Annotated in this window: 51 protein-coding genes and 3 pseudogenes (1 of these 54 cut by a window edge); 28 read left to right on the forward strand and 26 right to left on the reverse strand. The window is 73.2% G+C overall.

Going from position 1 to position 55735, the window contains the following annotated elements; translation table 11 throughout:
* The first annotated feature begins 337 nt into the window (after window positions 1-337).
* The 3 genes from ACYVPE_RS00005 to ACYVPE_RS00015 all read left to right on the forward strand — a co-directional run bounded on the left by ACYVPE_RS00005 (window position 338) and on the right by ACYVPE_RS00015 (window position 3472).
* The gene (locus ACYVPE_RS00005) at window positions 338-1408 is read left to right on the forward strand and encodes an NAD(+)/NADH kinase (protein ID WP_461031207.1); all 1071 of its coding nucleotides are present in this window, start codon (window positions 338-340) and stop codon (window positions 1406-1408) included.
* 91 nt (window positions 1409-1499) lie between these two features.
* Window positions 1500-2879, forward strand: a complete 1380-nt coding sequence (locus ACYVPE_RS00010; RefSeq protein ID WP_461031208.1) for an FAD-dependent monooxygenase — start codon at window positions 1500-1502, stop codon at window positions 2877-2879.
* Window positions 2855-3472, forward strand: a complete 618-nt coding sequence (locus tag ACYVPE_RS00015) for a TetR/AcrR family transcriptional regulator (protein WP_461031209.1) — start codon at window positions 2855-2857, stop codon at window positions 3470-3472. Before ACYVPE_RS00010 ends, ACYVPE_RS00015 begins: the two co-directional genes overlap by 25 nt.
* A 20-nt stretch (window positions 3473-3492) precedes the next feature.
* Here the strand turns inward: ACYVPE_RS00015 and ACYVPE_RS00020 are convergent, their stop codons facing one another.
* Together ACYVPE_RS00020 and ACYVPE_RS00025 are read right to left on the reverse strand one after the other, a co-directional pair.
* The gene (locus tag ACYVPE_RS00020; protein WP_461031210.1) at window positions 3493-4728 is read right to left on the reverse strand and encodes an epoxide hydrolase family protein; all 1236 of its coding nucleotides are present in this window, start codon (window positions 4726-4728) and stop codon (window positions 3493-3495) included.
* Window positions 4729-4842: 114 nt separating this feature from the next.
* The gene (locus tag ACYVPE_RS00025; RefSeq protein ID WP_461031211.1) at window positions 4843-6060 is read right to left on the reverse strand and encodes an MFS transporter; all 1218 of its coding nucleotides are present in this window, start codon (window positions 6058-6060) and stop codon (window positions 4843-4845) included.
* 176 nt (window positions 6061-6236) lie between these two features.
* Here ACYVPE_RS00025 and ACYVPE_RS00030 point away from each other — a divergent pair, with 176 nt between their 5' ends.
* Together ACYVPE_RS00030 and ACYVPE_RS00035 are read left to right on the forward strand one after the other, a co-directional pair.
* Entirely contained in the window at window positions 6237-6620 is a 384-nt protein-coding gene (locus ACYVPE_RS00030; protein ID WP_461031212.1) for a hypothetical protein, read from the forward strand.
* A gap of 340 nt (window positions 6621-6960) precedes the next feature.
* Window positions 6961-9156: a tetratricopeptide repeat protein gene (locus ACYVPE_RS00035; RefSeq protein ID WP_461031213.1), complete on the forward strand. Its 2196-nt coding sequence runs from the start codon at window positions 6961-6963 to the stop codon at window positions 9154-9156.
* 31 nt (window positions 9157-9187) lie between these two features.
* On the opposite strand, the gene ACYVPE_RS00040 is transcribed toward ACYVPE_RS00035, so the two are convergent.
* A complete protein-coding gene (locus ACYVPE_RS00040; RefSeq protein WP_461031214.1) occupies window positions 9188-9511 on the reverse strand; it encodes a hypothetical protein in 324 nt (107 codons plus the stop codon).
* Window positions 9512-9645: 134 nt separating this feature from the next.
* Window positions 9646-10896, reverse strand: coding sequence for a hypothetical protein (locus ACYVPE_RS00045; protein ID WP_461031215.1), 1251 nt, complete (start codon window positions 10894-10896; stop codon window positions 9646-9648).
* Window positions 10897-11055: 159 nt separating this feature from the next.
* Here ACYVPE_RS00045 and ACYVPE_RS00050 point away from each other — a divergent pair.
* From ACYVPE_RS00050 to ACYVPE_RS00065, 4 genes and pseudogenes are all read left to right on the forward strand, one after another.
* Window positions 11056-11268 (forward strand): annotated as a pseudogene (locus ACYVPE_RS00050) (helix-turn-helix domain-containing protein); the annotation flags it as partial.
* Window positions 11269-11454: 186 nt separating this feature from the next.
* Window positions 11455-12453, forward strand: coding sequence for a DNA-binding protein (locus ACYVPE_RS00055; protein WP_461031390.1), 999 nt, complete (start codon window positions 11455-11457; stop codon window positions 12451-12453).
* Window positions 12454-12520: 67 nt separating this feature from the next.
* Complete coding sequence (locus ACYVPE_RS00060) at window positions 12521-13171, forward strand: RibD family protein (RefSeq protein ID WP_461031216.1); 651 nt, start codon at window positions 12521-12523, stop codon at window positions 13169-13171.
* Window positions 13171-13647, forward strand: coding sequence for a deaminase (locus tag ACYVPE_RS00065; RefSeq protein WP_461031217.1), 477 nt, complete (start codon window positions 13171-13173; stop codon window positions 13645-13647). Before ACYVPE_RS00060 ends, ACYVPE_RS00065 begins: the two co-directional genes overlap by 1 nt.
* A gap of 45 nt (window positions 13648-13692) precedes the next feature.
* Here ACYVPE_RS00065 and ACYVPE_RS00070 read toward each other — a convergent pair whose 3' ends face one another.
* Genes ACYVPE_RS00070 through ACYVPE_RS00080 form a run of 3 tightly spaced genes read right to left on the reverse strand, consistent with a single transcriptional unit; the run spans window position 13693 to window position 15939 of the window.
* Window positions 13693-14106 (reverse strand): (R)-mandelonitrile lyase, encoded by a 414-nt coding sequence (locus tag ACYVPE_RS00070; protein WP_461031218.1) that lies wholly within the window; start codon window positions 14104-14106, stop codon window positions 13693-13695.
* A gap of 21 nt (window positions 14107-14127) precedes the next feature.
* Window positions 14128-14895, reverse strand: a complete 768-nt coding sequence (locus ACYVPE_RS00075) for an SDR family NAD(P)-dependent oxidoreductase (protein WP_461031219.1) — start codon at window positions 14893-14895, stop codon at window positions 14128-14130.
* A 27-nt stretch (window positions 14896-14922) separates the two neighbouring features.
* Window positions 14923-15939, reverse strand: coding sequence for a zinc-dependent alcohol dehydrogenase family protein (locus ACYVPE_RS00080; protein WP_461031220.1), 1017 nt, complete (start codon window positions 15937-15939; stop codon window positions 14923-14925).
* A 215-nt stretch (window positions 15940-16154) separates the two neighbouring features.
* Here ACYVPE_RS00080 and ACYVPE_RS00085 point away from each other — a divergent pair, with 215 nt between their 5' ends.
* Window positions 16155-17021 carry a helix-turn-helix transcriptional regulator gene (locus ACYVPE_RS00085; RefSeq protein ID WP_461031221.1) on the forward strand — a complete coding sequence of 289 codons (867 nt, stop codon included), beginning with the start codon at window positions 16155-16157 and terminating at the stop codon, window positions 17019-17021.
* On the opposite strand, the gene ACYVPE_RS00090 is transcribed toward ACYVPE_RS00085, so the two are convergent.
* Window positions 17015-18409, reverse strand: coding sequence for a glycoside hydrolase family 43 protein (locus ACYVPE_RS00090; RefSeq protein ID WP_461031222.1), 1395 nt, complete (start codon window positions 18407-18409; stop codon window positions 17015-17017). The genes ACYVPE_RS00085 and ACYVPE_RS00090 overlap by 7 nt on opposite strands.
* A gap of 311 nt (window positions 18410-18720) precedes the next feature.
* Here ACYVPE_RS00090 and ACYVPE_RS00095 point away from each other — a divergent pair, with 311 nt between their 5' ends.
* Together ACYVPE_RS00095 and ACYVPE_RS00100 are read left to right on the forward strand one after the other, a co-directional pair.
* Window positions 18721-19737: a LacI family DNA-binding transcriptional regulator gene (locus ACYVPE_RS00095; RefSeq protein WP_461031223.1), complete on the forward strand. Its 1017-nt coding sequence runs from the start codon at window positions 18721-18723 to the stop codon at window positions 19735-19737.
* An 18-nt stretch (window positions 19738-19755) separates the two neighbouring features.
* Window positions 19756-20154: a hypothetical protein gene (locus ACYVPE_RS00100; protein ID WP_461031224.1), complete on the forward strand. Its 399-nt coding sequence runs from the start codon at window positions 19756-19758 to the stop codon at window positions 20152-20154.
* A gap of 334 nt (window positions 20155-20488) precedes the next feature.
* Here ACYVPE_RS00100 and ACYVPE_RS00105 read toward each other — a convergent pair whose 3' ends face one another.
* A complete protein-coding gene (locus ACYVPE_RS00105; protein ID WP_461031225.1) occupies window positions 20489-21985 on the reverse strand; it encodes a glycoside hydrolase family 43 protein in 1497 nt (498 codons plus the stop codon).
* Between the two features lie 182 nt (window positions 21986-22167).
* Between ACYVPE_RS00105 and ACYVPE_RS00110 the strand changes: the two genes are divergently transcribed.
* The 3 genes from ACYVPE_RS00110 to ACYVPE_RS00120 are packed head-to-tail and all read left to right on the forward strand — an operon-like array spanning window position 22168 to window position 25342.
* Window positions 22168-23508, forward strand: coding sequence for an ABC transporter substrate-binding protein (locus tag ACYVPE_RS00110; protein WP_461031226.1), 1341 nt, complete (start codon window positions 22168-22170; stop codon window positions 23506-23508).
* Window positions 23505-24491 (forward strand): carbohydrate ABC transporter permease, encoded by a 987-nt coding sequence (locus tag ACYVPE_RS00115; RefSeq protein ID WP_461031227.1) that lies wholly within the window; start codon window positions 23505-23507, stop codon window positions 24489-24491. Before ACYVPE_RS00110 ends, ACYVPE_RS00115 begins: the two co-directional genes overlap by 4 nt.
* The gene (locus ACYVPE_RS00120) at window positions 24488-25342 is read left to right on the forward strand and encodes a carbohydrate ABC transporter permease (RefSeq protein ID WP_461031228.1); all 855 of its coding nucleotides are present in this window, start codon (window positions 24488-24490) and stop codon (window positions 25340-25342) included. Before ACYVPE_RS00115 ends, ACYVPE_RS00120 begins: the two co-directional genes overlap by 4 nt.
* Window positions 25343-25398: 56 nt before the next feature.
* Here the strand turns inward: ACYVPE_RS00120 and ACYVPE_RS00125 are convergent, their stop codons facing one another.
* The 4 genes from ACYVPE_RS00125 to ACYVPE_RS00140 form a co-directional block, all read right to left on the reverse strand.
* On the reverse strand, window positions 25399-25809 hold the full coding sequence (locus ACYVPE_RS00125) for a carbonic anhydrase family protein (RefSeq protein ID WP_461031229.1): 411 nt from the start codon (window positions 25807-25809) through the stop codon (window positions 25399-25401).
* Window positions 25810-26559: 750 nt separating this feature from the next.
* Window positions 26560-27204, reverse strand: a complete 645-nt coding sequence (locus ACYVPE_RS00130; protein ID WP_461031230.1) for a hypothetical protein — start codon at window positions 27202-27204, stop codon at window positions 26560-26562.
* A 95-nt stretch (window positions 27205-27299) separates the two neighbouring features.
* Window positions 27300-27707 (reverse strand): peptidase inhibitor family I36 protein, encoded by a 408-nt coding sequence (locus tag ACYVPE_RS00135; RefSeq protein WP_461031231.1) that lies wholly within the window; start codon window positions 27705-27707, stop codon window positions 27300-27302.
* A gap of 84 nt (window positions 27708-27791) precedes the next feature.
* On the reverse strand, window positions 27792-28556 hold the full coding sequence (locus tag ACYVPE_RS00140; protein WP_461031232.1) for a calcium-binding protein: 765 nt from the start codon (window positions 28554-28556) through the stop codon (window positions 27792-27794).
* Between the two features lie 200 nt (window positions 28557-28756).
* Here ACYVPE_RS00140 and ACYVPE_RS00145 point away from each other — a divergent pair, with 200 nt between their 5' ends.
* Complete coding sequence (locus ACYVPE_RS00145; RefSeq protein ID WP_461031233.1) at window positions 28757-31588, forward strand: AfsR/SARP family transcriptional regulator; 2832 nt, start codon at window positions 28757-28759, stop codon at window positions 31586-31588.
* A gap of 197 nt (window positions 31589-31785) precedes the next feature.
* Here ACYVPE_RS00145 and ACYVPE_RS00150 read toward each other — a convergent pair whose 3' ends face one another.
* Window positions 31786-32148 (reverse strand): universal stress protein, encoded by a 363-nt coding sequence (locus tag ACYVPE_RS00150; protein WP_461031234.1) that lies wholly within the window; start codon window positions 32146-32148, stop codon window positions 31786-31788.
* Between the two features lie 28 nt (window positions 32149-32176).
* Complete coding sequence (locus tag ACYVPE_RS00155; protein WP_461031235.1) at window positions 32177-32638, reverse strand: ABC transporter permease; 462 nt, start codon at window positions 32636-32638, stop codon at window positions 32177-32179.
* On the opposite strand from ACYVPE_RS00155, the gene ACYVPE_RS00160 reads away from it, so the two are divergent.
* A complete protein-coding gene (locus tag ACYVPE_RS00160) occupies window positions 32631-33788 on the forward strand; it encodes an amidohydrolase family protein (protein ID WP_461031236.1) in 1158 nt (385 codons plus the stop codon). The two genes, ACYVPE_RS00155 and ACYVPE_RS00160, sit on opposite strands and share 8 nt — an antisense overlap.
* Here ACYVPE_RS00160 and ACYVPE_RS00165 read toward each other — a convergent pair.
* On the reverse strand, window positions 33712-35106 hold the full coding sequence (locus ACYVPE_RS00165) for a UDP-N-acetylmuramoyl-tripeptide--D-alanyl-D-alanine ligase (RefSeq protein ID WP_461031237.1): 1395 nt from the start codon (window positions 35104-35106) through the stop codon (window positions 33712-33714). The two genes, ACYVPE_RS00160 and ACYVPE_RS00165, sit on opposite strands and share 77 nt — an antisense overlap.
* A gap of 169 nt (window positions 35107-35275) precedes the next feature.
* Here ACYVPE_RS00165 and ACYVPE_RS00170 point away from each other — a divergent pair, with 169 nt between their 5' ends.
* The 6 genes from ACYVPE_RS00170 to ACYVPE_RS00195 all read left to right on the forward strand — a co-directional run bounded on the left by ACYVPE_RS00170 (window position 35276) and on the right by ACYVPE_RS00195 (window position 40332).
* A complete protein-coding gene (locus tag ACYVPE_RS00170) occupies window positions 35276-35653 on the forward strand; it encodes a hypothetical protein (protein ID WP_461031238.1) in 378 nt (125 codons plus the stop codon).
* 89 nt (window positions 35654-35742) lie between these two features.
* Entirely contained in the window at window positions 35743-36453 is a 711-nt protein-coding gene (locus tag ACYVPE_RS00175) for a hypothetical protein (RefSeq protein ID WP_461031239.1), read from the forward strand.
* A 63-nt stretch (window positions 36454-36516) separates the two neighbouring features.
* Window positions 36517-37113, forward strand: a complete 597-nt coding sequence (locus ACYVPE_RS00180) for a copper resistance CopC family protein (protein ID WP_461031240.1) — start codon at window positions 36517-36519, stop codon at window positions 37111-37113.
* Window positions 37103-39181, forward strand: a complete 2079-nt coding sequence (locus tag ACYVPE_RS00185) for a cytochrome c oxidase assembly protein (protein WP_461031241.1) — start codon at window positions 37103-37105, stop codon at window positions 39179-39181. The genes ACYVPE_RS00180 and ACYVPE_RS00185 overlap by 11 nt, the downstream gene beginning before the upstream one ends.
* 60 nt (window positions 39182-39241) lie before the next feature.
* Entirely contained in the window at window positions 39242-39886 is a 645-nt protein-coding gene (locus tag ACYVPE_RS00190) for a DsbA family protein (protein ID WP_461031242.1), read from the forward strand.
* Between the two features lie 89 nt (window positions 39887-39975).
* Entirely contained in the window at window positions 39976-40332 is a 357-nt protein-coding gene (locus tag ACYVPE_RS00195; protein ID WP_461031391.1) for an ArsC/Spx/MgsR family protein, read from the forward strand.
* Here the strand turns inward: ACYVPE_RS00195 and ACYVPE_RS00200 are convergent.
* Window positions 40300-42312, reverse strand: a complete 2013-nt coding sequence (locus ACYVPE_RS00200) for a heavy metal translocating P-type ATPase (RefSeq protein ID WP_461031243.1) — start codon at window positions 42310-42312, stop codon at window positions 40300-40302. The two genes, ACYVPE_RS00195 and ACYVPE_RS00200, sit on opposite strands and share 33 nt — an antisense overlap.
* 110 nt (window positions 42313-42422) lie before the next feature.
* On the opposite strand from ACYVPE_RS00200, the gene ACYVPE_RS00205 reads away from it, so the two are divergent.
* Window positions 42423-42794, forward strand: a complete 372-nt coding sequence (locus tag ACYVPE_RS00205) for an ArsR/SmtB family transcription factor (protein ID WP_461031244.1) — start codon at window positions 42423-42425, stop codon at window positions 42792-42794.
* Between the two features lie 43 nt (window positions 42795-42837).
* On the opposite strand, the gene ACYVPE_RS00210 is transcribed toward ACYVPE_RS00205, so the two are convergent.
* Both ACYVPE_RS00210 and pdxR read right to left on the reverse strand, forming a co-directional pair.
* Window positions 42838-43914 carry a polyprenyl synthetase family protein gene (locus ACYVPE_RS00210; protein WP_461031245.1) on the reverse strand — a complete coding sequence of 359 codons (1077 nt, stop codon included), beginning with the start codon at window positions 43912-43914 and terminating at the stop codon, window positions 42838-42840.
* 83 nt (window positions 43915-43997) lie between these two features.
* Window positions 43998-45533, reverse strand: a complete 1536-nt coding sequence (gene pdxR, locus ACYVPE_RS00215) for a MocR-like pyridoxine biosynthesis transcription factor PdxR (RefSeq protein ID WP_461031246.1) — start codon at window positions 45531-45533, stop codon at window positions 43998-44000.
* A gap of 21 nt (window positions 45534-45554) precedes the next feature.
* Between pdxR and ACYVPE_RS00220 the strand changes: the two genes are divergently transcribed.
* A complete protein-coding gene (locus tag ACYVPE_RS00220) occupies window positions 45555-46502 on the forward strand; it encodes a DMT family transporter (protein WP_461031247.1) in 948 nt (315 codons plus the stop codon).
* 23 nt (window positions 46503-46525) lie between these two features.
* Here the strand turns inward: ACYVPE_RS00220 and ACYVPE_RS00225 are convergent, their stop codons facing one another.
* The 3 genes from ACYVPE_RS00225 to ACYVPE_RS00235 all read right to left on the reverse strand — a co-directional run bounded on the left by ACYVPE_RS00225 (window position 46526) and on the right by ACYVPE_RS00235 (window position 49008).
* Window positions 46526-47500, reverse strand: coding sequence for an NADP-dependent oxidoreductase (locus ACYVPE_RS00225; RefSeq protein WP_461031248.1), 975 nt, complete (start codon window positions 47498-47500; stop codon window positions 46526-46528).
* A gap of 189 nt (window positions 47501-47689) precedes the next feature.
* Window positions 47690-48439, reverse strand: a complete 750-nt coding sequence (locus ACYVPE_RS00230) for an SDR family NAD(P)-dependent oxidoreductase (protein ID WP_461031249.1) — start codon at window positions 48437-48439, stop codon at window positions 47690-47692.
* A gap of 191 nt (window positions 48440-48630) precedes the next feature.
* On the reverse strand, window positions 48631-49008 hold the full coding sequence (locus ACYVPE_RS00235) for a DUF2255 family protein (RefSeq protein WP_461031250.1): 378 nt from the start codon (window positions 49006-49008) through the stop codon (window positions 48631-48633).
* 373 nt (window positions 49009-49381) lie between these two features.
* Between ACYVPE_RS00235 and ACYVPE_RS00240 the strand changes: the two are divergent.
* Window positions 49382-49582, forward strand: a pseudogene (locus ACYVPE_RS00240) (IMP dehydrogenase); the annotation flags it as partial.
* 465 nt (window positions 49583-50047) lie between these two features.
* Window positions 50048-50818, forward strand: a pseudogene (locus ACYVPE_RS00245) (helix-turn-helix transcriptional regulator); the annotation flags it as partial.
* A 93-nt stretch (window positions 50819-50911) separates the two neighbouring features.
* On the opposite strand, the gene ACYVPE_RS00250 reads toward ACYVPE_RS00245, so the two are convergent.
* Genes ACYVPE_RS00250 through ACYVPE_RS00260 form a run of 3 tightly spaced genes read right to left on the reverse strand, consistent with a single transcriptional unit; the run spans window position 50912 to window position 54391 of the window.
* A complete protein-coding gene (locus ACYVPE_RS00250; protein ID WP_461031251.1) occupies window positions 50912-52408 on the reverse strand; it encodes an FAD-binding oxidoreductase in 1497 nt (498 codons plus the stop codon).
* A complete protein-coding gene (locus ACYVPE_RS00255; RefSeq protein WP_461031252.1) occupies window positions 52401-53666 on the reverse strand; it encodes an MFS transporter in 1266 nt (421 codons plus the stop codon). Before ACYVPE_RS00255 ends, ACYVPE_RS00250 begins: the two co-directional genes overlap by 8 nt.
* Entirely contained in the window at window positions 53663-54391 is a 729-nt protein-coding gene (locus tag ACYVPE_RS00260) for an SDR family oxidoreductase (protein ID WP_461031253.1), read from the reverse strand. Before ACYVPE_RS00260 ends, ACYVPE_RS00255 begins: the two co-directional genes overlap by 4 nt.
* Before the next feature lie 240 nt (window positions 54392-54631).
* On the opposite strand from ACYVPE_RS00260, the gene ACYVPE_RS00265 reads away from it, so the two are divergent.
* Window positions 54632-55063, forward strand: a complete 432-nt coding sequence (locus tag ACYVPE_RS00265) for a phosphotriesterase family protein (protein ID WP_461031254.1) — start codon at window positions 54632-54634, stop codon at window positions 55061-55063.
* Here the strand turns inward: ACYVPE_RS00265 and ACYVPE_RS00270 are convergent.
* Window positions 55041-55735, reverse strand: the final stretch of a protein-coding gene (locus ACYVPE_RS00270) for a DUF6531 domain-containing protein (RefSeq protein WP_461031255.1). It continues 3397 nt past the right edge of the window; 695 of the gene's 4092 nt are visible here — the last part of the coding sequence; its start codon lies beyond the right edge, outside the window; its stop codon occupies window positions 55041-55043. The genes ACYVPE_RS00265 and ACYVPE_RS00270 overlap by 23 nt on opposite strands.

Below are 55735 nucleotides of genomic sequence, written 5' to 3' on the forward strand. Positions count from 1 at the left end.
GCCCTCGGCGCGGCCCTCGGGCCGCAGGCCCGCCACCCGGGCGGAGCCCGGCAGCACCGCGCGGAGCGCGGAGGAAAGGGCGGGCGGGCGGGGAAAATCCCGTCAGCCGGCGACGATCAGCCGGACACCCGCCGCCGCACACCGCTCAGCCAGGCCGGCGAGGCGCCTGGCGCCCGGCGCCCGCGCCACGCCGACCATGCCCGCACCACACATCTCGTGCCCACCACGGGCGCATCCCGCCCGTGCGACGGCGTGGCGTTCCACGGGGCGGCCGGCCGCCCCGTCAGTATCGCCACGGGTACGCCGGCTCCGCCGGGCGGCGTGGGAGGAGGCACAGGTGGCACTCGGCCGCATCGGGCTGGTCGTCCACGAGGGACGCGAGGAGGCCGTGGAAGCCGCGCACCGGGTCCGCGCGTGGTGCGCGGAACACGCGGTGCCGTGCAGGGACATCGACGTGTGGCACGACGGGGAGCGGCGCAGCGCCCGGGAGGAGATGGCGGACGCGGGCGATCCGGATCTCGTCGTCACCGTCGGCGGCGACGGCACGTTCCTGCGCGGCGCCCGCCTCGCCACCGAGAACGACGCGCTGGTGCTCGGCGTGGACCTCGGCCGGGTGGGGTTCCTGACCGAGGTGCCGCCCACGGCCGTCGACTCGACGCTTGACGCGGTGCGCGAGGGCCGGATCACCGTCGAGCGGCGCATGCTGCTCACGCTGCGCGCCTCCCGCCGGCTCGAGGTGCCGCCTGACGTGGAGGCGCTGACCCGCTACGGCCGCGGCCCGCTGCTGCCGCCGCCCCGGGTGCGCACGGACTGCGCGTCGGGCGGCGACGAGTGGGGGGTCGCGCTGCACGTCAACGCGCTCAACGACGTCGTCCTCGAGAAGCTGTCGCGCGACCGGCAGGTGTCGGTCGCGGTCTACCTCGCCGGCCGGCTCCTGGCCTCCTACTCGGCCGACGCGCTGCTGGTGGCGACCTCGACCGGGTCGACCGCCTACAGCTTCGCGGCCGGCGGTCCCGTCGTGTCGCCGCGCTCGGACGCCCTGGTGTTCACGCCGGTCGCCCCGCACATGGCGTTCAACCGCTCGGTGGTGGCCGCGCCCGACGAGCCCGTGGCGCTCCGGCTCCTGGACCGCTCGGGCCAGGCGGCGGTCAGCATCGACGGCCAGCTGCGCGGGGTCCTCGACCCGGGCGACTGGATCGGCGTCTACGCGGCGCCGCGGCGGCTGCGCGCCATCCGGCTGGGGCCGACGGACTTCTACGGCCGGCTGCGGGAGCGGATGAACCTGACCGACGCCCCGGCCGCCGTCGCGGACGGCGTCGCCGCACCGCTGTGGCCGCTGACCACCCCGCCTCCGCCTGACCTGGCCCACCTGGCGCTGCCGCCGATCCCGACGACTTCCCTCGACTGAGCGGTCGCTCAAAGTCCACTGCTACGCTGCGGTTTGAGCGACCGCTCAAACCGATATTCGACGGCGGCGCTCCGAGGGCTGAGGAGGGGGCGTGGCCGAGCGGCGGGCCGTCGTGGTGGGTGGCGGGATCGGTGGTCTGGCCGCGGCGGTCGCGTTGCGGCGGCGCGGGTGGCGGGTCGAGGTGCTGGAGCGCGCCGAGCGCTTCACGGAGATCGGCGCCGGGATCTCGCTGTGGCCCAACGCGCTGCGCGCCCTCGACCGGCTCGGCCTGGCGTCCCGCCTCCACGCGCTGGGCGCCGTCGAGCGGGGCGGCGGGATGCGGGACCGGGCCGGGCGGTGGCTGGCCCGCACCGACAACGCCGCGATCGAGCGACGCTACGGCTGGCCGCTGCTCGTCCTCCACCGGGCCGATCTGCTCGGGGCCCTCGCCGACGCGCTGCCCGCCGACGTCCTGCGGCCGGGATGCCAGGTCCACGAGGTCCGTCAGGACGGCGCGGGCGTCACGGTGACGCACGGCGCGGGCACGTCCCGCGCCGAACTGCTCGTCGCCGCCGACGGGTTGCGCAGCGCGGTCCGCACGCGGTGGTGGCCGGCGGCGGCGCCGCCGCGGTACGCCGGCCACACCGCCTGGCGGATGGTCACGGACCCGCTCCCCGCGCCGCTGACCGAGGGCGCCGCGACGTGGGGACGGGGCGAGCGGCTCGGGTACACGGCGCTCCCCGGCGGGCGGGTCTACTGCTTCGCGGCCGCCACCGCGCCCGAGGGCGCCAGGGAACCGGGGGCCGGCGGTGAACACGCCGAGCTCAGGCGCCGGTTCGGCGACTGGCCGGCGCCGATCCCCACCCTGCTGTACTTCCTCGGCCTCGGCTTCGTCGAACCGCTGCACACGGCCGTCACCGCCGTGCTCTTCCCGATGTTCCTGGCCGCCACCCGCCGCCGGCCGTCAGGACCGCGCTGGACGGTGTGGCCGGAGGGCCGGGAGCGCGAGCGGCGCCGCGCGCTGGTCGGGCAACTGCTGCTGATCCTCACCGGGTTCGGCCTGTTCGTCGGCGGCGCGACGATCTCCCTCGTCGGCCTCACCGACGTGTTCGTCGGCAGCGACCTGGCGTTCCTGCACGTCACGCCAGAGGCGCTGGAGGCGGCCAACCCGCGCCTGCCGCCGTTCATCGCGCACGACCGGGCCGGGTTCGGCGGGGCGCTGATGGCCGCCGCCGTCGCCATCACCCTGCTCAGCGCCTGGGGTTGGCGGCGCGGCGAGCCCTGGGTGTGGTGGTCGTTGCTGCTGGCCGCGGCGGCCGGCTTCCTGCCGGCCGTCCTGGTGCACGGCGCCATCCACTACGTGGACCTCCGGCATCTGGCGCCGGTCTACGCCGGGATGGCGTTCACCGCCACCGGCCTCGCCCTGGCCCGCCCCTACCTGTGTGCCCGAGACCTTACGGTGAGCGCATGTCCGACACCCGACAACGTCTGATCGACGGCGCGACGGAGACGATCCGTCGGCACGGCATCGCCGGCGCCTCGGCGCGGACGATCGCCGCCACCGCGAACGTCAGCCAGGCGCTGGTCTTCTACCACTTCGGCAGCGTCCACGAGTTGCTGAAGGTCGCCTGCCTGGCGGCCACCGAGGCTCGGGTGGCCGACTACGCGGAGCAGCTGACCGGCGTCACCGATCTGCGCCAACTGCTGGCGCTCGGCCGCCGGTTGCACGCCGAGGAACGGGCGCTCGGCAACGTCACCGTCCTCGGCCAGATGCTGGCCGGCGCCCAGACCGACCCGCACCTCGCCGAGGCGACGGCGGGGGCGCTCGCCCTGTGGGTCGGGCCCGTCGAGGAGACCATCACCCGGCTGATGGCCGACTCGCCGCTGGCCGGCTACGTCGACACCGCGGGGCTGGCCCGCGCCGTGTGCGCCGGGTTCATCGGGCTCGAACTCTTCGAGGGCGTCGACCCGGCGGGCGCCGACGCCGCGTTGGACTCGCTGGACCGGCTGGCCCGACTGGTCGAGGTGATCGACGGCCTCGGCCCCGTCACCCGCCGCGCCCTCCGCGCCCGCCTCCGCGGCTGAGCCCGCCGGGTCGTACCGGGTCAGGGCCGGCGGCCGCGGAAGGTGCGGCGCAGGTCGCTCACCCAGGCGTCGGGGTTCTCCCAGGGGATGAAGTGGCCACCGCGCTCGTGGGCGTTGACGTTGACGTGGTTGAACCAGCCGGCCTGCGGGCCGTTCTCGAATGCCCGGACGCGGTCGTCGGCGGTGTGGATGCCGGGCGGGTTCTCGTAGCTGACGAAGGTGAGGCCGACCGGGGCCTCCACGACCGGAGTGCGGTCGTGGGCGGGGGCCCAGGGGTAGCGGTTGGCGTTGGCGTAGTAACGCATCGACGTGGCGATGGAGTTGTTCACCCAGTAGATCGTGGCGTGGGTGAGCAGGTCGTCCCTGGTGAAGACGGACTCGAGGTCGCCGCCGTTGTCGCTCCAGGCGTGCCAGCGCTTCACCAGCCAGGCGAGCAGTCCGGCGGGCGAGTCGCTGAGTCCGTGGGCCAGGGTGGCGCCGTCCAGCATGTGCACGGTGAGGTGGGACGCGAAACGGTGGTCGGTCTCGATGATCCGGGCGCGGACCTCGGCCGGCTGGTCGTCGGTCAGGGGCCGGTTCCTGGCGAAGTCCCAGGCCCGGTCGCCGGTGAAGAAGTTCAGCGGCAGCCCGGAGCCGATGTGGATGCCGTACAGCTCGTCGGCGTACTTGTGGCCGAGCTGGCTGGAGACGATCCCGCCGATGTCGCAGCCCCCGGCGGCGTACTTCTCGTACCCCAGGGTCTCGGTCATCAGGGTGTGCCAGAGGTCGGACACCTTCCAGAAGTTGACGTCGGGGAAGCCGGTGAGCGGGCCGGGGAAGCCGAACCCCGGCAGGGACGGTACGAGGACGTCGAACGCGTCGGCGGGGTCACCGCCGAACGCTGCCGGGTCGGCGAGCGGGTCGATCACCTTCGACCAGTGCCAGAAGGTCCACGGCCAGCCGTGGGTGAGGATCAACGGGATCGGGCGAGGGCCGCGTCCTGGCTTGCGCAGGAAGTGCACCGGGACACCGGCGACGCTCACCTGGTAGTGCTCGTAGGCGTTGATGGCGGCCTCGGCCGCGCGCCAGTCGTAGCCGTCCCGCCAGTAGGCGACCAGCTCGCGCAGATAGCTGTCCGGAACGCCGTAGGACCAGTCCTCGTTCCCCTCGTCCAGCGGCGGACGGGTGGCGGTGAGCCGGGCGCGCAGGTCGTCGAGGACGTCGTCGGACACCCGGATCGGGCGGGGCTCGAGGGGGAAGGCGTGCGGGGTGGTCATGGCGCGGCTCCTTACCGGTCGGCGAGCCGGGCCGTTCCAGGAAGCGCCGGCACGACGCCCGTGAAGCCTGCCACGACCGGGACACCGACCACCCCGTGGCACCGTTCGACGCGCTCAGGACGGCGTCGAAGGACCACGTTCCGCGACGGCGCTGACGGCGGTGACGAGGAGCGCGACGGCGGCTCCGCCGAGGATCGCGATCGCCGGCGTGGTCAGGGTCAGCGCCGCGGCCGACAGCGACGCGGTGAGGCTGTAACCCACCGCGCCTGCCGCGTACATCACGGAGTAGCCGGCGGCGTGGGCGTGTTCGGGGAGGCGTTCCCTGAGGCTCAAATTGCGGCTGACCATGACGCCGGCCTGGAAGACGCCCGCCAGCAGCAGGGCGGCGGCGATGCCCGGCAGGCCAGGCGGGAGCGTGGTCAGTCCGACGCAGCCGGCGGTGACGACGAGCAGCACCAGGCTCTGGGCGCGCACGGATCCTGGCCAGGTGCGGAGGCCGTAGCAGAACGCGCCGGCCGCGCTGGTCAGCGCGAACCCGGCGAGCAGCGGTCCTGACCAGCTGACGGCGATCCCCCGGTCCTCCAGGAGGGCCGGCAGCATGAGTTCCGCGGTGGCCAGCATCGCCATGGCGGCCGCGCCGGTGAGGTAGACGGGCCAACTGGCCCACAGCGTCCGGCGCATCGGGGCGGCCGCGCGTTCGGCGGCCGGCGGCTCGGGGAGTCGTCCGAGCAGCAAAGCCGCGACGACCAGGAGCAGCGCGCCGAGCACCAGCGGAGCGCCGGGGTGGACCTGGAGCGCCAGGAAGACCACCAGCGCGGGGGACGCGGCCCAGACGATCTGGGTCAGCGTGGCCTCGGCGCTGAGCGCGCGCGGCACCAGGTCTTCGGGGACCAGCCGGGTCAGCATGGTGCGGATGCCGCCAGGGCAGGCGGCCGGCGCCGCGCCGGCCAGGAAGGCCAGCGCCATCAGCACGGGCGAGGACGCGGAGCCGGCCAGCGGCAGGACGCCGAAGGCGAGCGCCCCCACCACCAGACCGACGGCCAACTCCCGCCGCATCCGCCCCCGGCCCAACCGCCCGCCGAGCAGCGCGGCCCCGGCCACCTCCCCCAGCACGTACACCGCCGCCAGGCTCGCACCCAGCGTGTACCCCCCGGGGCTCTCCCGGCTCAGGAAGACGAACGCCAACGGCGCCATCGCCACCGGGATCCTGCTGGCCAGCGCGACCACGGCCCACAGCAGCACCTCACGGGTGACCAGCGCCCGGTAGCCGGGCGCGGCGGCGGTCAGCCGTCCTCCCCTGTCGCCGGATCGTCGCGGTCGTACCCCATCCACTCACGCTCCCTGAACTCGCGTCCCGTGCGACTCGCTGTGACCCGACGTTACCGGGAGTCGGGCACGCGGAGGGAGGTACCGTGACGGGTGACCTGAACGCCTCAGGCGAGGGACGGCTCGGGAGGTTATGGTGGATAACCACCAGATGGGCGTATCGAGTTGAGGTGGGTGGGCACGTGCTCGATCCGATGTCGTTGGAGGCGATCGGCACCGCGGTGACCGCTGCGGCCGGCTCCGCCGGCTCCGAGGCCGGCAGGCAGGGGTGGGCATCCCTCGCGGGCCTGGTTCGGAGGGCGTTCGGGCGCGGCGATGACGTCGAGCCGGACGGCTCGGGGCTGCCGCTCGACCCCGAGGACGACGAGCAGGTTCGTTCCCTGGCGGCTCTCGTCTTCAGCCGGGTGTACCAGGATCCCGAGTTCGCCGAGGCGTTCGAGGAGTGGCGGCGGCGCAACGAGGCCGGTTGGGGGGCCTCGCCCGTCGTCGTGCAGAACACGGTGACCGGCAACGCCACGGTGCACAACCTCGTGCAGGGCCACAGCATCACGTGGAACTCGAAGTAGTCGACCGACCTGGGCGGCGGACGCGGGAACGGCTGGCCTGCGCTATTACCTCTAGCAAATCCCCTCGGATCCCCGTGCCCGCTGTCGCGCTTCATAGCTTGATCAGTCGGTAATTCCAACGGGATCAGTATGGTCGGATTGATCGCGCACCGGGATTTTCGGAGCTTTCCCACAATGCCGAGCCGGTCGGTTTCTCTGGGAGGATGATCCGAGTGCCTTCCGTCCGGACGGCCTGGGCGACTGGCGAACCAGGCTGGGCGGGGTGATGCCGTGGGAAGGGGTAGTCCGCGCCGATCTTCGTGGTCTTCCCGAGAGGCGGTGCTCTAGCGCTGGAGGGCAGGTGGAAGGCGTGGCCGAACCAGATGCGAATGATGCCCCGAGGGCGCGGGAAAGCCCGGTCAACAACCGAATTTCCGGTGGCACGCTGGGGGTGAGCGTCCAGGCGGGAACGATCCTGGGGGACGTCCATGTTCACCAGCCGCCCGGAACCCGGCTCGGAGTGCCGAGACAGTTGCCCCAGATTCCGACCCACTTCACCAACCGTCAGGCCGAGATGCGGGCACTCGACGCAGCGGTCGCCGGGCGCGGGCGGGAGGCGCCGGTGGTGGTGTTGCTCAGTGGGCCCGGCGGGGTGGGCAAGACGGCGTTGGCGTCCTGCTGGGGTAGCCGGATCTCGGGAGACTTCCCCGAGGGACAGTTGTACGCGGATCTCGGTGGGTTCAGCGTCGAGGGCCCGGCGTCGGTGCGTCACGTGTTGGGCGGCTTCCTCAGGGCGTTGGGCGTGGCCGCGGAGAAGGTGCCCCCCGACCTGGCCGAGCAGACCGCGCTGTTTCGCACCCTGACCGTTCGGTCGCGGTTGCTGATGCTGCTGGACAACGCCGCGTCGGCGGCGCAGATTCGTCCCTTGGTGCCGGCCTCGGCCGGCAGCGTGGTGGTGGTCAGCAGTCGATGGCGGCTGGGAGGGTTGCTGGCGGCGGGAGCCGTGCTGGTGGAGGTGGAGGCCCTGTCACAACGCGACGCCGTGGAGTTGCTCAAGCGTTCGGCGGAACAGGCTAGGGACGGTGGGGCGCGACAGCACGTCGACGACCTCGCGGAACTCTGCGGGCGGCTCCCGCTGGCACTGTGCGTCGCAGGTGCACGGCTCGCGTCCCGCCCACGTTGGCCGGTCGCCCGGGTGGTGCGGGAACTGGCCGATGAGCAGCGTCGTCTGGCGGCGTTGTCGACTCGAGGGGATGTGTCCGTGGTGAGCGTGTTCGATCTTTCCTACGAGGACCTGTCCCCCGGCCAGGCACGTGCCTACCGCTGGCTGGCCCTCCATCCCGGCCCGGACTTCAGCGCGGCGGCCGCCGCCGCGGTCGTGGGTCTACCGCTGCCGGATGCCACCGAGGTGTTGGAGACGCTCGTCGACGCGAGTGTCCTCCAGGACAGCGGTATCGACCGATACCGCTTCCACGACCTGATCCGACTGCACGCGCGACGCCGGGCCGAGGCGGAGGACAGCACGGCGACGCGCGACGCGATCCTGCGGCGGGTGGCGGAGTACTACCTGTCCTTCGCGGTGGCGGCCGACCGGGTGGTGATGCCGCAGGAATGGCACGTGGCGCCCGCGTACCGGCGCCCGGAGACGGGCCCTGCGGCCTACCGGACGGGGGTCGAGGCGTTGGACGCACTGGAGTCGGAGCTGCCCAACATCATGTCGATCCTCAGGAAGGCCGGCACCGTCGCCGAACTCGACGACGTGGCATGGCAGTTGTGCGAGGCGATGTGGTCGCTCTTCCTGTACCGGAAGCACTTCCCCGACTGGGTGGCCGCCTACCGGCTGGGGGCGGAGGCGGCGCACCGAAGCGGTGACCAACTGGCCGGCTCTCGCATGCACCACCGGCTGGGGATCGCCCTCCACAATCTCTCTCGCCCCCGCGAAGCACTCGCCGAAGGTCGGGCCGCCCTGGCCGCCGCGCGTGCCGCCGGACACGACTTGGCGGAATCCTCGGCGCTGCAGCTGATGGGCATGGCCCTGCGCGCCAGCGGCCAGTTCGAGGAAGCGATCGACGTACTGCGGCAGGCGGTGACGATGGATCACCGCACCGGGCAGTCGCGCAGTGAGGCACTGGCGCAGCGCCTGCTGGGACAGGCCCTGTACGCGGCGGGGCACAACGATCAGGCGGTCGAGGAGCTCCAGCGGGCCTGCGAACTGGCCGCGGCCCTGTCGGACCCTCCCGTGGAGGCGATGAGCAAGGTCTGCCTGGCGGAAGCGCTCACCCGTGGCGGCCGCCCATCCGACGCCTTGCGACTGGCCCATGAGGCATGGGAGGTCATGCGGCACTCCGGGTCCGACCAGTACCGCGCCAGGACCCTGATGGTCTGGGGCGAGGCAGCCGAGGGAGCGGGAGACCTGAGATCGGCACGGGAACGCCTCGGACGGGCTCTGGCGTTCTTCACCGATGCCGGGGTGCCTGATCTGCGACCGGCTCGGCAGGCCCTCAGCCGGGTCGAGGCCCGGCTCGCCGCCGAGCCCCCATCCCCCGATACCGCGTGACACGTTCCCGGTCGGCCCCGGTACCGGCCGCTCACGAGCCACGGGATCCGCCAGCGGGTGCCGATGCCGCCGGAGTCGGCAGTTCCGCCAGACGATGCCCGGACATGAGCCAGAGGCAGACCTCCACCGCGTACCGCCGCAACTCCTTCCCCTCGACCGTGACGACGACCTGATCGTCCTGCGCTGACAGCACGGCGGTGTCTCCCAGCGCCGGCGTGGCGACCAGGCGGCAGCCTGGCAACGCCCTGAGCCAGCTGCCACCGGCCTGACGAGCGGCGCGAACCGCCCGTGGGGTGGCGCCGATGACCACATCGGCACTCTGCAGCCAGGGCTCGGGAGCGTCTTCCACCGCCACGACCAGTCGGCTACCGCTCTCGCAGGGGCACCCCGCTCGGGACGGGAATCGCCGGGTCTCCACCCACACGCTCACTCCGGGGTGCCGGGCGCTGTGCCGCGTGCACAGCGCCACCACCGGTGCCGTCCCCCGCCTCATGTTCCCGCCCGGTAGTCGAGGCGCGGTTGCACCGTGACCGGCACCGGCGCCGGGACGGCGACGACCCGGGCGGGCCTGGCCGGTTCGGGTAACCGCAGCAGGTCGTACATCATGCGCCGCAGGATGGCACTCGCCTCGCCCGGGCGGGAGGTGACCAGCCCGGCCACCCTCGTCCGCGTCGTCCCCCGATGCGCCGCCGCCGCGGCCCGGAGCTGCGGGGCGAGCGGCTGGCGCAGCCGCAGCTGGGGAGTCAACCGCGCCACCACCTCCGCCAGGCTGCCCTGCCGCAGATCGTGTTTCGGCAGCGACGCCGCCCGAAGGACGGGACGGCCCAGGGCCACCGCGTAACTCGTGACGGAGCCGTAGTCGCCGATGACCATGTCACTGGCGATCAGTGCCGCCCGCCAGCCCTCCTCAGGCGGCAGCAGGAGGAGACCGGCCCGCAGGCACTCCGCCAGCCAGGCCCGAACCGTCCAGGCGCCGTGCACGGCCCAGATGTTGGGGTGCAGGATCGCCGCCACCCGGAACTCGGTCGGGTCGAGCTGCCGGATCAGGCGGTCGGGCAGGTCCGGATGGCGGCCCCACGAGGACTCCGGCTGCCAGGTGGAGGTGACGGTCACCAGCGACTGTCCCTTCCGGATGCCCAGCGCGGCCCGGTAGTGGTCCCGCCACTCCACACTGACCAGCAGCCGGTCGAAGCAGATGTCGCCGGCCACGGTGGCGATCGGAAGCGCCTCCGGGCACGTCCGGCGAAGCACGACGCGTTCGTCGTCGTGGGTGAGCGGCAGGGCCGCCGGCACGAGCCGCCCCCGACACATCAACGCCTCACGGGACAGGCCGTGGAACGGAGACGCCTGCCGACCCGCGCTCCTGGCGCGTAGCCGGGAGCCCATGGACCCCACGCCGTGCGGCACCAGCAGCACCTTCCCATGAAGCTGGGCCGTCGCCGTGTCGCTGGCGGCCAGCACGAGATCGAACTCGCTCTGCACGGCCTGGTGCCAGGGCAACATCAGGCCACCCTGCGCGCGGACGAACTCCTCCGCTCCGCCACTCATCGCCCCGTTCGAGGTCGGCGGCGCGGTGAACACCACCACGAGCCGGTGGTCGGCTTCGAGCAGCGGCAGGACATCCATCAGCCGGGTCCCGGCCACCACATAGGGCACGACGACAAGCACCGTGCGGTACCCCTTCCGCAGCACCCGGCTCTGCGCACCCGACCCAACCGGGCCGTTCAACCACTCGGTCACCCCTATCCCCCCGTGATCATAAGACGATGTTTCGGCCGTCCCTCTGAAATGTGAGGCTCGAAACGATTAGTCAAGTTCTACTGAACTGGGTACGGCACGTGCTAGGACCGAGATGTGGCCCGGGATAGTGGCGGCATAGTCCACAGAGGAGAGGTACGGATGGGGCAGCGGCCCAATGAGCTGACACCCGACCGATCTCCGCTGCATCGGTGGGGCTACGAGCTGAGAGAACTACGGAAAGCACGTGGCCTGTCCCTCAGACAGCTCGCGGAAAAGGCCCACATAGACCACAGTCACCTGGGACGATTCGAGCGTGCGGAGCGAAAAGCCGATCTCGCGCAGGTCAGACATCTTGACGCCGTCTTGAGCGCCGGCGGAATGCTTATTCGCTTATGGGAACGTATTCCCGTTCATGACCATGTGGCCGAACCGACCCGCGATGTGGCCAGCTCGCCCTCGGGCCTCACGGCCCCGTCGCCACGAACGGCAGGCTTGGACGTTGGCCTCCAGGACACGGTGGTCGTCCCCTGCCGGATGCGAGACGGAAGGATCCGATACATGGCGGTACCTCGACGTGCAGTGCTGCTCTCCGGGATGGCTGGTCTCTCGTTCGCCGCCCTCGCGCCCGCGCCCGACGCCGTGGCGATGCCTTCCGCTCCGACCCCCGAGGGCCCCAACCCCATCGAGCACTTCCAGGTGGCCAGGAGGGTACTCATCCAGGCGGACAATCTCCTGGGGCCGCGGCACATCATGGCGACGGTACAACGCAGCATCGAGAGGCTTCGCGCGCTACGCCGCAACGCGTCCGGCCAGGATGCCCGAGCGTTGTTGGAACTACAGGTCAGGTACGGAGAGCTCGCGGGATGGTTCGCGCAGGACCTCGGCCAACCACAGCAGGCGAACACCTGGACGGACCGCGCGCTGCACTGGGCCCACGTCCACGGGGACCCCGACCTGATCAGCTATGTCCTGGGGCGGCGCTCGCAGTTGGCCGCCGACACCGGCGACCACCTGGACACCCTGGACCTGGCCGAAGCGGCCCAGCGGGACACCCCGCCGCGCAGCCGGCTGCACGCCATCGCCGAGGTGCGCCGTGCGCACGGATTGGCGTTGCGCGGCAGGGAATCGGACGCGCTGCGGGCGTACGACCAGGTGCTGGAGCTGGTCGACGCCCTCGACGACCCAGGCCCATGGGGCAGTTGGCTCGACGCCAGATACGTGCGGGTGCACCTGGCCCACTCCCTACACGTTCTGGGCCGGCACTCCGAGGCAGCGGAGGGTTTCCGGGTGGCCATTCGCGCACTCCCCGTTGCGTATCGACGCGACCGAGGGGTCTACCTGGCCCGGCAGGCCCAGGTGTATGCGAGCATCGGCGAACCAGAACAGGCGGCTGTGGTCGGTATGGAGGCACTGGTCATCGCTGCGGAGACCGGATCCGCTCGGATCATCACCGAACTGGCGGCCCTGGAGCGTGCCCTGGTCCATCGATGGCGCGGACAGCCGCGGGTCGTCGAGCTCCGCAACGCGATCGACCGCATCGTGTACCACCACCCGTGACGTCCGGCACAGCCCACCCCCCGACCCGAGAGGCCCCCGTATGTCTCGCCCCTACGTCCTGCTGTCCGTGGCGACCAGCGTCGACGGCTACATCGACGACACCAGCTCGGACCGCCTCTTACTGTCCAGCGAAGCGGACTTCGACCGGGTCGACGAAGTCCGGGCGAGCGTCGACGCCATTCTCATCGGGGCGAACACCATGCGCCGCGACAACCCCAGACTCCTGGTCAACTCCCCAACGAGACGGGCGGCACGGGTGGAGGCCGGCCTGCCCGAGTTTCCGCTGAAGGTGACCGTCACCGCTTCGGGCGATCTCGACGCCGCACTGAAGTTCTGGCACCACGGCGGTGAGAAGATGGTCTTCACCACCGACGCGGCCGCGGCCAAGGTGCGGGCGAACCTCGCCGGCCTGGCCCATGTGGTGTCCACCGGCCCCACGCTCGACTGGCCCCTGGTGCTGGACGAACTCGGTGGCCTGGGCGTGCGGCGGCTCATGGTCGAGGGAGGCGGAACCATCCACACCCAACTCATGGCCCAGGGACTGGCGGACGAGCTGCATCTCGCCATCGCTCCCCTGCTCGTCGGCCAACCCACCGCGCCTCGCTTCCTGCACTCGGCAGACTATCCGGGTGGGCCGTCCGCCCGCATGAGATTGCTGGAAACCCGCATGCTCGGCGACACCGCGCTGCTGCGTTACGCCCCCAAGGACCGCGCCTGATGCCGCCCGTTACCGACGCCGACAGAACCTGGATGCGTCGGGCGATCGAACTGTCCACGCTCTCTCCACCGGCTTCCACGGCCTTCTCGGTGGGGGCGGTTGTCGTCGGCCGCGACGGAGTCGAACTCGCAAGCGGCTACAGCCGCGAGAGCGACGGCCAGGTCCACGCCGAGGAGTCCGCACTGGCGAAGCTGGCACCCCGCGTGCGTACCGCCTCTCTGAAGGGCGCGACGATCTACAGCACGCTCGAACCCTGTTCGCAGCGACGGTCACGCCCGAGGACATGTGCCGAACTGATCCTCGCCTCAGGCCTCCGCCGCGTGGTCATCGCATGGCGTGAACCAGCGCTGCTCGTCGATGACTGCCAGGGGGTCGAACTGCTCGGGGCGTCCGGCGTCGTCGTCGAGGAGCTCGCGGACCTCGCCGCCGCGGCACGGGCCGTGAACGCCCACCTGTTCCCGTCCCAGGACGGCTGAGCCTCCCGCGCGTTTGCAGGCCCTGCCCTGACCGGAGGACAGGCCCTACCGCTCCCGGGTGCGCGGGCCGGCGTACTGCTCGGTGGTGACGGGTTCGGCCCACGTGGTTTCCGGGGTGCCGTCGCCGGTGGTCTCCCACAGGGCGATGTGTTCCATGAAACGGTCGGGGGCCGCGCCGTGCCAGTGTTCCTCGGCCGGCGGGCAACTGACGGTCTCGCCGGGGTGGGCTTCGAGGACGGTGCCGTCGCGGGTGCCGATCAGGGCGATGCCGGAGACGACGTGCAGGGTCTGGCCCACGGCGTGGGAGTGCCAGTTGGTGCGGGCGCCCGGGGAGAAGCGGACGAGGTTCGCCCGCAGCCGGGACGGTTCCTGGCCGGCGACGATGACGTCCCACCAGACGTCGCCGGTGAACCAGTCGGCCGGCGCCTTGCTGGTGGGCTGCCGCGTGACGAATTCCATGAGAGTGCCTTTCGGAACTGCCTACTGGGCGACGTAGCCGCCGTCGACGGGGAGGGCCACGCCGATGACGAAGCTGGCGCCCGGGCTGCACAACCACAGGACGGCCTGGGCGATCTCGTCGGCGGTACCCAGGCGGTTGATGGGCTGGTTGGCTTCGGCCGCCGCGCGGTCGAGCTCCCCCTTGGCGATCATGTCGCTGACCATGGGGGTGTCGATGGTGCCAGGGCAGACGGCGTTGATGCGGATGCCGCGCGGCGCGTACTCCAGGGCGGCGCTGCCCGTCAGGCCGATCACGCCGTGCTTGGAGGCGTGGTAGGAGGCGCGGCCTGGGATGCCGACGAGGCCGCCGAGGGAGGAGCAGTTGACGATCGCGCCGCTGTTCCGGGTGCGCATGTGGCGCAGTTCGTGCTTCATGCTGGCCCAGATGCCGCGCAGGTTGATGGCGTTGACGCGGTCGAACCGGTCGGCGCTCTCCTCGGCGGCGTCGGCGGGCGGGATCTGGACGCCCGCGTTGTTGTAGGCCATGTCGAGGTGGCCGAAGGTGTCCACGGTGCGGTCGACGGCGGCGGCGACCTGGTCCTCGTCGCTGACGTCGCAGACCAGGGCGAGTGCCTGGTGGCCCTCGTCGGTGAGCTGTTTCACGGCCGTGTCGAGGGCGGTCGCGTTGACGTCGGCCAGCGCGACCGCCGCCCCGGACCTGGCGAAGGCGCGGGCGGTGGCCAGGCCCATGCCGGAGCTGGCGCCGGTGACGAAGGCGACCCGGCCGGTGAAGTCGTAGGTGGGGTTCATGACGTGCCTTTCGTGGGGTCGTGCGGGTCAGGGCTTCAGGAGAGCCTTGATGGCGCGGCGCTCGTCCATGGCGCGGTAGCCCTCGGCGACCTGGTCCAGGGGCAGGGTGAGGTCGAAGACCTCGCCGGGGTCGATCCGCCCGGACAGGACCCGGTCGATCAGGTCGGGCAGGTAGCGGCGCACGGGGGCGGGGCCGCCGCGCAGGCCGACGTGGGAGAAGAACAGCTCCTGTCCGTCGATCGCGACCTCGTGGGGGACGCCGACGAAGCCGACGTTCCCGCCGGGGCGCGTGGAGTGCAGGGCCTGCCGCATGGCCTCGGCGGTGCCCACGCACTCCAGCACCGAGTCGGCGCCGATCCCGCCGGTGAGGTCCTTGATCCGCTGGACGCCCTCGTCGCCCCGCTCGGTGACGATGTCGGTGGCGCCGAACCGCAGGGCGAGGTTCTGCCGGGACTCGTGGCGGCTCATCGCGATGATCCGCTCCGCGCCCAGCTCCTTCGCCGCGATCACCCCGCACAGGCCCACCGCGCCGTCACCGACCACGACGGCGGTCGAGCCGGGCCCGACCTCGGCGGCGTCGGCGGCCCACCAGCCGGTGCCCATCACGTCGGAGACGGCCAGCAGGCCGGGCCACAGTTCCTCGTCCGGGATCTCGTCGGTGGCGACCAGCGTGCCCTGGGCGTTCGGGATGCGGACGTGGTCGGCCTGGCAGGTGCTCATGAACTCGCGGTTCAGGCAGTTGGACTGGAAGCCGTTGCGGCAGTTGGCGCAGGCGTTGTCCGAGGTGGCGAACGAGCCGACCACGAACTGGCCGGGGCTGACGGCGGTGACCTCGCTGCCGACCTCCTCCACGAAGCCGACGTACTCGTGCCCCATGGGGTGCGCCGCGCCGACCGGCTCGAGGCCGCGGTAGGGCCACAGGTCGGAGCCGCACACACAGGTGACGGCCGTCCGGATGATCGCGTCGGTGGGCCGGATGATCTTCGGGTCGTCGAGCGACTCGAACCGGACGTCACCTGGGGCGTGGATCACTGCTCCGCGCATGAAGGGGTTCCTTGGGTGCCGGGGCGCGCGGCGCCGGAAGGTGTACCGGCGGGCGCCGTTGTACGGGTTGCCGCCCGGTCACGGACGGCGTCGCGGCCGAGGAGAAGCGCCACGGCATCCAGGTAACCCGCTCCCGGCGCACGCGGCGAGTCATCACCGAAGGGTGTACCGGCGGTACACCCCTTCGGCGGCGCGCGGGACGTACGGTCGGGGGTGTGGGCAACCGTGAAGACGCCCGCGAGTTCCTCACCTCGCGGCGCGCGAAGATCACCCCGGAGCAGGCCGGGCTGCCGTCCGGCGGCCGGCGGCGCGTCCCAGGGCTGCGCAGGAGCGAGGTCGCCGCCCTCGCCGACATGAGCGTGGAGTACTACGCCAAGCTCGAACGCGGCAACCTCGCCGGCGTCTCCCCCACCGTCCTCGAAGCCGTCGCCCGCGCCCTCCACCTCGACGACGCGGAGCGCGCCCACCTCCTCCGTCTGGCGCAGGCCGCGGACGGCTCCGACGCCCTCACCAGGACCCGCCGCCGCGCCACCCGGCAGTGGACGCCGCACCGCAGCCTGCAGTGGGCCCTGGACGCCATCACCGCCGCGCCCGCCTTCGTCCGCAACGGCCGAATGGACCTGCTGGCTGCCAACCCGCTCGGGCACGCCTTCTACCGCGACGTCTACGCCTCCCCCGACAACCAGGCCAACCTCGCCCGCTTCCACTTCCTCGACCCCGCCGCCCGCCGCTTCTACCCCGACTGGGACCGCGCCGCCGACGTCGCCGTCGCCATCCTGCGCACCGAGGCCGGCCGCGACCCCCGCGACAAGGGCCTGCACGACCTCGTCGGCGAACTGTCCACCCGCAGCGACGAGTTCCGCACCCGCTGGGGCGCCCACGACGTCCGCCACCACGGCACCGGCACCAAGCGCTTCCACCACCAGATCGTCGGCGAACTCACCCTGGCCTACGAGGGGCTCGAGCTGGCGGCCGAGCCCGGCCTCACCCTCACCATCTACACCGCGGAACCCGGTTCGTCGTCCGAGGAGGCACTGCGCCTGCTCGCCTCCTGGGCGGCCAGCGGGTCCGATCGTCAGTAGCCGATCTGGAACGTCGCGTCCGCCCGGTCGACGGCGGGTGAGCTCGCGCTCAACGGGTCGGTGCGCAGCAGGTAGTTGGCGTGCCGCAGGTACCGGTCGGGGAAGTTGTGCGAGCGGAAGGAGGTCCAGGAGGCGTCGGCGAGCCCGGGGGCGCGCTGGAAGGTGGCGTCGGCGGCGAAGACGGCGGTGCCGTCGTTCGGGTCCAGGCGGATCACGTGGTCGAAGTGGCGGAGGAAGCGTCCTGGGTAGTTCACCGACTCGAACGACACGGCGCCGGCGTCCGCGAGGCCGGCGACGAGCCGCCACTGGGAGTCCTGGTAGGGGTCGAAGGGGTAGGGGTCGATCCGCCCGGCCAGGTCGCGGTGCCTGATCAGGTGGTCGGGCAGGTTGTGCGACCTGATGCGGCGCCAGGCGGGGGTGCCCCAGCGGGCGACGAGGTTGTCGTGTTCGGCGACCGTGATCGGGCAGATCGTCGCGTGCTTGGCGTTGAGCGGCTGCGTGTAGTCGAACCTGCCGACGGGCGTCCAGCCGTCCCTGGTGATGTCGTCGCTGGCCCAGACGTACAGCTCGCCGTTGACCGGGCTGAAGGAGTCGCCCCAGAGGTACCAGCGGTCGCGCGTGTTGTCCTTGTGGACGATGGGGGCCTCGATCGCGCCGCTGATCACGCCGGCCGTGTAGGTGCCGTTGTCGAAGCTGCGCGGCTGGAGGGTGGCCGAACGGGCGCCGTAGAGGCGGCCGTTGGCGAGGTTCTTGTAGTAGAGGTAGTTGCCGTTCTGGGTGGTGTGCATGGTGGCGTCGAGCACGCCGAAGCCCGGGGAGAAGAACTCCTGGGCGGCGCTCACGGTGCGGAAGTCGGTGGTGTAGTTGACCCAGAAGGAGTCGCGGCCGTCGATGTTGGCCGAGTAGAGGATGCCGTACTGGCCACGGGAGCCGTCCCAGAACGCCTCGGGGGCCCAGCTGTGGGCCTGCCGGTCGTGCAGCCGCAGGCGCCGGTAGCCGGAGAAGGAGCGCAGGTCGGCCGAGTCCCAGGCGTGGATGTACTGGTTGTTCTGGCCGAAGTCGGTGCCGTTCAGGTCGGTGGCGAGGACGATGAAGGTGCCGTCCTGCTTGCGCATGATGAAGGGGTCCCGCAGGCCGCCGGTGCCGGCCGTGGGGGTGGCGACTGGCTGGTTCTGGTTCAGCGGGACCCAGTTGAGGCCGTCCCGGCTGACCGCCAGGTGCAGGGCGTACCGCGCGCCCAGCATGTCGGGCGACTCGGTGAAGTAGCCCATCACGTAGCCGCCGTAGGTCGCCGCGGCGGCCGGTCTGGCGGTCAGTGCCGGGATTCCGACGGTGGCGAGCGCCAGGGTCGCGGCTCCCTGGGTGAGTAAGGTGCGTCGACTCCGCATGATCGTCCGTTTCTCGAGGGGGTGGACACGAACGGGTACCGGTGCCCGGTGATCACCGGGCGGGGCCACGAGGGCCGTTGCGGGGCGCAGGAACAAGATCGGTCCGAGATTTCGGACGGCGTTCATCGATTCGAACGGAATGTAGGGGTGGGCACGGCGGGTGTCAACGTGCCGCGGGCGCGGTGACGGCACGGTGTTCGGCGCGGACGGGGCGCGTCGCGCGGAGCGTTTAGGATGCCGTGATCGCCGGCCGAGGGGCCGGCCGGGAGTGGAGCGGTGTGACCCAGCGGGGTTCGGGACGTCCCCCGAGCATGGTGGATGTGGCCAGGGAAGCGGGCGTGGCGCACGTCACCGTCAGTCGCGTGCTCAACAACCACCCGTCGGTTCGCCCCGCGACGAGGGAGCGGGTGCTCGCCGCCATCGAGCGGCTCGGCTACCGCAGGAACGACGTGGCGCGGTCGTTGAAGAGCGGGCGGTCGATGACCATCGGCGTGGTCATCGCGGGGTCCGAGCTCTTCGAGCTCCCCCGCATCCTGCTCGGCGTCGAGGAGGCGGCCCAACGCGCCGGCTACTGGGTGAACATGAGCAGCTGGCAGGGCGGCGACGCGGACCGGCTCACCGAGACGGTGGACCGGCTGGCGAACCAGGCCGCCGAGGGGGTCGCCGTCATCGCCGACCGCCCGGTGGGCGTGGACGCCCTGGAGCGTCTCGTCACGCGGGTGCCGATGTCGGTGGTCATGTCCGGCGACCTGGCGAACCCGGCCATCGGCTCGGTCGAGCTCGACCAGGAGCTCGGCGCCCGGCTCGCCACCCGCCACCTGCTGGAGCTCGGCCACCGCGACATCGCGCATCTCACCGGCCGGCTCGGCACCTTCGACGCCCGCGCCCGGGTCGACGGCTGGCGTGCGGAGATGCGGGAGGCCGGCGTCGCGTCGCCCGAGCTGCTTGAGGGGGACTTCTCGGCCGACAGCGGCTACCGACTCGGGCTCGAACTGGCCCGCCGCGAGCGGCGGCCGACCGCCCTGTTCGCGGGGAACGACCAGATGGCCATGGGCGTGCTCGCGGCGTTCGCGGAGGCCGGCGTCTCCGTGCCTGGGGACGTCTCGCTCGTCGGCTTCGACGACATGCGGGGCTCCGCGTACCTGGTGCCTTCGCTGACCACGGTGCGGCAGGACTTCGTGGCGCTGGGCCGCACCTGCGTCGAGGTGCTGATCGGCGTGATGGGCGGGGAACGGCCCCGCCACCACCTCATCGCGCCGGCGCTGGTCGCCAGGCGCAGCTCGGCCCCACCGGCACCACCGGCCCAACCGCCAGGCGCCCCCCGGTAGCCGCGCGCCGCGAGCGAGTTGGACGCCGCGCACCACCGCGTCGCCGAGCAGGACGAAGGTCCACACGCGGCCCGCGCCGTAGCGGAAGCCCTCCGCTCCGGCGAGGTCACGCGGGGCGGAGCCGTTCAGCAGCGTCAGCGCGTCGCCGCCGGCGGCCAGGTCCGCGATCCAGCACAGGTCGGCGACGACCAGGGCGCCCTGGGCCGCGGCGAAGAGCAGAGCGTGGCCGCCGAGTTCGACGAGGAGGTGGTGGCGCTGTGCCGGCGCGCCATCGACCGGCTCGCCGGGGACGGCGTCATCGCCCCAGGACACGACCGGGAGACCCTGGTCGCCGAGTTCCGCGCGCTGACCGAGGGCCTGTCCTTCAGGCCGCGATGTGGCCGGAGGCCACGCCCCCCGACGAGATCCGCGCCGTGATGCGCGGCTGGCTCGACGCCCTCCCCCACCGCCCACCGCCGCCGCCACCCGACTGGGTCCTGTCTTTTGGATCTTCGTGGATCAGGCCTTGGCTCCCCCAGGCCTGGCGGCCTGGGTGGGGGTGCCCCCTGCACGGAGTGCTTGGGGGAGTGCCCCCATTCGCTTCGCTCAAGGCGCCCCACGCGGCGGAGCCGCACATCGACCGCGGCGCAGCTCATACTTGGCCGTATTCGCGCGCGGCGCCTGACATGCCGCTCCGCGGCGTGGGGTAACGCAGCGAGGTGCCGTAGCTGGCGTCGCGGCCCCACGAAGATCCGGAAGACAGGCCCTAGGCCTATCGGCCCGAGTACGTCACGTCCTCGGCGACAGCCCACGGCGCCTCGGCCGGCCCCTGGTGCGCGACGCCGAGGAGCACGCCGACGAAGCCGCCGGCGTCCTCGGTGCTCAACAGCCGCGCGTCGACGGTGGCGTGGACGTCGAGGACACCGTCGGTCACCGTGCCGAAGGAGTAGCGGCGCCCGTCGGAGCGGATCTCCAGCCGCTGCCGGTCGGCGCCGGGGCGGCGGGCCAGGACGGTGTGGGCGCCGCCGGACCGCAGGACGGTCTCGACCACGACGTCGCCTTCGGGGGCGCGCCGCACCCGCTGGGCGACGTAGCGGTCCTGGTGCTGGAACGCGACAAGACCGGTGTGGGCCTCCGACGAGGCCGAAGCCGGGACCCAAGCCGGGGCCTGGACCGTCGCGGCGAACGCGCAGTGGTGCCGGTCCTGTCGGCGGCCGAGGAACGCGGGGCGGCCGAGGGAGGCGAGTTCGTCAGGCGCGGGGGCGAGTGCCAGGTTCGCGCCGTGCCAGCGGTGCGCGACGGGTCCGCGCAGGCCGACCCAGTCGGCGGGGGCGTCCTCGTCGGGCGCCTCGTGGTCGGCGAACCCGGTCAGCATGCCGACGCCGGGGGCGAACACCGGGCCCGCCGGCTCCCAGGAGACCGGCACCAGGAAGACCTCGCGGCCCAGCGTGTGCCAGCCGTCCAGCGGGCGGACGCCCAACACCACGGCCCAGGTGTCCCCTTCGGGCGTGTCGACCAGGTCGGCGTGGCCGACGTTCTGCACGGCGGCGCCCGCCCCCAGGTGGCGGTGGGTCAGCAGCGGGCTGCGCGGGTCGGTCGTATAGGGGCCGGTGGGCGCGGTCGCGGTGGCCGCGGTCACGGCGTGGTTGCGCTCGGTGCCGCCCTCGGCCGCCAGCAGGTGGTAGGCGTCGCCCCGCCGGTAGAGGTGCGGGGCCTCGGCCCAGGCGCCGGCGACCGCGCCGTGCCAGATCACCCGGGTCGGGCCCACCAGGCGGAGCGCGCGGTGGTCGAACTCGCGGAGGTAGATCTCGGCGGGCCCGGTGGCGTCGGCGGCGAGCGTGTCCCGGGTGGCGGTGAACCAGGCGCGGCCGTCGTCGTCGAAGAACAGCGAGGGGTCGATGCCGTCGGCGCCCAGGTCGACCGGCGGCGACCAGGGCCCGGCCGGATCGGTCGCGGTGCTGACGAACGCCGCGCGGCCCCTGCGGTGTTCGGCGACCGTGTAGACGACGTGGAAGCGCCCGTCGTGGTACCGGATGGTGGGCGCCCACACGCCGTCGGAGACGTCGAGCCCGGCCAGGTCGACATGGGCCGGATCCGCCAGCACGTGCCCGACGCGCTCCCACCGCACCAGGTCCCGGCTGCGGTGCACGGGGAGCCCGGGGAAGTAGGTGAACGACGAGGTGACGAGGTAGTAGTCACCGCCGACGCGGCAGATCGACGGGTCCGGGTGACAGCCCGCGACGACGGGACGTATCTCGGCAGCGGACACATCGGCTCCTTGGTGTGTGCGTGGGTGTGGGTGTGCGTGGGTGCGTGGGTGCGTGGGGGTGTGTGGGTGCGTCGGGGTGTGTGGGGCAGGCCACTTGACGAATGACAACGTTGCCATGAGCATAAGGCAACCTCAGACAGGGACAAGCGGGACGCTTCCCCTGTGCGTCAAAGGAGATGTGCATGACCACGCCACCGCGAACTCGTAGCGGCGCAGGCCGATTTCGCCTCGCCCGCGCGCTGACGGCCATAGCCGTGGGTGGCGCCACCACCGTCCTCGCGGGGTGCGGCGCCGGTTCCGACGAGGCGGACGGGCCCGTCACGCTGGAGTTCTGGACCTACAGCCTCAAGGGCGCGGATCCCGCCGCCCAGGCGATCATCGAACGGTACGAGGAGGAGCACCCGGGCGTCACCATCAGGCTCTCCGAGGTCGGTGGCACGGCGGAGACCTCGTCCAAGCTGCTCGCCGCCGACCGCGCCGACGACGTGCCGGACATCGTGCAGGTCGAGTACCGGGCGCTGCCCTCCCTGGTGGTCTCCGGCGTGGTCCGGGACATCACCGACGACGTCGCCGACGCGCGGGAGAACGTCGACGAGAACGTCTGGGCACTCAACAGCGTCGACGACCGGGTCTACGGCGTGCCGCAGGACATCGGCCCCATGATGTTCACCTACCGGGCCGACCTGTTCGAGGAGTACGGGGTCGAGGTGCCGACGACGTGGGAGGAGTACGCGGCGGCGGCCGAGACCATCCACGCCCAGGACCCCGACGTCTACATCGCCAGCTTCTCGGCCAGCCAGTTCGAGTTCTTCGCCGCGCAGGCCGCCCAGGCCGGCTCCCGCTGGTGGAGCGCCGACGACGAGGGGTGGACGGTGGGCATCGCCGACGAGGCGTCGCTGCGGACCGCGGACTTCTGGCAGGACCTCGTCGAACGCGACCTGGTCTCCGTCGAGCCACTGCTCACCCCCGAGTGGAACGCCAAGATCAACGACGGCCGGATCCTCAGCTGGGCGGCCGCCGCCTGGGCGCCGAGCGTGCTGTACTCGGTGGCCCCGGACACCGCCGGGCAGTGGGCCGCCGCGCCGCTGCCGCAGTGGACGCCCGGCGACCCGGCGGTGCCGTTCCAGGGCGGGTCGACCTACCTGATCCCCGAGAAGTCAGAACACGCCGAGGAGGCAGCGGAGTTCGCCGCCTGGCTCGGCGCCTCGGACGAGGGCTCCGAGCTGCTCCTCGACCTGGACCTCTATCCGGGCGGCAACGGCGGGCGGGCGGCCACCCTCGAAAGCGACCCGCCGCGCCTGATGCCCGAGCAGACGGACTTCTACGCGATGGCCGACCAGGTCATCCAGGACACCACGATCCCGATGACCTGGGGTCCCAACGTGAACGTGGCGCAGGGCGCGTTCGGCGACGCGCTCAACCAGGCCGCGCTCGACGGCACCCCGTTCCGCGACGTGTACACGGCCACACAGGAGACCGTCGTCGAGGATCTGGCCAACTCCGGTTACCCGGTGCGGCGATGACCGCGGAGCGGGCCACCACCCTTCCGCCGGGCGCCCGTTCCGTGGGCGGCGCCCGGCGGGAGCAGGCGCCGCCGCGTCGGGGTCGCCAGGCCAGGCGCCGGCTCGTCCCCTGGTTCTTCGTCACCCCGGCCATGGCGTTCTTCGTCGCGTTCCTGCTGGTGCCCATCGGCTACGCGCTGTACCTGAGCTTCCGCGGCCTGCGGGTCGAGGGCTCGGGGGCCTACGGCCGTCGCGTCGAGGGGTTCATCGGCCTCGACAACTACACGGCCGTCTTCAGTGACGCGGAGTTCCTGGCGGGCCTGGGGCGGCTGCTCGGCTACGGGCTGATCGCCGTGCCGAGCGTGCTGGGCCTGGCCCTGCTCTTCGCGCTGCTGCTCGACACGCCGCGGGTACGCTTCGCGGGCTTCGCCAGGACGGCGATCTTCCTGCCCTACGCGGTGCCCGGGGTGATCGCCAGCCTGCTGTGGGGCTTCCTCTACCTGCCGAGCACCAGCCCGGTGAGCTACCTCGCCAAGGAACTCGGCGGCGGCCCGCTCGACATGCTCTCCTACCCGACCCTCTACTTCTCGCTGGCCAACATCGCGCTCTGGTCGGGCGTCGGGTTCAACATGATCATCATCTACACCTCGCTGCGGTCGATCCCGACGGAGATCTACGAGGCGGCGCGGATCGACGGCGCCTCGGAGCGGACCATCGCCCTCCGCATCAAGGTGCCGCTGGTGGCCCCGGCACTCGTGCTGACCGGCCTGTTCTCGATCATCGGCACCATTCAGCTCTACAGCGAGCCGGCGACGCTGCGGCCGATCACGACCACCATCTCCTCGACCTGGGTGCCGCTGATGAAGATCTACCAGGAGGCGTTCATGAACGACAACCTGGGCGGGGCCGCGGCGGCCTCGGTCGTCCTGGCCGTCGGCACGCTGCTCGTCTCCCTCGTCGTCCTCCGCTTCTTCCAGCGGCGCACCTTCGGCGGTGACGCGTGAGCGCCGTCGCCCCGAGGGCCGGGGCGCGGACGGCGCCGGTCGCGACCCTGGTGCTGCTGGCCGGCGCGGTGTACTGCCTGGTGCCGGTGGTGTGGGTGCTCGTCGCGTCCTCCAAGTCGCCGCGCGAGCTCTTCACCAGCTTCACCTTCGCGCCCGGCACCGGTCTCTGGGACAACCTCACCACGCTCAGCACCTACGGCGACGGGCAGTTCTGGCGCTGGGGCCTCAACTCGCTGATCTACGCGGGCGGTGGCGCGCTGGCTTCGACGCTGGTCTCGGCGATGGCGGGCTACGGCCTGGCGAAGTTCGCGTTCCGGGGGCGCGAGGTGCTGTTCGGCTTCATCCTGGCCGGGGTCCTGGTACCCGGGATCGTGTTGGCCATCCCGCAGTACCTGTTGCTGGCGGAGCTTGGCCTGGCCGGCACCTACTGGTCGGTCCTGCTGCCCACCGTGATCAACCCGTTCGGGATCTTCCTCTGCCGAGTGTTCGCGCAGGCGGCGGTGCCGACCGAGACGCTTGAGGCGGCGCGGGTGGACGGCAGCGGGGAGCTGCGGATCTTCGCCACCATCGTGCTGCCGATGATGACGCAGGGTCTGGTCACCGTGTTCCTGTTGCAGTTCGTCGGGATCTGGAACAACTTCCTGCTCCCGTTCATCATGCTCTCCGACCAGGACAAGTACCCGATGACGCTCGGCCTCTACTCGTTCCTGGCCAAGGGCGCGGGGGACACCGACCTCTACCCGCTGATCATCGTCGGCTCCGCCCTCTCGATCCTGCCGCTGATCGCCGTGCTCCTGGCGCTGCAACGGTTCTGGCGCGCCGACCTGCTGGCCGGCGGGCTCAAGGGCTGAGCACCGGGCCGCCGTGACCCACGCCGGCGGGGCGTGGGTCACGGCACCCCCCGTCGTCAGTCCTCGACGAGGGTCAGGACGCGGTCGTTGAGCGGCTGGGTCGGCCGGTTGCTCTTGTGGAAGATGTGCCGGTACGCGGTGACCTGACCCGGGGTGACGGACACCGGGTCGTCGAGCACGATCCACCGCACGCCCTCGGTGCAGGGCGGGGTGGTCAGCGAGCCGTCGTACCGGTACTGGTCGCGGCCTTCCGGCAGGAACTCGGCGAGGTCGAACGGCTCGTCGACGGCCGCCTCCTCGCCCTCCTCGGTCGGGAGGTTCGGCCAGAGGTCGGTGAAGGCGGACTCCCCCGCCTCCCGCTCCATCAGCACCCCGACGACGGCGAGTTCGCCGGCGGCGTCCGCGTGGACGAAGTGCATCTCCATCGCGGTGTGTTCGCCGTCCTCCGTGTGCTCACCAATGATCAAAATCGGGTAAGTATTCCTACAAGACGCGGGGGACGATGGCCCCATGACCCGAGCGACGAGGGAACCGCTGCCGGGGCGCGGTCTCGTCCTGGCCGTGCCGGACCGCGGGGCGGGCCCGCCCGCGCTGCCACCGCTGTCCGCCGCGGCGATGCGGGCCGGCGCCGACTGGCCCCACCGGTACGCGGGGTGGCTGGAGGAGTCCGGGCATGGCCCACCGCACCACGGGCGCTGGCGGCTGTCCAGGCGCGACACCCGCACGCCCGGCATCTGGGAGTGCGACCTCGTCGTGGACTGGCCGGACGCCACCCTCGAACTGCTCTGCGGGGGCGGCTGGCACGGCGTGCTGCCACTGCGTCCGGTCTCGGCCCCTGACGCCCCGCGCGTGCGGGCGTACCGGAAGCACGCGCGCGACGGCACCCTCGCGCCCGTGCTGTTGTGGTGGGTGTCGTTCCTGGACGGTTGGCTGCTCCTCGACGGCCACGACCGGGCCGTGGCCGCGCTGGCGGAGGGCCGGCGGCCGGCCTGCGTGGAGCTCGTCCGGCTGCCGGACCACGCCGCGTGGCAGGCGACCGCCGAGGAGATCACCGAGGCGCACGAGGAACGGACGGCGCGCCTGGCCGCGGGCCCTGGCACCGCGCGCCAACGCCGGACGCTGGACGCTGGACCGCCGCTACGCCGAGCTGATCTCCGACCTGCCGTACGAGGCGGCCGCCACCCCCGTGTTCGACCGCGCCCCCGACTGACCTCGGGTCAGCCGATGGAGAGGCCCATGTCGGTCACGTACCAGCGGCCCTCGAGTTCGGTGGTCTCGACCTCGATGCCGATCTGGCCGGGCTCCACGCCGGTGGAGTTCGACACGATGATGTCCTGGAGCGTCTGGCCGTCCACGGTGATCCGCTCGCCGTCGAAGGTGGTCGTCCCGCCCGACTCCGTGCCCTCGGCCGTCTCGACGACGGGCGGCACCCCCGGGTTCTCGGGGAGGAAGGACTCGCGGAGCGCGCTCACTCCCTGCCGCGCCTGCTCGGCCTCGGGCCCTTCGTCCTCGCAGAGTTCGGCGGTGTTGGCCACGGGCGTACCGTCGGCGCCCTCGGTCGCCATGGCGAGGCAGGCGTCCACGGGCTGGTCCTCGACGATCGCGGTGACCCAGGCCGCCACCGCGTCACCGGCGGTGGCCTGGCCGCTGCCCGGCCCCGCGGCCTGGGAGTCGTCCGAGTCGTCGGAGTCCGCGGCGGCGTCGGACTCCTCGGGGGACGCCGACGACTCGCCGGCGTCCGAAGGCGTGTCGGCCGACTCCTCGGACTCGTCCGAGCAGGCCGTCATGGCGAGTGCCGCCACCAGGGCGAGCACGCCGATGCCGCCGACCCGGCGCACCGCCGTCGACTTCGCACGTCTCATCTCGTTCCTCACGTCGCCGTCCTGACCTCGCGCAGGCCCGTACGGTACGCCAACGGCACCGCCGCGGACGACTTCGCGGCGGTGCCGTGGGACGGTCAGCGACCTTCGCCCGGCGGGGTGCCGCAACTCAGGCCGCCGGGGCCGCCGATCTGTACGGAGCTGAAGAAGTCCCGGTAGCTGGGGAAGAAGTTGCCCTTCCCGGTCGGCCCCGCGGAGGTGACGGCCGTGCAGCCGCTGTAGTCCACGTCCGACCAGAGGTAGATGGTGGACCCGGTACGGTTCCAGTCCGACCTGGCCCGGTCGTCCATGCCGAGCGCGGCGAGATCCGGGGTGCTGGCGTCCAGCGCGATCATGTCGCCGGTGCCGTCGAGACCGGAGAACATGCAGTAGTGGCCGTCAGGACATCGGTCGTACCCGTCGGCCGCCTGCGCCGCGGTGGCCGGCAGCACCGTGGCGGCCACGGCCGCCGCCAGCAGGAGAGAGGCGCGCGTCGATTTCCTCATCCACTCACACTCCTTGATCGGCTCGAAGTGCCCGACGCTATCGGGAGACGGCCACGACGGGGAGACCCGTGACGCGGTCGGGGGCTACTCGGTGATCTCGTCGGTGCCGGGACCGCCCCAGAGCCGGTCGGTGCCCGGACCGCCGACGAGGGTGTCGTCGCCCCGGCCGCCGAAGACGATGTCGTCGCCTTCGCCCGCGTCGACGTGGTCGTCGCCCGAGTCCGCGTACACGATGTCGTCGCCGCCCGACGCCTCGATGTGGTCGTCGCCTGCGCCGCCCCACAGGTACTGGTTCCTGCCGTCGCCCATCAGGTGGTCCATGCCGTCGCCGGCGAGCATGACGACGCCGCCCATGAGCATGTCGTCGCCGCTCCCCCCGATGACGGTGTGGGCGGAGTGCGCGTGGAGTTCGTCGTTCCCCGCGCCGCCGTCGACGACGGAGACGCCGGGCGACTCGGTGAACGCCGTGTCGTCGCCGTCGCCGAGCAGGACCTTGATGCTGTCGGAGCGCGGGCCGTCCGCCGGCAACTCGCAGACCACCCGGGTCGCGTCGTTCGGGTCGGGTTGGGCGCAGTGGTCGCCGGCCCTGATCGGCACCTCGTCGTTGAACGCGATCCGCCGCACGTCCCCGCCACCCGGCATATCCATGACCTGGAGGTCGTTGGCCTGCCCAGGGGCGGCGCGGAAGGTGATCGACTGGCGGCCCCGGTCGGCACCGACCGTGGCCGTGCCGCCGGTCGTTCCGCCGGTCGTGGCGGCGGCCGCGGCGGCTGGCCAGGTCAGGGTGGCCGAGGTCAGGAGGGCCAGGGCCGTGGCGGCGCCTGCCGAGGAGATCCGTAACAGAGACATGGGGCGTCCTCACCGCGAATCAGAGCTGTCATGGACTTAACAACTCTGCTGCCACTCGGCCCTCCCGTCCACCATTCGGTGGCAAGCCCACCGCGAAACCAGCGCCCCGCGCGCACCATGGATCGCGCCAACGTCCGTACGCACATGGGAAAATGGTGGGCCGGACACGTCGCGGCCGCACAGCCGGCTTGGGGGTTGCCATGGACATCCGGCTCCTCGGGCCGCTGGAAGTGCTCGCGGACGACGGCACGCCGCTGCCCGTGACCGCGCCCAACCTGCGCACCGCCCTCGCCGCGCTCGCGCTGCGCGCGGGGCAGGTGGTGCGAATCGAGGAGCTCGCGGAACAGCTCTGGGGCACGGAACCGCCCCCGAGCGCCGCGGCGACGCTCCGCAACTACGTCATGCGGCTGCGCAGGATCGTCCCCGGTGAGCGGATCACCACCGAGTCGGGCGGCTATCGCCTGCGCGCCGACCGGTCCGAGACCGACCTCGGCCGGTTCGAGGAAGGGGTGCGGCTCTCCCGCGCGCTCTCCGCCGAGGAGCCGGCGCGGGCCGCGGCCCTGCTCGAGCGGGCGCTCGGCCTGTGGCGCGGCGTCCCGCTCTGCGACCTCAGCGACTCGCCGCTCCGCGCCTTCGAGCAGCCCCGACTCGAAGGGGTGCGGCTCTCCGCGCTCGAGGAGCGGTTCGAGCTGATGCTCGCCCTCGGCGAGCAGACCATCATCGTCGACGAGGTGGTGGCGGCGGCCAGAACCCACCACCTGCGCGAGGGGTTCACGCGCCAGGCGATGGTGGCACTGCACCGCTGCGGCCGCACGCCCGAGGCCCTGGCGGCCTACCGGGAGACGCGGGAGCGGCTGGTCGAGGAGCTGGGCATCGAACCGAGCGCCGCGCTGCGGGCGTTGGAGGCGGCGCTGCTGCGGGACGAACCCGATCCGGCGCCTCCGACGCGGCCGGCCGCCTCCGTGACGGCCACGGCCACGAGCGCGTCCGCGGTGTTCCCGCCCAGCACCACCACCTTCGTCGCCCGCGGCCTCGAACTCGCCAGACTGCGTGGCTGGCTCGGCGACGCGGCGGTCGCCCCGGCGGTCTGTCTGATCGACGGTCCCGGCGGGGTCGGCAAGTCGGCGCTGGCGGTGCGCGCGGCCCGCGAGGTCGCCGACCGCTTTCCGGACGGCCTGCTGTATGTCGACCTGCGCGGCGCCGACCCGCGCGATCCGCCGCTCGACGTGACCGAGGCGCTGGCCCGGCTGCTCGCCGCCCTCGGCACGCCGAGCAAGGCGATCCCGCCGGAGCCGGCCGCGGCTGCCGCGTTCTACCAGGAACGGCTGCGCGGGCGGCGGGTGTTGGTCCTGCTGGACAACGCCCTCGACGCGGCGCGGGTGGCGCCGCTGCTGCCCGAGGAGCCCGGTTCCGCGGCCCTGGTGACCAGCAGGCTCGCGCTCACCGGGGTTCGCGGGGGGCACCATCTGCACCTCACCACCCTCACCACCGCGGAGGCGGTCACGCTGGTGCGCACCGTCGCGGGCGACGCCGGGAGCGGCGCGGCGCCCGGGGAGTGGGCGAAGCTGGTGGGCCAGTGCGGCCACCTGCCGCTGGCGTTGCGCATCATCGCCGCCCGGATGGCGGCCCGCCCGCGCTGGCGCGTCGGTGACTGGACGGCCGTCCTCGACGACGAGCGCTCCCGGATGGACGAACTGACCGCGGACGACGTCGACCTGCGGGCCAGCCTGATGGTGAGCATCGACCAACTCGCCGCGGGCACCGACCCGGCGGGGCGGCGCGCGGCGGAGATCTTCCCGCTGCTCGGCGCGGTCGCGGTGCGGTCGTTCGGCACCGACACGGTGGCGGCGCTCGCCGACTGCCAGGAGGCGGAGGCCAGGGCGGCGCTCGAGCGGCTGACCGACGCCCAGATCGCCGCGAGCCCCCGGCCCGGCGTCTACGTGCCGCACGACCTGGTGCGTTCGGCGGCGGCCTGGCAGGCCGCCCGCCTGCCGGCCCGGCCTCGGGACGCACGGGTGGCGGGGCTGGCGCGGTGGTACCTCGGATCCCTGCACCGGGTGAACACGCCCCTCGCCCTGCAGCGGCGCTACGACACGCGGTACCGGGCGGGCGCCGAACGGTATCCGGTCGGGCGGGAGTTCGGCTCCGTCGACGAGTCGCTGCCCTGGGCGGACGAGGTGCTGGAGGACGTGCTCTGCCTCGCCGAGCAGCTGTCGGCGCCCGAGTACGACGACGCGGAGCAGCAGCTGGGTGAACGGCCGCTGTCCGCCTTCTCGTTGGAGGCCGTCCAGGCCCTGGAGAGCTACTTCGCGATGCGGCTGGCCTGGCGCGCGCAGCGCCTGCTGTGCGAGATCACCCTGACCGTGGGCCGGCGCCGGGCGGATCGGTTCGCCCAGGCCGTGGCCTACGCGCAGCTGGGCAAGGTGGCCGGGCAACAGGGCCGCGGCGCCGAGGGGCTCGACCTGCTGGAACGGAGCATCGAGCTGTACCGGGCGACCGGCGAGGAGACGGAGGCCGTCGCGGCCTCGCTGAACCTGGTGCCCTGCCTGGGGTCGATGGGTCGGCTGACCGAGGCCGTGGCCGTCGCGGAACGGACGCTGGCCGACGCCGTCGCCGCGGGCATCGAGGAGATGCGCCCACAACTCGTCAACAACCTCGGGCGCTGCCACCTGTTCCTCGGCGACCACGCGGCGGCGCTCCGGCTGCTGACGTCGAACTACGAGACGGCCACGCTCCCCTACGAGCGGACCATGTGCGCCAGCGTGCTGGTCGAGTACCACCTGGAGGTGGAGGAGTTCGAGAAGGCGCTGCACTGGTCGGACCTGGCGCTCCGGCACGCCTCCGAGCAGCCGTTCGACCCGTTCGTGATGGCCCAACAGCGCACCTGGCTGGCCACGGCCCTGCGCGGCCTCGGCCGGGAGGACGCGGCGCGAGCCCAGGAGACGCGGGCGCGGGAGGTACTCGACGACCTCAACAGCCGGGAGAACAGCCACCTGCGGGCGCGCGTCACCAGGAAGATCTCGCTGATCTAGCCGCCCTGACCTGGGCGGCTACGCGTCGGTTACGGCTCGGTTATGGCGCACGCCTAGCGTGAGTTCCGCTGGCGCATCCGAGCGCGGTCCGTACATGGTCCGGACGCGCGAGGTGTGCTGGGGGGGAACCTCGACCGCCCGTCACCGGGTGACGGGCGGTCGAGGCACGAAGCGACCGCGCGCCCCGTGCCGCTCGGTCACCGCCCGCCTCGGACGACGGTGACCGAGCAGAGCGCGTGGTGGACCAGGGCCTGGCTCACCGAGTCCAGGAGCGGCTTGGTGAAGCCGCCGCCTCCCCTGGCGCCGACGACGAGCGGTTGGGCGGTCCCGCTCGCCTCGATCAGGGCCTCGCGGGGGTCGCCGTCCGCCACCCGCTGTCGGACCGTGACGTCCGGATACCTTTCGCAGCGGCCGGCGAGCACCTGTGCCAGCAGGCGTGCCGCGCTCGCCGCGTCCGTGGTGCCCGACGGCCGGGTGTGCGGGGCGACGAGCTCCGCTCCAGCACCGGGACCGCGAAGCCCGGCCCGACGCCGCCCGGCTTCCCTGGCGGCCCGCACCACGGCTGTCGCATTTCGCGTCGCGGGGCGCTCACCTGGTGGGCTCGCGGTTGTAGAGCCTCCTGGCCCACAGGTAGCCGCCCAGGGCGATCAGCGCGCACCAGCCGATCGTCAGGGTCGCGCCGTCGCCGATCGGGGTGCCGAGCAGCAGCCCGCGCAGGGTCTCGATGAACGGGGTGAACGGCTGGTACTCGGCGAACCACCTCAGCCCCGCGGGCGTCGAGTCGGTGGGGACGAACCCGCTGCCGACCATGGGCAGGATCATCAGCGGCAACGGCAGGTTGCTCGCGGTGGCGACGTTCCTGGTCACCATGGACAGCGCGACGCACAGCCAGGTGAGCGCGAAGGTGATCAGCACGAGCACGCCGAGGACGCCGAGCCACTCGCCGAGGTGTGCGGTGGGCTCGAATCCCACCAGCAGCGCGACGCCGAGCACGACGGCGATGCTCAGCAGGGTCTGGATCAGGCTGCCCAGCACGTGGCCGGTGAGCACCGAGACGCGGGCGATGGTCGACGCCGTCGCCAGCCCCGGCGGTCAACTCCTGCCGTGGCTCACCGGCTACATGTACCCGGCGGAGATGCGGTTCGCCGACCTCGACTACGCCCGGGCGGCCACCTCGTTCTTCTTCGACCGGCTCCTGGAGGCCGGAACCACGACCGCGTGCGTCTACACCACCACCCACCCGCTCGCCACCGACGCCTTCTTCGCCGAGGCGCACCTGCGGAGGCTTCGGATGGTCTCCGGCAAGCTGCTGATGGACGACGACAACGGCGGCACGGTACCCCCGGAATACCTCGCCGTCTCCCCCAGGTTCGCGCTGACCTCCACCCTCGGCGCCCTGCGCATGGCCGGCCGCCTCTACCAGGAGTCCCGCCACACCGGCGAACCACTGTGGGTCCAGTCCCATCTCGCCCAGAACCGCGACGAGGTGGACGCGGTGCTGGAGAAGTTCCGTGACCTGCGCCCGCGTTCCTACCTGGACGTCTACGACAGGTGCGGCCTCGTCGGCCCGCGCGGCATGTGGGGCCACGCGGTGTGGATCGACGACGCCGACCGCGCCCTCCTCGCCAACTCGGGCGCCGGCGCCGCCTTCAATCCCACCTCCAACCTCTTCCTCGGCAGCGGCCTGTTCGACCTGGACCGCGCCGGCCGAGCCCGCGCCCGCGTGGCGCTCGGCACCGACGTGGGCGGCGGCACCAGCTACTCGATGCTCCAGACCATGAACGAGGCCTACAAGGTCGTCGCCCTGCGCAACACCTACCCCGACCGCGTCCCCGAGCAGGGCCGCAAGACCCTCACCGCGCTGCGCGCCTTCTACCTGGCCACCCTCGGCGGCGCCCGCGCGCTCCACCTCGACGAGCACATCGGCAGCTTCCGCAAGGGGCGGGAGGCCGACTTCGTCGTGCTCGACTGGGCGGCCACCCCCCTCCTCAAACGCCGCACCGAGGCGGCCGGCACCTTCAGGGAACGCCTCTTCGCCCTCGCCACCCTCGGCGACGACCGCGCCGTCAGGCAGACCTACGTCCTCGGCGTACCGGCTCTCTCGACCGGGGTCCAGCCGGGGTCTACCCAGGGTGGGGGGTGTCGGGTTGGAGCAGGGCCGCCGCCAGTTTCTGGAGCCGGGCGCCGCGGCTCGCCTTGACGAGGACGACGTCGCCGCCGCGCAGCATGCTGTCGAGGGTGGCGAGGGCGGCGGTCTGGTCGTGGATGTGGACGGCGTGGACTCCGGCGGCGCCCGCGGCGGCCGAGATCCACGCGGCGTCGGGGCCGCCGACGGTCACCACGTGGTCGATGCCGAGCTCGCCGGCCAACGCGCCGACGGCCTCGTGGGCGGCGCGGCTGTCGTCGCCGAGTTCGCCCATGGCGCCGAGGACGGCGAAGGTGCGGCGGCCGGCTTCGCGGCCGATGGCGGCGAGCGTGGTGAGCGAGGCGCGCATCGCGTCGGGGTTGGCGTTGTAGGCGTCGTTGATGACGGTGACGCCGTCGGGGCGGTCGTGGGTCTCCATCCGCCAGTGCGAGCGGGCGGTCGCCGCCGAGAGCAGGACGGCGGTCCTTTCGACGCCGAGGCCGGCCTCGCGGGCCACGCACGCGGCGGCGAGGGCGTTGGCGACATGGTGCCGGCCGAGGAGCCTCAGGCGCACCGGCGCGGAGCCCTCCGGGGTGCGGAGGGTGAAGCGCGGCCGGCCGGCGTCGAGTTCGACGTCCTCGGCCCGGAGGTCGGCGCCCGGGGCCTGGCCGTAGAAGATGACGCGGGCCCCCGTTCGCCCGGCCATGGCGCGCACGAGGGGGTCGTCGGCGTTGAGCACCGCGAGGCCCTCGGCGGGCAGGGCCTCGACGAGTTCGCCCTTGGCCTCGGCGATCCGGTCCCGGCCGCCGAACTCGCCGAGGTGCGCGGTGCCGACGTTGGTGACGACGGCGATCCGGGGCGGGGCAAGCGAGGTCAGCCCGCGGATGCGTCCGACGCCGCGGGCACCCATCTCCAGGACGAGGTAGTGGGTGTCGGTCGTGGCGCGGCTGACGGCGGCGGCGAGTCCGACGGTGCTGTTCGCGTTGCCGTCGGTGGCGACGGTGGGCCCGACGTCGGACAGCAGTGCGGCGACCAGGTCCTTGGTGGTGGTCTTGCCGGCCGATCCGGTGATGCCGACGACCCGGGTGGCCGGCAACCGGCGGACGAGGTGGTGGCCGAGCAGCGGGAGGGCGGCCCGGACGTCGCCCACCAGGACGGCCGGCGCGCCGACCCGGCGGGCCGCGAGCACGGCCACGGCTCCCGCCGCGACGGCGGCCCGCGCGTAGGCGTGGGCGTCGGAGTGGGTGTTCCCCAGGGCGACGAACAGCGAACCCGGCGTGGCCCTGCGGGAGTCGAACACGGCGGGCCCCCACACCCGCGCCGCCGGGTCGGGGACGTCCGTCAGCGTGCCCCTGACGGCCGCGGCGATCTCGGACAACGACAGCGGGACCACGGTTCCTCCTTGCCGCCGGGTACCGGCCAGGACCCACCGAATACCCGTGCACCCGGGGAAATCCCCGCGTAGTCGAACGATTCGCTCTCGGGTTCCCTCGTTCGGGTGCGGCGGCCGAACCGAGGACCGGGAGATCGGGGGTTCCAGGCACTGTCGTAGCATCGCCGGCATGCAGCGCCATCGACCCGCGGTCCCCCTCTCGGGGTTCGTGGGCGCGGTCGTGACGGGGCTGCTGCTGCTCCTGTGCGCCTGTCTGTTCGGCGACTCCGTGCCACTCGGCGTGCCGGACGCGCACCACGTCGCGCCGGCCGCCACCGAAGCGCGGGACCCGGGCGAGGCGCACCACGGCGGCTGCGAACCGCCGGGCCAGGACTGCCCGATGGCAACCGCCCAGGCACCCGCCCCCGCCGGGTCCGCGGTGGACGCGGCGCCTACCGGCGTGGCCGCCGGCCACTCCCCCGGGTCGCCTTCGCCCGCCCCGGTCGGCGCGCCACCGTGCCCGCGGCCGCCGCCCGATCTCGACCGGTTGTGCGTGAGCCGGACCTGACCAGGACCGCCCGTCCCCGCCTGGCGGGGGCGTACGGGCGTCGCGTCATGTCCGCAACCAGCTCGCGCTCACGAGGGATGCACCCTGCCATGGCTTCACCGGCCACGCGGTTCGGCTCCGCCGTCAGCCCCGTCCACTCGCCCGCGGCCTCCCGGGCGTCCGGGTACGGAGCGGCGCTGTGGGCGGCGCTGTGCGTGCTGCTGCCGGTGGTCGGGCCGGCGTGCCTGGCCGACCATCTGCCGTCGGGGCTGGCGCTGCCGCTGTTCGCCGTGGTCGCGTGCGGCGGCGCGGTGCTCGCGGCCCGTCGGCCGCTCTCCGAGCGGCAGGCGCTCGCCGCGCTCGCCGGGGCGCAGGTCGCCTTCCACGTCGGCTACACCCTGCCGGGGGCCCCCGGCGCCGTCGCGCCGGCGGGGCACGGCTCGGGGGAGGCGTTGGCCGGCCTCGCGGTGGCCGTGCTGCTCGCGGCCCGACTGCTCGGCGTCGTCGAGACGTTGGCCCGGCCGCTCGGCATGGCGCTGCGCGCGGCCCGCGGCGGCCTGGCCGCGCCGCGGTGGGCGTGGGCGTGGGCCGGAGCGCGGCTGCCGGAGTTGCGGCTGGTGCGGGCAGTGGGGCGGTCGGCGGTGGCCGTCGGCCGCCTCGCCGCGCGCCGCGAGACGGGGCCGGGACCGCCCGGCCGGCGGCCGAGCCCACGACCGCGCCTCCGCGCCCCTGCCGATCCTCGCCACTCCTCCTTCCCTCCTCTCCTCCCTTCCCTGTCTTCTCTGTCTTTCCGCCCGCCCCGGGCCGCCCTGCCCTCCTGACCTGACCAGGAGCGGGGTTCGGCCGCCCGGCGCGCGGCCGAACTCCCGAAAAGGGGTACCCCCATGACCATCACATCGCTGCCGCGCGCCCGAGCGGCGGGGGCGCTGCTGTGCGCCGTCGTGGCCATCGGCGCCGTCCACGCGCCGCCGGCGTCGGCGCACACCGGCCTCACCTCCTCGGATCCCGCCGACGGCGCGGAGCTGAGCACGGCGCCCGCATCCGTCACGCTGACCTTCAGCGACCCGATGGACGCCGAGTACAGCCAGGTGGCCGTCACCGACGCCGACGAGAGCTCGGTCACCGAGGGCGAGCCGCGGGTCGACGGTTCCCTGGTCACCCAACCCCTGGCCGCCGATGTCCCGCCCGGCCGGTACGCCGTCGCCTACCGGGTGGTCTCGGCCGACGGCCATCCCGTCTCCGGCGGCCTCGGTTTCCGCGTCGCCGGGGCCGGCGCCGAGGGATCCGGCCGGTCGGCGCCCGCCGACGCCCCGACCGACGACCCCGCCGACGACCCGGTCGACGAGCCGCAGCCCGTCGTGGCCAGGGACGAGTCCTCCGGCCTCGGGGTGGGCATGGCCGTGGTGCTCACCGCGCTGATCGCGGTCGGCGGGGTGGTCTCCTACGTCGTGCGTCGCAGGGGTGAGCGCGGTGACGACTGACGGCACCCGGGTGGCCCGGCGCTCGGCCCGGTGGGCCGCCGGCGGCGTCGCCGTGGCGGGGGCCGCGCTGGTGGGCTCGGTCCGGTTCGGCGGCGGGATACCCGAGTCGCTTCCCGGGCTGGCGGACGCCGGCCAGGTCACGGCCTGGGGGCTCCCGTTGGCCCGGGGCGTGGCGGACGGTGCCGCCGTGGCGACCCTGGCGCCGCTGCTGCTGGTGACGGTCCTGGCCGGACCAGGTCCTGAACGGCTCGGGGCGCGGGCGCTGCGCGCGCCGCTGTTCGCGGCGGGAGCCGCCGCGGTCTGGCTGCTCGCCTGCCTCGCCGGGGTGGTGCTGACCGCCTCCGATCTGCTGGGGCGCCCCGTCGGCGAGTTGACCGACCCGGCGGTGCTGGTCGATGTCGCGCTCAACGCGCCGGCCGCCCGGGCGTCCGCGCTCAGCGGCCTGGCAGCGCTCCTGCTGGCGACCTTCCTGCCGGCGGTCACCCGGGTCACCGGGGCCCGGATCGCGGTGCTCGTGGCGCTGGCGGGGCTGCTGCCGCCGGCGTGGGCCGGGCACGCCGCGTCGTCGGGGAACCACGACACGGCCGTCCTCGGTCTCGCGGTGCACATCGTGGCCGCGACGGTGTGGGTCGCGGGCCTGCTCGCGGTGGTCGGCACCGCCCTGTGGTCGCGGCCGTGGGCCGCCGACGCCGCGGAGCGGTTCGGCCGGCTGGCGGCCTGGTGCCTGCCAGCGGTGGCCCTCTCCGGCCTGGCCGGCGCGTGGGTCAGGCTGGACGGGCTCGGGCAGCTGTTCTCCACCAGGTACGGACTGCTGTTGGTCGCGAAGGCGGTCGCGCTCGCCGCGCTGGCCGCCTGCGGCGCGGCGCACCGAAGGCGCGCGCTGCCGGCGCTCCGGGCCGGGCGGGGCGTCGCGTTCGTCCGGCTCGCGACGGTGGAACTGCTGGTGATGGCCGCCGCCGTGGGGTTGGCGGTGGGACTGTCCCGCAGCCCCACGCCGGCCGGGGCACCGCTGCCGTACTCGCCGGCGCGGGAGTTGCTCGGCTTCCCGATGCCCGAGCCGCTGGGCGACTTCCCCTGGACGCCGCTGTTCACGCAGTGGCGGCTCGACCCCGTCTTCGCGCTGGCCGTCGGGCTGGCGGCCGTCGCCTACGCGATCGGGGTGCGCCGGCTGCGTGCCCGCGGTGACCGCTGGCCGGTCGGGCGGACGGTCTCCTGGTTCCTCGGCCTGGCCGTGGTGGTGGCGGCGACGATGAGCGGCCTGGCCGAGTACGGCAGGGTGCTGTTCAGCGTCCACATGGGCCAGCACATGGTCCTCGCCATGACCGCGCCCATCCTGCTGGTGCTCGGCGCGCCCGTCACCCTGGCGTTGCGGGCGCTGCCGTCCACCGGCAGAGCCGGCCGGCGCGGCCCGCGCGAGTGGCTGCTCGCCCTCGTGCACAGCCGCTACCTGCGGGTGGTCTCGCATCCCGTGGTGTCAGGGACGCTCTTCGTCGGCAGCGCGTTCGCCGTCTACTACACCCCGCTGTTCGGCATGTTGATGCGCAGCCACTACGGGCACACGGCGATGCTGGCGCACTTCCTGCTCGTCGGGGCGCTGTTCTTCTGGGTGATCATCGGCGTGGACCCGGGCCCGCGCCGGCCGCCGTACCTGGCGCGGCTGATCACGCTGATCATCACGATGCCCTTCCACTCCTGGTTCGCCATCTCGCTGATGAGCAGCTCCGACCTGCTCGGCCGCGACTGGTGGGAGGCCGTCGCGCGGCCGTGGGGGGCGTCGCCGGCCGACGACCAGTACGCGGCCGGCGCCATCGCCTGGGCCACCGGCGACATCCCGATCCTGGTCACGCTCGTCGCGCTGTCCTTCCAGTGGGTCAGGTCGGACTTCCGGGAGGCGAGGCGCGTGGACCGGGCCATCGCGCGCGGCGGCGCGGCGGACCCGCTGGCCGCCTACAACGCCTACCTGGCCAGGCTGCACGGCCACGCGCCCGACACCGTCGCCGCAGTCGAGCGCGCCCCGGTTCCCGGATCGTCCCCGCCGGGAGACGACCGGGAGGGTCACCCGCGATGACCGCCCCCTGCCGGACACCGAACCGTTCCCACGTCGTTCCCCCGACCACCTGGAGATCCCGTGAAACGACAGCTCTACGCCCTGGCGGTCGTCGTGGCCGCCTTCGCCGCCGCCCTCCTGCCCTTTCTCGCCCTCTCGCCCGACGACGAGGCGGACGCCGCCACCGGCGAACCCGTGGAGACGGTGCGGGCGGACAGCCATCGGCTGTCGGAGCCGGCGGAGAGCGAGCTGACCGTGGTCGAGTTCCTCGACTTCGAGTGCGAGGCGTGCGGCGCGATGTACCCCATCGTGGAACGACTGCGCGAGGAGTACGGCGACCGCGTGACGTTCGTCGCCCGCTACTTCCCGATGCCCGGGCACCGCAACGCCGAGCCGGCCGCACGCCCCGTCGAGGCGGCCGCCGGGCAGGGCCGGTTCGAGGACATGTACGACCGGCTGTTCACCACCCAGGCGGAGTGGGGCGAGGCCCAGGAGTCCAGGGAGGACGTCTTCCGGGGCTTCGTCGCGGAACTCGGCCTGGACATGGCCGCCTACGACACCGCGGTGGCCGCCCAGGAGACGGCCGAACGCGTGCGGGCCGACGTCCGGGACGGCCTGGCCCTGGGCGTCCAGGGCACCCCGACCTTCTTCCTCGACGACCAGCTCGTCCAGACCCCCTGGACCTACGAGGACTTCGCGGCCCTCATCGAGAACCGCCTCGGATGACCGGCCGCGCAGGACCCGCCCCGCGTGGCGTCCTGGCCACCGGATCGAGCACCATGGCCCCAGCCCCGGAACGGAAAGGCCGACGTCGGATCGAAATCCGGATCAACCCCGCCTGCTCCAAGTGCCGCTCCGCGCTGACCCTGTTGGACGCGGAGGGCGCGCGGTACACGGTGCGGCGCTACCTGGAACAGCCGCCGACCATAGCCGAGCTGGCGGAGGTGCTGGGACGACTCGGGCTGGAGCCCTGGGACATCACCCGGCTCGCCGAGCCGGAGGCGGTCCGGCTCGGCATGGACGGCTGGGAGCGCGACGCCGCGCACCGCGACCGCTGGCTCCTGGCCCTCGCCGAGCAGCCGGTCCTCATCCAACGCCCGATCATCACGGCGGACGACGGAACGGCGGTGGTGGGCCGGTCACCCGAGGCCGTGCGGTCCGTCCTGCCCTGAGCCGGCGGCCGACGACGCCCGGCGCCAGGCGCCGTCGGCGAGGAGGCGCAGGCCGTTGAGGCCGACGATCACGGTGGAGCCCTCGTGGCCCGCCACGCCGAGCGGCAGCGGCAGGTTGCCGACCAGGTCCCAGACGACCAGCCCGGTGATGAAGACGCCGGCGATCACCAGGTTCTGGATCACCAGGCGGCGGGCGCGCCGGGAGAGGTTCACGACCGCCGGGATGGTGGCGAGTTCGTCGCGGACGACGACGGCGTCGGCGGTCTCCAGGGCCAGGTCGGAGCCGGCGCGGCCCATGGCGACTCCGGTGTGCGCGGCGGCCAGCGCGGGGGCGTCGTTGACGCCGTCGCCGACGACGAGCACCTTCCGGCCGGCGTCCGTCAACTCCCTGACGGCCGCGACCTTGTCCTGCGGCAGCAGCCCGGCGCGGACCTCGGTGATGCCGACCTCGGCGGCGAGCCGGTGGGCGGCGCGCGGGTTGTCGCCGGTGAGGAGGACGGGGGCGGTGCCGGTCAGCTCGCCCAGCGCGGCGACGGTGGCGGCGGCCTCGTCGCGGAGCCGGTCGGCGACGCCGAGCACGCCCACCGGGGTGCCGTCCACGGTGACCAGGACGGCGGTGCGACCGTCCTGTTCGAGCCCGGCGACCACGGCGGCGGCCGGGCCCCGGTCGCCGGCGTCGAGCAGCCGGGCGGGGCTGCCGACCGCGACCGCCCGGCCGTCGACCGTGGCGGTGACGCCGACGCCCGGGGTGGAGGCGAAGTTCTCGGCCGGCGGGATCGCGAGGTCGTGGGCGGCGTCCACCACGGCGCGGGCCAGCGGGTGTTCGCTGGGGTGCTCGGCCGCCGCGGCGAGCCGCAGGAGCTCGTCCTCTGTGAGTTCCGAGCCGTCGAGCGGGAGGACGTCCGTCACCCGCGGGGTGCCCTCGGTCAACGTGCCCGTCTTGTCGAGCGCGGCCGCGTCCACCTGCCCGAGCCGCTCCATCACCACCGCCGACTTCACCAGCACGCCGTGCCGGCCGGCGTTGGCGATCGCGGACAGCAGCGGCGGCATGGTGGCGAGCACCACGGCGCAGGGCGAGGCGACGATCATGAAGGTCATCGCGCGCAGCAGCGTGGACTGGAGGTCGGCGCCGAACAGCAGCGGCACCACGAACAGGGCGAGGGTGGCCGCGACCATGCCGAGGCTGTAGCGCTGCTCGACCTTCTCGATGAACAGCTGGGTGGGTGCCTTGGTCTCGGACGCCTCCTCGACCATGGCCACGATCCGGGCGATCACGGAGTCTGCGGGATCGCGCTCCACCCGCACCCGGAGGGCGCCGGTGCCGTTCAGCGTGCCGGCGAACACCTCGTCGCCCACTCCCTTGGCGACCGGCAGGGGCTCGCCGGTGATGGTCGCCTGGTCGACGTCGCTCGCGCCGTCCACCACCCGGCCGTCGGCGCCGATCCGCTCGCCGGGTCGCACCAGGATGACGTCGCCCACGGCCAGCAGCTCGGTGGGCACGGTCTCCTCGCCGGCGTCGCCTTCGCCCTCGCCGGTCAGCCTGGTGGCCGTGTCGGGGGCGAGGTCGAGCAGGCCGCGCACGGAGTCGGCCGTCCGCGCGGTGGCGATCGCCTCGAGCGCGCCCGAGGTGGCGAAGATGACGATCAGCAGCGCCCCGTCGAGCACCTGGCCGATGGCGGCCGCGCCGAGCGCGGCGACCACCATCAGCAGGTCGACGTCGAGCGTCTTCTCCTTCAGGGCCCGCAGGCCGGCCAGGCCGGGCTCCCAGCCGCCGGTCGGATAGACGGCCGCGAGGAGCGGGCCCCACGTCCAGGCCGGCGCCCCGGCCAGGTAGAGCGGCAGCGCCACCAGGAACAGCGCCAGCGCGGCCGCCGCCCAGCGCGCCTCGGGCACCGCGAGGATCCTGGTGCGCCGCCGGGGCGGCGCCGCGTCGCGGACGGCGTCGCCGGGCCCGGCCGGGCGCGTGAGGGTGGAAGACATCGCAACGGGTCCTTAGGCAGAGAGGGGCGGAGGGTTCTCCGGCCCAGCCACCATAACAGGAATACATGAACATGAATTCATGCGTTCATGCGGTCGCGTACCCTGGGCCCATGGGTCACGGAGCAGCACCGTCCACCAGCAGCGTCCCGCCGCCCGCCCGGCTGGACGCGGCGAGCGCGGCCAAGGTCGCGGCCACACTCCAGGCGCTGGCCACCCCCTCCCGGCTGCTGATCCTCGCCCGGCTGCGCGAGGGCCCGCTGCCCGCGACCGAGTTGGCCGCCGAGGTCGGCATGGAGCAGTCCGCCTGCTCCCACCAGCTCCGCCTGCTGCGCAACCTCGGCCTGGTGGCCGGCACCCGCAAGGGCCGCTCCGTCGTCTACTCCCTCTACGACAACCACGTCGCCGCGCTTCTCGACCAGGCCCTCTACCACGTGGAGCACCTGCGCCTCGGCATCAGCGACGCGCCACCCGCCGCGGAGTGAACCGCTGGCCGCGGCCCGCGCCACGAAGAGCTGACAGGCGGGCCTAGCGGGTGCGTTCCGCGCCCCAGAGGGGGAGGCGTTCGAAGAAGGCCACGGCGTCGCCGCGCCAGTGCGGGCGCCAGCCGGCCGCTTCTTCGGCGGCCGCTCGGGCGGTGTGGAGGATGTCGTCGCGGAGCAGGTCGTCGACGCCGTGCCGCAGGGCGATCTCGCGCACGGCGTCGACGGTGCTCGGCGGGCAGTCGGGCGCGGCGAGCGCCGCTTCCACGGTGTCCCGCTCCGTGGGGGTGACGGCCGCGAGGATGGCGCGGACGGCGTAGGTGCGGCGTCCCGCGCGGAGGTCGGAGCCCGCTGGTTTGCCGAGCACCTCGGGATCGCCGAACAGGTCGAGGTAGTCGTCCCGCAGGGTGCCGCTGATGCCGACGAGCGTCGCGTACCTGCGCAGCCGGGTGTCGTGGGCCGCGAGGTCCTCGCCGGCGGCGAGCAGGCCGAGGCGGAGCGGGGCGAGGACCGAGTAGCGGGCGGTCTTGTGGTCGGAGACGGCGTCGAGCATCGCACGGTCCGGCAGGGGGTGGAAGTCGCGCTCCAGGTCGAGTATCTGGCCGACGACGGTGTCGGCTCCGGTGGCGAGTTGGACCTCGACCATGGCGAGCCGCAGTTCGGCCGGGACCCCGGCCTCCAACAGGACCTGGACGGAGAGGAAGGCGGCCAGGTCGCCGGCGAGCACCGCGAGGCCCAGGGCCGTGTGCGGGGCGTTCGGGAACCGCTGCCGGTAGGAGTACGGGACCGAGGGCCCACCGCGTCGGGTGGGCGCGTCGTCGATGATGTCGTCGTGCACCAGCCCGTGGGTCTGGAGCAGTTCGAGACTCAGCGCGGCCTCCTCGATCCCCGCCGGGGTGTCCGCGGTCACCAGGCCGGCCGCCTCGTGAAGCAGCGCCACCCGCAGGCGTTTCCCGCCCCGCAGCGACATGTCCCGCAGCAGCCCCAGGCACTCGGGCACGAAGTCGCTGCGCGGCAGGGGGCGTTGGGCCAGGGCGTCGAAGTAGGCGGCGAACCGGGCGTCGAACCTGGTCTGGTGTGCGGCCAGGCGCGCGCGGATGCCGGCCGCGGTCGAGTCGATCATCAGGCAGTGTAAACAGCCTCGGTGGGCGGTCGAGCGAGGGCCCGGTCGCGGCTGCCGCCGGTCAGTCGCCCGTCAGTCACTGGTCAGTCGCCGGCGCGCAGGGCCTCGCCGACCAGGGCGATGCCCTCGTCGATCTCGTGGGCGGGGCCGGCCGCGTAGCCGAGGACCAGGCCGGGCGGTCCTGGGCTGATCCGGTGCCAGGACAGCGGGTGCGTCTTGACGCCCCGGGCCAGGGCCGCCGCGGCGAGGTCGGTGTCGCGGAGGCCGGCCCCCCGGGCGTCGAAGGTCACCGTGAGGTGCAGGCCGGCCGCGGCCCCGTGGACGCGGGCGCCCGGCAGGTGTGCCGCGACGGCCCGCAGCATCGCGTCCCGGCGCCTGCGGTGGCGCGTCCTGACGTGGCGCAGGTGCCGTTCCAGCTCGCCGGAGTCCATCAGCCGAGCGAGAACCAGCTGGGTGAGGACGCCGTTCCCGAGGTCGGTGAACCGCTTCGCGGTCACCAGGGCCTCTCGCAGGGCCGGCGGGACGAGGAGCCAGCCCACCCGGAGCGCGGGGGCCAACAGCTTGGAGACGCTGCCCGCGTAGCAGACGCCGTCGGGCATCAGCGAGCGCAGCGCCGACACCGGCGGCCGGTCGTAGCGGTGCTCGGCGTCGTAGTCGTCCTCGATGACCACCCCGCCCTCGGCCGCCCAGCCCAGCAGTTCGCGACGCCGTTCCCCGTCGAGGACGACCCCGGTGGGGAACTGGTGGGCAGGCGTGAGCAGCACGGCGCGGGCGCCGCTGGCCCGCAGCGCGCCGACGTCGAGTCCGCGCTCGTCCACGGGGACGGGGACGATCGTGTGGCCGCCGTACCTCAACTGCTGGCGGGTGCCGAGCGATCCGGGGTCCTCGACGGCGATCCGGCTGATCCCGTCCTTCCGCAGGAGCTGCCCGAGCAGGCCGAGGGCCTGCGCCACGCCGGCGACCACCACGACCTCGTCCGGGTCGGCGCGGATGCCGCGGTTTCGGGCCAGCCAGCCGACGACGGCCCGGCGGAGTGCGGGGGCGCCCTGGGGGTCGCCGTAACCGAGGTCGGCCCGGCCGACGCCGGCGAGGACGGCGCGTTCGGCGCGCAGCCAGCCGGTGCGGGGGAACGCGGCGAGATCGGGGACGCCCGGGGAGAGATCGATGCGGCAGGGCTGGGCACGCAGCAGGTCGACCGAGCCCTCTCCCTCGGCCGAGGCGAACAGCGCGGGCCCCGCCGGCACCGCGGCGTCGCCGGCGGGATCACGAGGCGTGGCCGGGGCCGCCACCACCACCGTGCCGAGCCGGCCGCGGCCGGCTATCTGACCCGACTCGGCGAGCCGCCGGTACGCCTCGGTGACCACCCCCCGGGTGACGCACAGCTCCTCGGCCAGCACGCGGCTCGCGGGCAGCCGTGCCCCGACCCGCAGTCGGCCGTCGGCGATCGCCGACCGCAGCTGGTCGGCGAGCCAGGCGGTGCGGCCACCGGGCGGCGCCTGATCGATGTCCAGCTGGAGGAAGTCCGACCCGACGGCCGACCCGACGGCCGACCCGGAACGTCGGGACGACCTTTTGGACCCCTCGGACGGCGGCATTGTGGACCTGCCCATGGCAGCCATTGTGCGGGCAGGGTGGGCCCCATGAACACACCCTCCGCTTCGTTCGCCCAGCTCGTCCCGGGGATGGCCGGGATGATGCTGGTCGGCGGCAGCGTCACCGTCTCGCGGGTACTCGTCGACGCCCCGCTGCTCACCACCCAGGCCGTGCGCTACGTGGCCGCGACCGCGCTGCTCGTGGTCATCGCCCGGCTGGCCGGTGCCCGGCTGGTGTGGCCGCGCGGACGGGAGTGGCTGTGGCTGACCGGTCTCGCGCTGACCGGTCTTGTGCTGTTCAACGTGGCCGTGGTCAGGGGTGTCGCGCACGCGGAGCCCGCGGTGATCGCCGTCGCCGTCGCGTGCGCGCCGCTGGTCCTCGGCGTGGTGGGGCCCCTGCTGGAACGGCGCAGGCCCAGCCGGCAGGTGCTTCTCGCGGCGCCCGTCGTGATGACGGGCGCCGTGCTGGTGGAGGGCACCGGCCACACCGACGCGGTCGGGGTGGCCTGGGCGGCGCTGGTCCTGGCCTGCGAGGCCGCGTTCACGCTGCTCGCCGTGCCGGTGCTCGGGCGGCACAGCCCGTGGGGGGTGTCCGTGCACGCGACGTGGCTCGGCGGCCTGATGCTGGCCGTGCTCGGCGCGACGTGGGAAGGGCCCACGGCCGTACGGGAGTTGACCGGATCCCACTGGGCGGCCACCGGCTACCAGGCGCTGCTGGTGACCGCGCTCGCCTTCGTGCTGTGGTACTCGACGGTGCGCGCCGTCGGATCAGGACACGCCGGACTGCTCACCGGCATCGCGCCGCTGGCCGCGGCGGCCGTCGGCGCCGTCACGGGCTCCGGCGTCCCCAGTCCCACGGTCTGGCTGGGCATCGCCGTGGTGCTCGTCGGCCTGACCGCCGGACTGCGCCCACGCGGCGCTCCCGCCCCCGAGCTCGCGGACCTCGACCACGCGCCCGACCAGGGGCCCGGCTCCACGACGGTGCGCTCCGGCTGACGACGCCGAGCCACCCCCGGGGCTCAGGGCTCGGTGCCCAGTGCCGGTCCAGGCGAGGAGGGTGAGGAGGACCCGGCGGACGGGGGCGTGACGCGGATGATCGTCTTGCCAGGCGTGCGCCGCTCCGGTGCGAAGGCACCGGCGGTCTCGGCCAGCGGCCGCACGGAGCCGACGATCGGCCTGAGTCGGCCGTCGCGCACGCGGGCGGCGAGGTCCGCGAGGCGGGTGCGGTCGGGTTCGACGACGAAGAAGATCGCGCGGCCGTCCTCGGGGTGGACGGTGACGGGACGGGCGATGGTGACGAGCGTGCCGCCGGGGCGGACCAGGGCGGTGGACCGGTCGAGGAGGTCGCCGCCGATGACGTCGAAGACGACGTCGACGGGGCCGACGTCCTCGAGGCGGTCGGCCCGCAGGTCGACGAAGGCCTCCACGCCGAGTCCGAGCGCGGTCGTGCGGTCGTCCGCGCGGCCGGTACCGATCACCCGGGCGCCGGCCTCACGAGCCAACTGAACGGCCAGCGAGCCGACGCCACCCGCCGCGCCGTGGATCAGCACGGTCTGGCCGGTGGCCAGCCGGGCATGCTCGAACAGGCCCTGCCAGGCGGTGAGCCCGGAGACGGGCAGGGCGGCGGCCGTGACATGGTCGACGTCGGCCGGCAGCGGCGCGAGGTTGCGGGCCTCGACCGCGACGTACTCGGCGAGCGAGCCGTCCCGGGTCCAGTCGGCCAGGCCGAAGACCCGTTGGCCGACGCTCAACCCGGTGGTGCCGTAGCCGAGTTCGGTCACGACGCCGGACAGCTCGTGCCCGGGCACGCTGGGGGTGCGGTCGCGTCCTGCCCGGTCGGTCCAGGTGCCGGGCCAGGCCAGCTCGCCGGGGGTGAACCCGGCGGCGTGTACCCGCACGATCACGTCGTTCTCGGCCGCGTGCGGATGCGGCAGGTCGGTGAGGGTCAGCCCGCGGACGCCGGCGTCGCGGTCGTGGACGGTGATGGCTCGCATGAAGGGTTCCTCGCAGGCCGGGACGGTCGACGACGCGGGCGTCACCGGCGCGGTGCCGCCCGCGTCGTCGTCGTGCTTCCCAGCCTGGCTACCACGCACCGCGGGCAACCGGCCCACTCGGCGGCCGACCTGATGGGCCGCCAGTGCGGCGAACTCACCGAACGGAGCCACGGCGCCTTCGAGCGGTGGTCAGTCCACGATGGCGCCGCAGGAGATGTTCACGTCGGTGGAGGTGAGCGTGCGGGCCCGGTCGGAGGCCACGAAGGCCGCCACGGCACCCACGTCGCCGAGGGTCGCGGTGCGGCGCAGCAACGTCGCCTCCTCGAGGCCGGCGATGATCTCCGCGCCGCCGGCGAACCCCTCGGGGAGGGACTCGGGCACGCCCCCCGTGGTGAGCGTGACGACGCGAACGCCGTACTGGCCGAGCTCGCAGGCCCACTGGCGGCGCAGCCCCTCGACGGCGTCCAGCGCGATCTTGAATCCGCCGAGGCCGGGAAGGGTCTGGGGACCGCCCCCGCCGAACGTCAGGACGACCCCGGAGCCGCGGCCGGTCATGTGGCGCGCCGCCGCCCGGGTGGTGAGGAACTGGGAACGCGTCGCGATCGTGATCGGCTGGAGGAAGTCGTCCACGGTGATCTCGGTCAACGGCCGCTGCACATCGCCGTACCCGATGACGTTGAACGAGATGTCGACGTGCCCCTCGTCCGTCACGACCCGGTCGACGTACGCGTCCACGGCCCCCTCGTCCAGGGCGTCGACCACGCTCGCTCGGGCCACGCCGCCGTCCGAGCGGATCGCGCGGGCGAGTTCCTCCAGGTTCCCGGCGGTGCGCCCGGCGAGATGGACCCGGGCGCCCTCCTGGGCGAACGCGCGTGCCACCGCGCCACCGATCGCTCCTCCGGCCCCGTGCACCACGGCCACCTTGTTCTCCAACAGCATGTCCATGCCCCTTTCTGACGACGCGGGTGCCGGCGTTTCCCCGGCCTTGCACGGGAACGTCGAGACCGACGCCGGGAAATCGACAAGGGCATGGTGCGGGGCCGCGCGCATCCCATGGGTCCTGGCGTGGCTTCTCTCCGTACCCGGCCACGCCGGCCCGAGGTGCCCGTCCGGTCGCCGCCCCTCCCCGGTCAGTCCTGCGGCAGCAGGCGCAGGGTCACCTGGTGGGCCTGCGGGCCGACGACCGAGCCGACGATCGCCGGACCGTACCGGTCGTACTTGTCGTGGTAGGCGGCGTCGATGCCGGCCTGCGCCTCGGGGCCGGCCTCGCCGAAGGAGACGTCGCGTTCGACGCCGCCGGCCCTGACCCGCCCCCGGCCGCTGGTCCTGGCGCGCCGGAACCAGCCGTTGTCGGGGCCGTAGGCCGACCCGACGTAGAGGTCGTCGCCGACCCGGACCCCCCAGATGGTGGTGTAGGGGCGCGACGTGCCGTCCCCGCGCCGGGAGGTGATCCGCAGTTCCGTCGCCGAGCCGATGCGGCCCAGTTCGTCAGCGGTCCATTCGGCCATGGCGGGCCTTCCCTTCGTCGCCGGCTGGTTCGCCGGACCTGCCGCCAGCCAACTCGCGACTCTGGGTAAGTGGGAGGCCCGGTCGATCCGGGCAATGACAGTGCCCCCCGGTGCGGCCGGGTCGAGCGGGGACGCCAGGGGTGGTCCTGCCACACCCCCGCACGCCGCTCCCCCGTACAGCGCGGTCTGCCGCGGGAGGCGCCCGGCGCGCAGGCTGGAGGGTGCCGTCAGGCCCTCGTTCCGTTCCTCGTGTCCTTCGTGGGAGAGCGCTCGTGTCCACAGCAGACCAGGCCGTTTCCGCCCCGGTCACGTCCCCGGCGCCGGCCGGGGGCCAGGTCGCCGCTTCGGCGCCCGGGGCACGGGCGGCGCTGGCGGCCTGTTCGGCCCCAACATCACCCTGACCGGCGGCCCGGCCCCGGTGCGCGCCTACATCGACGAGCTGCCGCCCGCCGTCCTGGACGGCACCGTCCAGCCCGGCCGCGTCTTCGACCGCACGGTCAGCCTCGACAAGGTCCCCGACGGATACCGGGCCATGGACCAGCGCGAGGCCCTGAAGGTCCTCGTCCGCCCCTGACCCGCGGCCGAGCGGCTTCCGGCCGTCCGCGGTTGAACGGTGGGCGGCGGCACAGCGGGTGCTTTCAGCCATTCGTCAAGGCTTCGTCAAACAGCCGGGCAGGCCCCCGCCCCGCGAACCACCGGGGTGGGCGCCCGCAGGGCGGCAGGGGGAACAGCCGGTTTGCGACCACCAGGACGAGCTCGGCGTCGAACCAGGTGGTGGACGGGGTCAACCCGCGCTTCACCGGGCACGATCACGGAGACGCGAAGATCACCTCCCGATCCCGCACAGCGACCGGGCAGTGAACTCATATTGTCGCCGAATGAGAACCCGGTAAAGGTTCAGCAAAGTATGTCGGTGCCGCCGATAGAAGCTCTGGCTTGAACGTCTCGACGGCCCGGTTGGCATATTCCCTGCAACCTGGCTGGCAGGTACGTTCGGGATGTACACGCTTTCTGCATGCGCACACGACCTGGGGGGAACATGGCTATCACGACACAACAGCGAAGGGAATTAGGCGCCTTTCTACGTAATCGTAGGGAGCGGCTGACTCCCGAGGCGGCGGGGATCAGTGAGTCCTACGGCCGTCGACGGACTCCGGGGCTGCGCAGAGAGGAACTCGCGCAGTTGGCCGGGGTCAGCGTCACCTGGTACACCTGGCTGGAGCAGGCACGCAAGATCAAGGTGTCCCGGCAGGTGCTCGCGAGTCTGGCGAAGGCCCTGCGCCTGGACGAGACGGAGACGTCCCATCTGTTCCGGCTGGCAGGCGAGGTCTCGCCGAGCAGTCAGGAGCCCTGCCGCCGGGACCAGATTCCCGCCCAATACGTGGACTTCCTTCAACTCCAGGATCCTCTCCCGGCCTTTATCTCCAACGACAGATTCGACGTTCTCGCCTGGACCCAGGGCTTCTGCGTCCTTTTCTCGTATTTCGAGTCACTGCCGTCGAACCGCCGCAACAGCCTGGCCATGATGTTCGACAGCCGGGCACGCTATCTCTTCCCCGAATGGGAGAAGGACGCGCTGGAGGCCCTCGCCCTGTTCCGCGCACAGGCGGCGGACCAACTCGTGCAGCCGGAATACGCGGACCTCGTGAAAGAGCTGCAGAACGACTCGGCGGACTTCCGCAAGCTGTGGGAGCGGCTCGATCTGGCGCCGGCCAGCCCGTCCGTGCGGTTGTTCGACCATCCCGTGCTGGGTCGCATCGAACTGGGCTATGTGAAGCTCCGGTTGGCCGCCGTCGACGCGACCCTCGTCGTCTATCAGCCGCTGCGCGACCGCCGGCTGCTCGACCGCATCCGCGGCCTCGTGGAGGAGCGGATGCGGTCCCAGTTGGTGCGCGGGTCACGCTCAGCCGGGCGGTTCGACGGAGAGGGCGTGCCGGAAGACGTTCTGCGGATCCCAGCGGGCCTTGACCCGCTGCAGCCGGGGGTAGTTGGCCTTGAAGTACAGTCCGTGCCAGGGAACGCCTGAGGCGTTCCACCGCGGGTCGCGCAGATCCGTGTCCGGATAGTTGATGTAGGAGCCGTCGGTCCGGTCTCCCGGGGCGGGGACCCCGCCGGTCCCGGCGAAGAGGTCGCGGTAGAGCCGCCGCAACCGGTCCACGTGTGCCGCGTCCTCCCGCTCGTCGGCCCAGTAGGTGCCCAGATAGCACTTGAGGAGGGAGTCGCGCTGGGCGACGGCCGTCGCCTCGGGGCGCACGGCGTTGACCTCCCTCCCGTAGGAGAACAGCACGACCGTGGTGTGGCCGAGGTAGCCGGGGTCCGCGAGGTAGCGGTGGAGCAGGGCACCCTCGCCCTCGTGGAAGGGCTGCCTGAGGTAGGCGCCCTTGCTCTTGGAGCGGGTCAGCTCCCCGCGGTTCTCGACGTCCCTGGTGGTGGCCTGGAGCCAGGGCAGGCTCCCCCAGGACGTGTGGCGGGGGGCGCGGACGCCCGCGCCCACCGCCTGGACGTAGCTCTCCAGCAGGTGCCTGGCGTCCGGGTGGTCGCCGTCGAGCTGGGCGTTCAGAACCAGTCGCCCGACGGACCGCTGGTTGAGGTAGAGCGCGCTGTAGAGCGACGCGTGACCTGGGTCGCCCGCGTCCTCCTCGGCGTGCCACAGCCCGTGGTTGGCCACCACCCGGAGGAAGTCCCGCTCGTTCAGGTCGTCCCAGTCCCAGGAGGCGGACACGAAGAGCACCGTCGCCGGCGGCCTGGGCAACAGATCCGCCGGCCGGCGGCCCGCCGCGTCGCCCGTGCGGAACCAGAAGCGGGTGACGACGCCGAAGTTGCCACCGCCCGCGCCGGTGTGCGCCCACCACAGGTCGTGGTGGGGGTCGGCGGGATCACGACCGGCGACGACGGTGCGCGCCCCGCCCTCCCCGTCAGGCACCACGACCTCGACGGCCTCCAGGTGATCGACGATCAGGCCGTGCCGGCGGCAGAGGGCGCCGAAGCCGCCCCCCTGCACATAGCCCCCGAGACCGACCGAGGGGCAGGTTCCGGCGGGCAGCGCGACGCCCCACTTCAGGTACAGGTCCCGGTAGACGTTGCCCATCAGGGCCCCGGCGCCGACGGCGAAGGCGTCCCGGCGCGGGTCGTAGCCGACGTCGTCCAGCGCGGAGACGTCGATCACGGTGGCGACGGCCGGATCGTCCACCAGCCCCTCGAGACCGTGGCCGCCGCCGCGGACCGCGAGGCGCTCGCCCCGGCGCACGGCCTGCGCCACGGCCTCGCGTGCGCCTTCCGGGTGCCGGGGCACGAGCACCCGCCCCGGGGTTCCCACGAAGCGCGTGTTGCGCGAGCGCGCGACGAGCGGTCCGTACCGCGGATCGTCCCGGGTTATCTCGGAGAACGCCGTGTCAGGCATCGGTCGCTCGAACCCCCCTGTGAGGTGGTCGTCTTCGGGTGCGCGCGGCGTGGCCGACGACCAGGGCGAACGCGAGCGCGCCGAACGCGCAGCCGAGCAGGGCGGACGCCTGCCACCCCCAGTGCCGCCAGACGGGCCCCATGAGGGCCGAGCCGAGGGCCCCGCCGAGGAAGTAGGACGTCATGTAGGCGGTGGTGACCCGGCTGCGCTCGGCGGGCTCGACCCGCTGGAAGACGGCGGTCTGGTTGGTGATGTGCGCGGCCTGGACGGCGAGGTCGATGAGCACGATGGCCAGACACATCACCAGCAACGCCGACTGCCAGGCGGCGACCATCGCGAAGGACAGCGCCATCAGGGCGAAGGCGGCGGCGCTGACGGCGGTGGAGCGGCCCCGGTCGGCGAAGTGCCCGGCCAGGTTGGCGCCGAGCGCGCCGCCCGCCCCGAGCAGCCCGACGAGGCCGATCGCCGAAGCGCCGAAGTCGTAGGGCGGCTCGGCCAGGCGCAGCGGCACGGCGGTCCACAGCACGGTGAACGCGCCGAAGCCCAGCGCGCCGTAGAGGCAGCGCCTGGCCAGTTCGGCGTCGCCCCGCAGGAGCGTGCCGACGGAGCGGAGCAGCCGCAGGTAGCCGACGACGCCGAGCGGCGACCGTTCCTCGTGGGGTCGGCCTGGCAGCACGTTCCGCAGCAGGAGCAGGACGCCCCACATGGCGGCCGAACCGCACCAGAACACGGCGCGCCAGTCGGCGAGCCCGGCGATCAACCCGGCGAAGGTGCGGCACAGGAGCGCTCCGAGGATGACGCCGGTCATCACGGTGCCCACGATCTGGCCGCGGCGCTCGGCCGGCGCCATGCCGGCGGCCATGGGGACGATGACCATGGCGGCGACGCTGAACAGGCCGAGGAGCAGGAAGAGCACGGCCAGCACGGTGCCCCTGGCCAGCGGGATCGCGAGGAGCACGACGCCGGCGCAGCTGACCAGACCGCTGACCAGCCGCCGCCGGTCGACGATGTCGCCCAGCGGCACCAGGGTCAACAGGCCCAGCGCGTAACCGAGTTGGGTGGCGGAGAGCGCCGGGGTGAGGGACTCCGGGCGGACGTCGAGCGAGTCGGCCAGGTCCGGCAGGATCGGCTGGAGGTAGTAGAGGTTGGCCACGCACAGGCCGCAGGCGACGGCGAGGAGCACGACGGTCAGCCGGCCGGGGCTCGCCGGCCGCGGCGGTGCCCCGGTGGGGGCCCCGCCGCCAGCCGCCTGGGTCACAGGGTGCCGCCCCCGTCCACGTGCACCACGGCGCCGGTGACGAAGGTGTTCTCCATGAGGTGCAGCACACTGACCGCCACGTCGTCGGGCTCGCCGATCCGGCGGACCGGGGAGCTCTGCGCGGTCTGGGCGAAGAGTCCCTCGCGCGCCTCGTCGGGCAGGAACGACCAGAGCGGGGTGTCGATCATGCCGCCGACCACGACGTTGACCCGGATCGGCGCGAGTTCGAGCGCCATCGAGCGGCCCATGCCCGCAATGCCCGCGTTGGCGGCGGCCGTGGCGCTCATGTCGGGGTAGGCCTTGAAGCCCGCGGCCCCGGCGATGAGGGTCACGGAGCCGGTCTCGGAGAGCTTCCTCCCGGCGTGCCTGACGCTCAGCAGTTGGCCGACGATCTTGGTGTCGAGCGCCGCCCTGACGTGGTCGAGGGAGACGTCATAGACCGAGCCGACGGCCATGTCGCCGGGGCAGACCACCAGGTGGTCGAGGCCGTCGGTCCCGGCGAAGAAGGCGCGGAGGCTCTCCTCGTCCCGGACGTCGACGCTGCCGGTGGTGACGCCCTCGATCTCCTTGGCCGCCTGCGCCAGCTTCTCCTCGGAACGGGAGCCGATGCGGACCTGCGCCCCGGCGGCGGCGGCCCGCGCGGCGACCGCCTTCCCGATCCCGGAGGAGCCGCCGATCACGACGACGCGGGCACCGGCGAGGGAAGAGGGGGTGGATGAAGACACACTCGTCTCCAGTTCGTGAGGTGGTGGGGTGAACACCGCTCACGCTGGCAGCCCGCCGTGCCCCGTAAACAGGCTAGGAAACATGCTAGTTGGATCACTACCCGGGACGCTCGGGCCGAGACCGTTCGGACGTGCGTGTCAGGTGGCACGACCACCACCCTCGCCCCTTCGCTCGGCCGCCCGCCTACCCGCAGTATGTGCGGGTGTACAGCCGGCAGATTCCAGCGAGGCGGTGACGACATGACTCCGAAGGACAGCCCGGGGCGGGTGCTCGTCCCGACCGTGCGCGGCCCGATCGACGCCGCGGACCTCGGGGTGACCCTCCCGCACGAGCACCTCTTCGTGCTCAGCGCGGAGTTCCAGAGCAACTTCCCGCACCTGTGGGACCGCGAGGCCGGCGTCCGCGCCGCCGTGGCGCAGCTGGCGGCGGCGCACGCCGCCGGCGTCCGCACCCTGGTCGACATGACGGTCATCGGCCAGGGGCGGGACATCGAACTGGTCCGCGCCGTCGCGGCCCGCACCCCGGTCAACATCGTGGTCGCCACCGGGATCTACAGCGTCGACGGCGTTCCGCTCTTCGCGCGCTTCCGCGGCCCGGGCTGCGCCGTCGAGGCCGAGGAACCGCTGATCGACCTGCTGACCCGGGACATCACCACGGGCGGCTCTCGATGATGTGGAGTGTCATGCGGTCGTCGAGTGCCCACAGGAAGCGACCGCCGCCGCGCACCGCGTCCGCGAACTCCGGGGTGCCCGCGGTGATGCGGCTCAGTCCCGAGAAGTCCGCCTCCATGAGTTCGACGGCCAGCTCGCCGGGTCGGTTGTTGGCCACCGTGTAGGGCGCCAGACCGAGTGGATCCGCCCAGCGCCAGGGGTTCGGCACGTAGGCCAGGGGGTTGGGCGAGGGCCAGAGACCGAGGGGGTCCAGCGAGAGGTAGCGGGCCGTCGCCGGGTTGTAGTACCGGTGGCAGTTGTAGTGCAGCCCGGTCTCCGGGTCGTGGTACTGGCCGGGAAAGCGCAGCGGGGTGTGCGCGGTGCTGTCGTTCGCCCAGGCGGTCAGCCCCCACAGCGTGCGGCGGGCCCGCCACACGACGTCGCCTTCCTCGTCCACGAGCAGGTCCGGCGCCCCGGCGGCGTCGGTGACGACCGACAGGAAGCGCGAGTCCAGCTCCTCGTCGGTCGCCGGGTCGAGGAGGCGTTCGGTCTGGGTGATCGGGAGCAGTCCTTCGTAGTCCCAGGTGGTCACCACCTGATGGCTCGACTCGGGCCCGGTCGTGGTCTGTTCGACGAGCAGCGGGCCGTCCCAGGTGAAGCGGGTCTCCGCCTCGACGGTCGTGCCGTCGGCGC

The organism is Streptomyces mayteni, assembly GCF_054783955.1.

Excerpts from the sequence above, each read along its gene's own strand:
- ACYVPE_RS00250 (WP_461031251.1), bottom strand. The coding sequence starts at position 52,408 with ATGCCTGACACGGCGTTCTCCGAGATAACCCGGGACGATCCGCGGTAC.
- ACYVPE_RS00200 (WP_461031243.1), bottom strand. The coding sequence starts at position 42,312 with ATGTCTTCCACCCTCACGCGCCCGGCCGGGCCCGGCGACGCCGTCCGC.
- ACYVPE_RS00265 (WP_461031254.1), top strand. The coding sequence starts at position 54,632 with ATGACTCCGAAGGACAGCCCGGGGCGGGTGCTCGTCCCGACCGTGCGC.
- ACYVPE_RS00175 (WP_461031239.1), top strand. The coding sequence starts at position 35,743 with ATGGCTTCACCGGCCACGCGGTTCGGCTCCGCCGTCAGCCCCGTCCAC.
- ACYVPE_RS00070 (WP_461031218.1), bottom strand. The coding sequence starts at position 14,106 with ATGGAATTCGTCACGCGGCAGCCCACCAGCAAGGCGCCGGCCGACTGG.
- ACYVPE_RS00135 (WP_461031231.1), bottom strand. The coding sequence starts at position 27,707 with ATGAGGAAATCGACGCGCGCCTCTCTCCTGCTGGCGGCGGCCGTGGCC.
- ACYVPE_RS00015 (WP_461031209.1), top strand. The coding sequence starts at position 2,855 with ATGTCCGACACCCGACAACGTCTGATCGACGGCGCGACGGAGACGATC.
- ACYVPE_RS00075 (WP_461031219.1), bottom strand. The coding sequence starts at position 14,895 with ATGAACCCCACCTACGACTTCACCGGCCGGGTCGCCTTCGTCACCGGC.
- ACYVPE_RS00235 (WP_461031250.1), bottom strand. The coding sequence starts at position 49,008 with ATGGCCGAATGGACCGCTGACGAACTGGGCCGCATCGGCTCGGCGACG.
- ACYVPE_RS00130 (WP_461031230.1), bottom strand. The coding sequence starts at position 27,204 with ATGAGACGTGCGAAGTCGACGGCGGTGCGCCGGGTCGGCGGCATCGGC.
- ACYVPE_RS00180 (WP_461031240.1), top strand. The coding sequence starts at position 36,517 with ATGACCATCACATCGCTGCCGCGCGCCCGAGCGGCGGGGGCGCTGCTG.
- ACYVPE_RS00110 (WP_461031226.1), top strand. The coding sequence starts at position 22,168 with ATGACCACGCCACCGCGAACTCGTAGCGGCGCAGGCCGATTTCGCCTC.
- ACYVPE_RS00055 (WP_461031390.1), top strand. The coding sequence starts at position 11,455 with ATGGCGGTACCTCGACGTGCAGTGCTGCTCTCCGGGATGGCTGGTCTC.
- ACYVPE_RS00230 (WP_461031249.1), bottom strand. The coding sequence starts at position 48,439 with ATGCTGTTGGAGAACAAGGTGGCCGTGGTGCACGGGGCCGGAGGAGCG.
- ACYVPE_RS00115 (WP_461031227.1), top strand. The coding sequence starts at position 23,505 with ATGACCGCGGAGCGGGCCACCACCCTTCCGCCGGGCGCCCGTTCCGTG.
- ACYVPE_RS00080 (WP_461031220.1), bottom strand. The coding sequence starts at position 15,939 with ATGCGCGGAGCAGTGATCCACGCCCCAGGTGACGTCCGGTTCGAGTCG.
- ACYVPE_RS00020 (WP_461031210.1), bottom strand. The coding sequence starts at position 4,728 with ATGACCACCCCGCACGCCTTCCCCCTCGAGCCCCGCCCGATCCGGGTG.
- ACYVPE_RS00225 (WP_461031248.1), bottom strand. The coding sequence starts at position 47,500 with ATGCGAGCCATCACCGTCCACGACCGCGACGCCGGCGTCCGCGGGCTG.
- pdxR (WP_461031246.1), bottom strand. The coding sequence starts at position 45,533 with ATGGCTGCCATGGGCAGGTCCACAATGCCGCCGTCCGAGGGGTCCAAA.
- ACYVPE_RS00140 (WP_461031232.1), bottom strand. The coding sequence starts at position 28,556 with ATGTCTCTGTTACGGATCTCCTCGGCAGGCGCCGCCACGGCCCTGGCC.
- ACYVPE_RS00095 (WP_461031223.1), top strand. The coding sequence starts at position 18,721 with ATGGTGGATGTGGCCAGGGAAGCGGGCGTGGCGCACGTCACCGTCAGT.
- ACYVPE_RS00205 (WP_461031244.1), top strand. The coding sequence starts at position 42,423 with ATGGGTCACGGAGCAGCACCGTCCACCAGCAGCGTCCCGCCGCCCGCC.
- ACYVPE_RS00065 (WP_461031217.1), top strand. The coding sequence starts at position 13,171 with ATGCCGCCCGTTACCGACGCCGACAGAACCTGGATGCGTCGGGCGATC.
- ACYVPE_RS00210 (WP_461031245.1), bottom strand. The coding sequence starts at position 43,914 with ATGATCGACTCGACCGCGGCCGGCATCCGCGCGCGCCTGGCCGCACAC.
- ACYVPE_RS00145 (WP_461031233.1), top strand. The coding sequence starts at position 28,757 with ATGGACATCCGGCTCCTCGGGCCGCTGGAAGTGCTCGCGGACGACGGC.
- ACYVPE_RS00170 (WP_461031238.1), top strand. The coding sequence starts at position 35,276 with ATGCAGCGCCATCGACCCGCGGTCCCCCTCTCGGGGTTCGTGGGCGCG.
- ACYVPE_RS00220 (WP_461031247.1), top strand. The coding sequence starts at position 45,555 with ATGAACACACCCTCCGCTTCGTTCGCCCAGCTCGTCCCGGGGATGGCC.
- ACYVPE_RS00090 (WP_461031222.1), bottom strand. The coding sequence starts at position 18,409 with ATGCGGAGTCGACGCACCTTACTCACCCAGGGAGCCGCGACCCTGGCG.